We start from the raw sequence: 56646 nt of genomic DNA on the forward strand, positions 1-56646 counted from the left end.
CCTTCCCCTTTCGTTAGAGTAGTGATGGAGGTTAATACCATGAAATTAATTAGAGAAATAGATTTACCGGGTATTGGCAAGAAGTTTCAACTCCAAACCCGCAGCGGAGAAAAGATCGTTATCGTGGTACATGATGACGGACGAAGGGAAGTTTATCATTTTTATCGTGAGGACCCGGATGATTCTATCTCGATGGTAACCTTAGATGACGAAGAATCGCGCTATATAGCCGCTATACTCGGAGGGATGAATTATCGTCCCAAAGCATTAGAGACTGTGGATGTTGCCTTAGGCGATATGCTTATAGAATGGTACAAAATTGAGCCTGATGCCTATGCTATTGGAAAAACCATCGGGAATATGTGTATTCGCAAGGTTACCGGTGGGACGGTTATTGCAATTGTAGAATATGATCAGAGTAAAATAGTCAATCCCGGTCCCGAGGCAACGTTTCGAAATGGCGCTACTGTTGTAATTCTTGGTGAAAAGCACCAGGTTAAAGCATGTAAGCAGCTGTTATTTCACGGGAGTGTTCAGTAATGGAGCACTTGATACTGGAAATTGGACTTGCACTAGCTTTAATTGCAGGTGCAGGGATTCTGGCCGGTAACCTCAGAATTTCTATCGTACCAATTCTAATTTTAACTGGCATGGTAGTTGGCCCACAGGCGCCTCACATCAGCGTCTTGGACTTTAGATTTATTCAGAGCGCCCCGTTAATTGACTTCATGGGACGTTTAGGTGTGCTGTTTCTCCTGTTTTCCTTAGGGTTGGAGTTCTCTATTAAACGCCTTTTGACTGCGGGACCCTCCATCATCAGAAGCGGGACAATTTATATGGTTATTAACTTGACCATAGCTATTATATTTCCTATACTGCTGGGTTGGCCGATTAAGGAAGTACTTGTTGTGGCAGGTATTATGACTATTTCCTCCAGTGCAATCGTAGCAAAGGTAATTGTTGATTTAAAGAGGGCAGCTAATGATGAAACGGAGATCATTTTGGGTTTGATGATGTTTCAAGATGTCTTCGTAGCTATTTATTTCTCTGTTGTTTCCGGTCTGGTTCTTGCCGGTTCCACTTCCATTTCAGAGATAATAATGAGTGCATTAATGGCCCTTTTATTTATCGGTGGTTTTTTATTTTTGGGGCATAAGTTGGTTCCAAAACTCGACCGTTGGTTGGATATTCCCTCTGACGAAACGTTTATGTTGGTAATTTTTGCTATTTTAGTTTTGGTAGCCGGTTTTTCTGAAACTCTACATATTGCTGAAGCCATCGGAGCTTTACTCATTGGTCTGGTACTGGCGGAAACAGATCATTCCGAACGCATAGAGCATTTAATTGTTTCCTTCAGAGATTTCTTTGGTGCCCTTTTCTTCTTTAGTTTTGGTTTAAGCATCGACCCCTTTGCCTTGGGTGGGGCAGTTTGGCCTGCTGTAATCGCTGTTATTTTAACCCTTTTAGGCAATATTGTGTCGGGCGTTTGGGCAGGGAGGAAAGCTAGTCTCTCCCACAGAGCCTCACTGAATATTGGTCTGACTATTATTTCGCGGGGTGAATTTTCTATTATTTTAGCCACTCTTGCGAAGGCAGGCGGATTATTAACTTCGTTGCAACCCTTTGCCGCCTTGTATGTTCTCATTCTTGCCGTACTGGGACCCCTGTTGACGAAGGAATCACGTTGGGTCTATAACCGATTAAGGCCATTACTAAAATGGCCGCAACTTCCAGATAGAAGAAGGTTAAGGAAAAATACAGGTCATTGAAGTGAGCTGTGAGGTCAATCAATTAAAGTAAAGACGTCTAAAACTCCCGCTCGACAATCTCGAGCGGGAGTTCCTATTTTTTCTCTACAATGCTAGATACTCCTGCAAGGAGAGCACCTGGGGAGTGGTATGGCTCCGAATTTCATGCAAGGCCCGAACGACGGCTTTGGCCGTATCCATCGATGTAAAGCAGGGAACCCCATGTTCCGCCGCTAGCCTTCTTAGCAAATAACCGGTCCTCCCTGGGGTCTCTTTAGTGGGAGTGCTGAGGACAAAGGAAAATTCTCGCTGCCGGATGGCCTCTTGAAGAGCCTCGCTGGATTCACTGACCTCTTCAACCTCTACACCGCACAAGGCTAAGGCTTTTGCCGTATCTCCCGTTCCCTTGACTCCAAACCCTAACTGAGCAAGTTGGCGAGCCAAGGTGATGGCCTCGGGGCGATCTTTTTCCGCCACAGAAACCAAGATGTTTCCGTCCTTGGGGAGTGGAATATGTGAGGCTGCAAAGGCCTTGGCCAAAGCGTGCCCAAATTGAGTGTCCATTCCCAAAACTTCACCGGTCGATTTCATTTCCGGTCCCAGAGATGTTTCGACTTTAGTCAATTTTTCGAAGGAAAAAACCGGAGCTTTCACGACGACGAAGGGTACTTCTGGAGCGAGCCCATGTTTGTAACCCATGTCCTTCAAGGTTTTACCTAAGGAAACTTGAACCGCCAAATTTACTAAAGGGATTCCAGTGACTTTAGAAAGGATAGGCACTGTACGGCTTGCTCTAGGGTTCACTTCAAGAACATACACTTTGCCTCGAACTACAACATATTGAATATTTATGAGTCCTTTGATGCCGATTCCCAAGGCAAGACGACAGGTAAAATCCTGAATTTGTTCTATTTCAGCAGGGGTTAAACTTTGAGGCGGATAAACTGCCGAACTATCCCCTGAGTGAACTCCCGCGCGCTCGATGTGCTCCATAATACCCGCGATCACGGTAGTTTCTCCATCCGAGACGGCGTCCACTTCGACTTCTTTTCCTTCCAAGTACCTATCCACCAAAATGGGATGCTCGTCGGATAGGTGAATTGCCCTTCTTAGATAATCTTCAAGTTCCTCGAGGGTTTCAACGACTTGCATAGCACGTCCGCCAATGACGTAGGAAGGACGAACGATCAGCGGAAATTCAAGTTGCTCTGCAACTTTTTTCGCTTGAGCAACAGACGTTACACTTCGCCCTTCGGATTGGGGAATTCCAAGTTGACTTAAAAGTAATGCAAAACGTTCACGATCTTCTGCTAAATCAATCGCGTCGACGGTTGTACCTAAGATTTGAATCCCAGCAAGACTCAATCGACCCGCTAAATTAATAGCCGTTTGCCCTCCGAATTGGACTAATACCCCATCCGCTTTTTCCTTCTCTAAAACATGAAGCACATCTTCCACCGTCAACGGCTCGAAATATAATTTGTCGGCAGTATCAAAATCTGTAGATACGGTTTCTGGATTATTATTAATCATGATGGCTTCCACCCCCGCTTCTTGCAAAGCAGAAAGGGCATGGACAGAACAATAATCAAATTCAATCCCTTGTCCGATCCGAATAGGGCCTGAGCCTAGGACAACTACTTTAGGACCCGTACTAATAGCAACCTCATCTTCTTCTTCATAACTGGAATAGTAATAAGGAGTTGCTGAGGTAAACTCTGCCGCGCAAGTGTCAACGGTCTTATAGACTGGAATGATTCCGAGGGCCACACGCATGGCGCGTACTGCTACTTCCGAACGCCCGGTGAGCTTCGCAATCGCTAAATCAGAAAATCCTTGCACTTTAGCAAACCGCAGTAGTTCAGTGCTTAATTCCTCCCTCTGTAAGCGCTGTTCAAGGGAGACAAGGTCTTTGATTTTTGACAAATAGAAAGAATCGATTTGGGTAAGCCTTTGAACTTCAAGAATGGTCCAGTCTCGGCGGAACGCTTCAGCTAACGCGAAGAAACGCTCATGATCCGTTCGAACCAGCTTATCTTCAATCTCCATCTCTGTCCAGCCTCCAGAGGCCTTGATGCGGAGCCCTACGCTTCCTATTTCTAAAGAACGTGTTGCTTTCAACAGAGCCCCTTCTAAAGTCCGTTCCATCGCCATGACTTCTCCGGTCGCTTTCATTTGCGTACCGAGACGGTGATCTGCGGCAGGAAACTTATCAAACGGCCACCGGGGGAACTTGACAACGACATAATCTAGAGCAGGCTCAAAACAGGCACTGGTATTCCCGGTCACTGGATTTGTTAATTCTGGAAGGGTAAATCCAACGGACAACAGGGCTGCCATTTTGGCAATGGGATAGCCCGTTGCTTTTGAGGCAAGCGCACTGGAACGACTAACCCGCGGGTTAACTTCGATCACCACATATTCACGACTCATTGGATTTAAAGCGAACTGGACATTACAGCCACCGTTAACCCCTAAGGCCCGAATAATTTTCAACGAGGAGGCCCGCAGCATCTGATATTCAACATCTGTTAAGGTTTGGGACGGTGCTACCACGATACTATCTCCGGTATGGATTCCGACTGGATCAATGTTTTCCATGTTGCAGATCGTAATACAGTTATCCGCGTCGTCTCGCATAACCTCATACTCAATTTCCTTCCAGCCCGCTACACTGCGCTCCACAAGACATTGTCCAATCGGGCTAGACTGTAGTCCTCTTTGCAAAATATCTTCTAGGCTTTTAGCATTTTTAACAATCCCCCCACCCGTCCCGCCAAGAGTATAGGCTGGCCGAATAATTAAGGGAAATCCTTGCTTTTTAGCGAACTCCTCACCCTCTTCCAGGGTTGTCACGATCACACTTTGGGCCACAGGTTCGCCAAGGGAAAGCATGGTTTCTTTAAAGGCCTCACGGTCCTCTGCTTTATAGATTGTTTCAGCATTACAGCCAATCAGGTCTACACCATAACGCTTTAAAATCCCACTTCGTTCCAATTCCATCGCTAGATTAAGTCCCGTTTGCCCACCTAAGGTGGGTAGTAGCGCATCAGGACGTTCTTTGCTCAGAATCCTCTCTAAAACCTCGGGTAACAGGGGTTCGAGATAGGTAATACTCGCCATGGTTACATCCGTCATAATCGTTGCCGGATTACTGTTCACCAGCACCACTTCTACCCCAACTTCACGAAGGGCCTTGCACGCTTGGGTTCCGGCATAATCGAATTCTGCAGCCTGCCCAATGACAATCGGTCCAGACCCAATGACAAGGACCTTTTTCCACGCCGGGTTAAGTGGCATCTTGAGCCCTCCTTTTCTGCATTAAGTCCGCAAAATCCTCAAAAAGATACAAGGATTCACTCGGGCCTGGTCCAGCTTCTGGATGGTATTGCACAGAAAAAACAGGCAAATCCCGATGTTTTACCCCTTCAACACTTTGATCGTTGAGGTTTCGATGAGTCACATATAAAGGAGTCTGTTCCAGACTTGCTTCAGCAATCGCATAGCCATGGTTTTGAGAGGTGATCGTCACACGTTTCGATTGAAGATCTTGGACGGGTTGATTTCCCCCTCGATGCCCAAACTTCATTTTATAGGTGTCTCCTCCCAAAGCGAGTGATAAAAGTTGATGCCCCAAACAAATTCCGAAAATGGGTCGTTTCCCGATCAAACTACGTATCGTCTCTATCCCCTCTGCAACCTCCTTAGGATCTCCAGGCCCATTGGATAGAAAAATCCCATCTGGATTTCTCTCTAAAATCTGCTCTGCAGACGCCGTATGTGGAACCACTGTCAATTCGAACCCACTCTCCTGCATAGCCTGTAAGATATTTTTCTTAATCCCAAAATCCATCACCACGACATGGAACGATTCACTCTTGGTAAGGGCACCAGATATAGCGGGTAAGGTGTAGATTCCAGGGGTGCTGACTTTAGCCACAACATCTGTAGGAGAAATCCACTTCGTCAACCTCGGGACCCACTCATCCAGATGTTCAACCTGAGTCGTAATCACTCCGCGCAAAACCCCGTGTTCACGAATAATCCGTGTTAAAGCACGTGTATCAATCCCTTTAATCCCCACAACCCCAAATTGAGCTAATGTCCTGGAAAGATTTTTCTCCATCTGCCAGTGACTAGGATGACGACCCGCCTCTTTCACGATAAACCCCTGAACCTGAGCTTTCTTCGATTGATCATCCTGACTGTTTATGCCGTAATTCCCAATCAGCGGATAGGTCATACATACCATCTGTCCCGCATAGGATGGGTCGGTTAACACCTCTTGGTAACCCGTCATTCCTGTGTTAAAAACGACTTCTCCCACAGCTTCTCCAGTTGCTCCGTAAGACTCCCCTATAAAGATTTTTCCGGTTTCAAGTACGAGTGCTGCTTTCATTCCATCCTCCTCGAAGAAAAATCTTTTGAACTCTGATCACTGGCTTCACTGCCAAATTTTCTTTAACACATCATCCAGAATCCCCAAGGCTTTATCCATTTCTGGCTTCTCAACGTTCAATGGTGGAAGGAAACGTAAGATTTTACCTCCAACACAGTTAATCAGTAGTCCATTTTGTAAGCAAGCCTCCACGATTTCTGGCCCTAGCTTGGAAACTGGCCAACCCAATATGAACCCTTGTCCCCTCACAGGCCCCCCTGTCTGATATTTCTGAGCCAATTGTTCGAGTCCCTTTTTAAACTCTTCTGCTCGCTCTTGTACTCCTGCCATAAATCCATCTTCGAGCATCACATCTAACACTGCACACCCTGCTGCTGTGGCCAAAGGGTTACCACCAAAGGTAGAAGCATGATCACCAGGCTGAAACGCTGCGGCCACCTTATCAGTAGCAAGCATCGCCCCTATCGGAACTCCACCACCCAGAGCTTTCGCTAAGGTCATAATATCTGGTTTCACATCGCTCCATTCATAGGCAAAGAGCTTTCCTGTCCGTCCAACTCCACACTGAACCTCATCAAAAATTAGCAAGGCCCCGAATTCGTCACACAAAGCTCGTGCTTCTTGTAGAAACTCGATCGAGGCAGGAATCACTCCACCTTCTCCCTGAATGGGTTCAATAAAGACGGCAGCTGTATTTTGGTTGACCTTCGAACGAAGGTCGTCGATATCATTAATAGCAGCATAGGCAAATCCTACGGGAAGCGGATCATACCCTTCCTGATATTTTATCTGTCCTGTGAGTGTGAGAGTTGCTAAGGTCCGGCCGTGAAAGGAATTTTCCAGGGTAACTACCTCGTGTTTATGTGCCCCATGATGTTTCTTAGCATATTTTCGAGCAAGCTTAAAAGCCGCTTCATTCGCCTCTGCTCCACTGTTACAGAAGAAGACTTTATCTGCAAAGGAGTTCTGCACTAAGCGTTCTGCCAAATCGACTTGGTTCGGAATCCAGTAAATATTTGAAGTGTGTAATAGCTCTTTAGCCTGTTCTTGTATAGCACGAACAATCGCTGGATGGCTATGCCCCAATGAATTAACGGCTAGTCCTGTCACGAAATCCAAATATTGTTTCCCTTCTGAATCCCAAACCCATGCGCCATCCCCTTTGACGATCGTCATTGGCAGACGACCATAGGTATTCATCACAACTTTTTTTCCATGTTCTATGATTGCCTCAGTCGACAAGTCTTTCAACATCTCCATCCCCCTTTTTCGATATTCGATATTCGCTATTCGGTGTTCGAACCACGAATTCTGGCCTCTGGCCTCTGATCACTGACTTCTGGCGATAGCCTATACGAACATCGTTCCGATACCGCCATCCGTGAATAATTCTAGTAATATAGCATGACTTAACCGTCCATCAAGGATATGCACACTACCTACGCCACTCTCCAACGCCGAAACAGCGCACTCAACTTTAGGTAGCATTCCTCCGCTCAAGATTCCCTGCTCCACCAGTTGGTCGACTTCCGCTCTGGAAATTGTGGAAATAAGCGAGTCCTTATCCGAAAGATCACGCAGAATTCCGCTAACATCTGTGAGTAGAAGCAACTTATCCGCCTTGAGTGCCTCTGCAATTTTCCCGGCAGCCGTATCTGCATTGACATTATACGTTTCCCCGCCTTCCCCGCTGGCAACAGGTGAAATCACCGGAATATAGCCTTGTCCGAGTAAAGTCTCGAGAATATCTGGATTAACACTCTGGATTTCTCCGACACATCCCAAATCTACTTCTTCCATCTGCCCTTGGCTATTGGGCATCTGCATGGGCTTCTTAGTTGCAACAAGTAGCTGCGCATCTTTGCCGGATAAACCAACACTCTTTCCACCAAAGCGATTGAGCAGAGATACCATCTCTGTATTCAATTTTCCGAGCAAGACCATTTGGGCGATCTCCATGGTTTGGGCATCGGTCACTCTTAAACCCCGTACAAACTGACTTTCAATCCCCATCTTCTTCAACATGGCATTGATCTCCGGGCCCCCTCCGTGAACCAAAACGGGACGTATCCCCACGGAATGCAAGAGTAGGACATCCATAATGACGGATTCCTTCAATACAGGATCCACCATGGCATGCCCACCATACTTAATAACCACAGTTTTACCTGCAAATTTTTGAATATACGGAAGAGCTTCTACTAAAACCCGAGCTTTTCCTAAACCTTGTTCCATCGGTGTCATTTCCATCTCTAGCACCACCTCCACCATTTATTATGACTCTATAGACTTTTATTCTTAGTTATTGCCTCTTAAGTCTTAACTCTTAGGTCTTAACGCTCAGTTCTTTAGTTCTTAAGTACGATAACTTCCATTAATAGTGACGTACTCGTGCGTAAGATCGCATCCCCAGGCTGTTGCTTGTTCTTCCCCGTTGTGAAGGTACAAGCTAATCTGGACATCTTTTGCACTTAGAATTACCTTGGCCTGCTCTTCTGAAAACTCGACTCCTTTGCCCGCTTCAGCGACGATGAGATTTCCCAACCAGACATCGACCTTTTCAGGATCAAACTCTGCACCAGCATAGCCAGCAGCCGCTAAAATCCGTCCCCAATTGGCATCTTCTCCGAACATTGCGGTCTTGACTAAACTCGAACCACAAATACTCCGTGCGATCTTTCGGGCATCGTCTTTTGTTTTGGCCCCCGATACTGTCACTTCCATAAACTTGCTGGCCCCTTCTCCATCTCGAGCAATATCTTGGGCGAGCTCAATACACATCATTTTGATCATCTTTTCGAAATTAGAACGGTCTTCTCCGGTCGGAGCCACTCCAGAAGCCCCGTTTGCCATCAAGAGAACCATATCATTTGTACTCATGTCCCCATCGACCGTCACCATATTAAAACTTTCTTCTACAGCTTCACGCAGGATATCCTGCAATTCTTCTGACGGCAGGAGCGCATCCGTCGTTAAGAAGCCTAACATAGTACCCATATTAGGGTGAATCATCCCCGACCCTTTGGCGATCGCTCCCAGATGAATCACCCCCCCCTGTGCACAGGGAAGCTCGTATGCATATTCCTTCACCAGCGTATCCGTCGTCATGATCGCAAGAGCTGCCCGGTGTGCCCCTTCATCCGCCGTTTCCTTCTGCCCGCGGATCCCTTTGACCACATCATTAAGAAGAAGCGAACTCGCCGACCGAATACCATTTAAGACTCGATCGAGCGGCATTTCAACCCCGATTACACCCGTCGAGGCTACCAGTACGTCCTCAGTCGGTACAGCCAAATACATACCTGCAACTTCAGCCATGGCAAAGGCCGCCTTATCGCCAAATTCTCCAACACAGGCATTGGCATTCCCACTATTAACGACAATTGCTCGGGCTAGACCATTCTTCAAATGGCGTTGAGTTAAATATAGAGGGTGAGCCTTGACCAGGTTTCGAGTATATACACCCGCCGCTTGCGCTTGAACATCAGAAAAAATAAGCGCTACATCATACTTATCCTTACTTTTAATTCCTGCTTGGACACCAGCAGCATAAAATCCTTTTGGGGCAGCTATGCCGCCGTCAATCAACTTCCAAGCCTTTTCTGTGTTATCCACTAATTCACACTCTCCTTTACTAATAGAAATACATTAGGGCCATAAGGCGGTTCCTTGAAGGCCTTGGCCTTCAGGCCATCCCATTGCTAGATTCATGTTTTGTACAGCCTGACCTGCTGCACCCTTCATTAGATTATCGATCGTTGCCACGATAATCGCATTGCCAGTTCTTTGGTCAACAGTCAATTGTAAAAAGGCATGGTTACTCCCACTGGAGAACTTCGTCTGGGGCCATGTTCCCTCTGGCAAGATATGAATGAAGGGCTCTTGTTCATACTGCTCTATCCAACACTTGCGCAAATCTGCCTCTTGGACCCCCTCCTGAACCGTAGCATAGATAGTAACTAGCATTCCACGCGTCATGGGGACTAAATGAGGCGTAAAATTGACAAGCAGCGGTTGCCCAGCAGCGCGTGAAAGTTCTTGTTCGATTTCTGGAGTATGACGATGACTTGCCACTCCGTATGCCTTAAAATTTTCATTGACCTCAGAATAGTGAACCCCTAACGAGACTCCTCTTCCGGCCCCTGAAACACCTGATTTTGCATCAATGATCAAATTCCTCGTCTGCAACAACTTCTGATGTAATAAGGGGACTAAAGCAAGCAAGGTAGCGGTTGGATAACAACCCGGATTGGCTATTAAGGAGTGTCCCTTGATTTGCTCACGATAGAGTTCCGGTAAACCGTAAACTGCCTCTTTAAGAAGCTCAGTCGCTGGATGCTTAATCTTGTACCATTCCTCATAGACCTCTGCTGAGTTCAAACGGAAATCTGCTCCCAGATCAATCACTTTTATCTTACGAGCCAAAAAGGCACTCGTTCTTTCCGCCGTCAAACCATGAGGAAGAGCACAGAACAGCACATCCAGATCCGGAACATTTTCATCCTGCAAGATCCCTACGTTTTGATTACGCCAATGGGGATAAACTGCCTCATATGCTTCACCGGCTACGCTAGACGAGGCGAGATATAAATCATCCACCTCTTCATGTCTACGCAATAACCGCACTAACTCTTGCCCTGCATACCCTGTGGCACCTAACACTCCAACTTTCATATCTTGCCCCCCTTACTGGATCATACCTAGCAGTAATTTTGCTCATTGTAATTTTAAATAATTATACATATATATGCATAAAAATTCAATACTACCTTAAAGAAAAGAGGGGGTTCTTCCCCTCTTTTCTAATATTATTTATGTAGCCATTTTAATAATGTACCCAGTATCGATCGAAAAATCACTTAATCAAGCGAAATTCTCGCTTAATTTGCCGTAAAAGTTTTACGTCCGTTAGAACATCCCAGCCGGTTAAGGCCAGTATTTGCATTGCTAACAAAACTAAGCTTTCCCCATCCGAAGAAAGCGAAGCTTGAGCAAAATCACGCGTATGCGGGATTTCCGATCCTGTCCCTAAGGTTAGATAAGGATGGATTGACGGTACGACACGACTGACATTTCCCATGTCTACGGACCCCATAGCAGTTTGCGGAGGTGTTACTTGAGAAACCCCCATTTCGAGGAGGTTTCTGGTAAAGCATTCTGCTAAGGTTAAATTCGTATGCATTTCATCATAGGAAAACTCAAATTTTTGCCAAGTCATATTAGCTGAGACCATCGAAGCAGCCCCTTCAGCGCAACGAATCACTTGTTCTCGCAATTCATCTAAATCTTTACGCTTTCGAGCCCGTAGGTAAAACCTTGCCACAGCACGTTCAGGAACAATATTGGGAGCTGTTCCCCCCTCAGTAATGATCCCATTAACTTTCATGTCCTGAGGCATCTGTTTTTTAAGCGCGTTGATACCTACAAAGAAATTGATTAAAGCATCCAAGGCGTTAATCCCAAAATGAGAAGCGGCTACTGCATGGGCAGCACGTCCAAGAAACGTAAACTCTAAGGCATCTAGAGCAAGGCTAGTAATAATAGGGACGTATTGACTGCCTGGATGAACCATCATGGCCACATCAATGTCAGCAAAGATTCCCTTCTCAACCAAGGTTACTTTTGCGCCGCTAGTTTCTTCCGCTGGAGCACCAATTACTAAAACTTCCCCAGACAGTTCTAAACTCTTACTTAAAATGACCGCCGCCCCTGCACTGCTGGCTCCAATTAAATTGTGCCCACAACCGTGACCAACATCAGGTAAAGCATCATATTCTGCTAAGTAAGCAATCCTGGGCCCAGGACGGGTACCTGAAAAACGAGCAATAAACGACGTCTCCACTCCCGCGATCCCTCGGCTCACTTTAAACCCGTGCTTCTGAAGAAAGCAACTTAACACTTCGCAGGCAAAGTATTCCTTATAGCCGAGCTCGGGATGCTCCCCAATTTGACGGGCTACTTCCCATACTTCGTTGCGTAGATGCTGTGCCTGATCTCTGAAAAAAGCTTTAATCGCATCCATGGAGCATCCCATCTCTCTTCTCAATTTCTCATTATATATCTAGGAAACTTACTTCGGGGAGTTCCTCTCCATCCCAAGTCTAGTAACCTCTCCAGGCCTTAACGCCCTAGATAAGCCACCGAGTAAATGCACTCGAGATTAAACTAAGGGCCTTTCATGATACACCGAGTTTGAACGTTTAAAGACTACAATAACGGATAAAATTCCTAGCAGCGGCCAAGACAGCACTTCCCAGAGAAGACTTATACCTATCTTCAGCTCTCGTAAAAGTAACATATTTTGGACAATTTGATTTCCAACTTGCAATAAATCTCTTTCGCTAACAAAATATCCTCTGGTCTTGGTTGCTGATCTAGGAGATTTTCATCTAAGGTCACCGCAACCTCTCTACCTCGTTTACGTAAAAGGTCAAGGGCTTTATTGCGCGCTATGGCATATAACCAGCCCCGGAAAGGATGTTCTTCAGAGTAGCGGTATAGATTTCGATAAGCAGCTATAAAGGCCTCCTGTGCGTAATCAAATACATCCTCGTCTGATCTTAGCATTCGCCGCAAAAAATGTACTAACGGTTCCTGATAACGTTGGACAAGGCCAGCATATTGTTCGTGATGACCTGCGAGTACTTGCCGAATTATCTCGGCATCTTCCATTCCATTCAAGCTCCAATCTTGAGTTTTAAAACCCAAATTATCCTCTCACTCTTTAGTACGTTCAGCTGCCATCAAATGTTTCACAGGAAGTAATAATCTTCGCAATTCCATTTTAACCCACAATCCCTTTTCTTGGCAATCATATTGCTAAATTATGCATAATTAACCCTTTAAATTCACAAAAAGCGGGTAAATAAAAGGACAAGGTGTTTTGGCGGTCTCGCAAAATACCTTGTCCTTTTATTATTTAACTAGGCGCTGTAGCAATTCTTCAGTGGTAAGACCCATTGACAAATTAAACGTCCCTGCAGTGAATCTTCTTTCAACCCTCTTTTGACGAGCGTCTACTAAGAAGGTTTCCTTATCCTTTATAAAACCCTGAGCCACTAACTGATCCGCGATCTTTTCAGCACTTGCCCCCTTAGGAATGACAAACTGCCGATCAATAGGAGTGGTGGTACTTTGCTCACTGAATTGGTCAACCTGAGTGGGTTGTGTTGTCATTGAAGATTTTATGGGATCAGGTTCAGAGGGGTTAGGTGGTTGCTTCACGTCGTTTACAGGCGAAGAATCCCTAGGTGCTACACCTTGTCCCTGTAGCGGGGAGAGAACCATAGTCAACATCGCACTTAATATTAGCCCAGAACCTAAACCGAGCCAATAGGAGCGTGTTATTTTCATCGGACTCCTCCCTTAGACTGCATACTCAAGACCATCCTTACCGCATCCTGGCTGATTAATAAGCGCTGAGAAATTTCAGGAATACATTGCCCCTGAGCAGCAAGCTCTATTACCTCTCTGAATTTCCCTGAGATATGATGATTCGCTTGAGGAGCGTTGTTGGAAGCCCGTAGCCTTGATTCAGCTTTTTCGTCGAGCCTGCTTTTAGCAGCATTATTACTTCGTTCTCTTTGTTCCTGAGGACTTATCGAATAGATTCTAGCCTTTTGTATAGGTTCTTCTCCTTTAAGGCCTACCTTTTTAAGTTCAACTTTACCAGGTCCAACTTCATTAAGCTTAATTTCTTGGTGATCTGGCTCTTTCAGCCCGATTTCCTGATGCTCAAGTTTTTTTAGGCCAGTTTTCTGATCTTGTAGTTCCTTGGAGACTGCAACCTTTTCATTATTTGCCTTGATATCTAAGTCCTTGTGGTCAACTAATACCGGTTTATTTTCACCACTATTGTACAATAGTTTTGTTTTTAGAACTTCGTCTTCTAAAACATGAACCTGATCCTGAACTCTTAAAATCTCGCTTCTCAGATATGCCAACCCTTTAAATACTGTAAGATTTTCCTCACTGCGCGGACTCTGCCAACGCCATCCTATTAGCAAAAATACAACCCCTAAAAGAAATAATCCCAAAGGAATAATGTCAAGCGCCTCCTCCATTTATCCAATAAGACCTTCATTATCTATCTGTCTCTGAATATTGAAGGTTTATCTACCAAAACACTATTCGCGATATTAAATAGAATTTCCTGCAAAATACAACAATCTTCTGCAAGATATTCTTACTAATTATTTCGCTTACATTTCTTGAGTCACATTTTCCTTAGTCTTCTCTGATTATCCCTTAAACATTTTCAAGTTATCCCTTAAATATCTTCAAGCATCATGGACTTTTAGCCCCTTCAAATTGTTTTCTAAAATATACCGTTAAACCCTTATAGATTGCTACAGCAAGCTGTTGTTGATATTCAGGAGTCGTCAATAACTGTTCTTCCTCAAGATTAGAAAGAAAACCGAGTTCAACTGTGACTGCTGCTTGATTGGCCTTTTTTAAAACATAGATATCCTGATTTCCTTTGATTACTCGTTTACCTTTTGTCATGATATTCAATTCTTGTTGAATTGCTTGGGCTAGTAGCTTTCCTGACCGTGAGTCTGCATGATAAAAGGTCTGTGCTCCAGTGAGTTTTGCGTCAGGAAAACTATTAGCGTGAATGCTAAGGTAGACTTCCGCTTGAGAATCCATTGCCAGCTGAATACGTTGCGCTAAATCCTCTCGTTTACGTTCCGCCAGTCGCTGTGAGGTTCCTAAGTCGCGGTCCTCCACTCGAACCATTATGCTTTTTGCTCCACTTTGCTGAATTAGGGCTTGCAGGCGTTTGGACACGGCTAATGTAACATCCTTTTCCAGTACCTTGCTTATACCCACCGCGCCTGGATCCACGCCCCCATGACCAGCATCAATTAAGACAACTCGATCCCCTAATGTCCAGCTCCATATTTCTCTATCCTGTCCCCTGAAACCTCCTACTAGGACTAGCGTCAAAAATAGTGCGAGCACAATTCCTAAAAATACCTTACGTCGTTTCACACTTACAACCCAAATCGGTCTCATGCCTATCCCTCCCCTAGTCTATTCCGTCTTACCTTATGGGAGAGATATTCAGAATATGCGTTTGGCTTGTCACAATACTAGCTTTTTCTCAAAACCGGTATTAAACACGTAAAAAAGGAAGGGATAAATCCCTTCCTTGCTGAGACAATATGAACAATTTTCCGTAGTAATATAGTGAATCTTAACGCTTCGAAAATTGGGGAGCCTTACGAGCTTTCTTCAAGCCGTATTTACGACGTTCCTTCATACGTGGGTCACGTGTCAGGAAACCAGCTCTCTTGAGACTTGGACGAAGGCTACTATCAGCCTTCAGTAAAGCACGAGCAATACCTAAACGTATCGCGCCGGCTTGACCGGTGGTTCCACCTCCGTGTGCGAGAGCGATAACATCATACTTAGCCAAGGTGTCTGTAATGTTGAAGGGTTGTTGTACAATCATTTCCAGTGTTTTCTTACCGAAATACTCCGCTAATTCACGTTTGTTAATGATGAACTTTCCTTCACCCGGAATAAGGCGAACGCGTGCGATGGCATTTTTGCGTCGTCCTGTTGCAGCATATTGTAATTGAGTTGCCATGTTTTAACTTCCTCCTTCCTTGAATCTACTGAATTGTCCAGATTTCAGGTTGTTGAGCTTGATGGGGGTGTGATTCTCCCTTGTACACTTTTAACTTTGTGTACATCTGGGCGCCCAACTTGTTATGAGGAAGCATTCCCTTCACGGCATGTTCCATAGCTCGTTCAGGCATAATTTGCATTAACTTTTTGTAAGGTACTTCTTTTAACCCACCAGGATATCCGGAGTGACGACGATACATCTTATCGTTGAGTTTATTCCCTGTTAACACTAATTTCTCAGCATTAATAATTATGACATGATCCCCAGTGTCAACATTAGGGGTGAATGTCGGTTTATGTTTACCTCTCAGGAGACGTGCTGCTTCAGTAGCAATACGACCCAAGGGGATTCCCTCAGCGTCAATGATATACCATTTGCGCTCCTGGTCTTGTGCTTTCGCAAAAAACGTAGTCATTACTTTCCCTCCAATTAGCAGTTTTCTGTTTTCTGTTTTATTCTCACTCGCATGGGGCTCAATCATGCTCGCGGCCAATGCTCAGTCATGGGGCTCAATCATAACCAAGGCATAAAAACTCATGTTTATATTTTATAAAAATTACACGCTTATGTCAAGCTATATTTATAAAAGGTCCACAAAGACATCAAACGGAGTTTCTTCCGTGTAGTTCACATGAGCAAGGGTTAAACCATGGGCTGGAGCAATCTCGCGTGCCCTTTTCCGCTCTTGACTGGCGATAATGTCTGGAATTTCCTGAGGACGGATCCGCCCTTTCCCTACATCTATGAGCGTTCCTACCATGATTCGAACCATGTGATAAAGAAATCCATCCCCCACACAAGATACCTTTATTAAACGGTGGTCCTCTTTAACCTGACACCGATAAATCGTCCGTTCAAACGTCTTACTTACACCACCAGCAGCTGCAAAGGTTTTGAAATTATGACGACCTTCTAGGAAGCTGGCTGCTAGTTGCATTTTATCAACATTCAAGGGAATAGGTTCATGAGCTGCATAGAGTCGCTGAAAAATATCCGGGATTCGACGATTGTCGATATTATAATCATAACGTTTCCATCTAGCCGACCAACGCGAGTTAAAATCATCGGGTACACAATCTGCATGAAGGACGCGAATATCTCTTGGTAACAAGCTGTTAAAGGCCTTAGGAATTTTCTCTTCAGGTATCCTAGCAGATGTCATAAAATTCACGACTTGCCCGGAGGCATGAACACCAGCATCGGTGCGTCCTGCTGTAGCAAGAGTTACCTCTTCTTCTACTAGTCTCGCCCAGGTCGATTCCAGGGTTCCCTGAATGGTTGGGCCATGACTTTCATCCTGTCGCTGGAAGCCATGATAGTTTGTTCCGTCATAGGCTACTTTCAGACGAATATTTCGCATTAATTTCCTGCCTCCGCGTCAGTGAATTCAGTCTAACCTAATATCAGCAATAATACTCCCCAAACCACTATGACTAGAACTCCAGCATAATCATCAATAGAACGCTCTTGAAGAATAAGAGGTCGGTACTTTCCCGTGCAATACCCTCTTGCCATTAGATTTTCCGCAAGTTCTTCTGCTCTTTTCAGACTTAAGAGAAGAAGCGGCACAATAAGTTGCGTTACCTCACTAACGCGTTTAAGCAACGAAGTAGGCCACTCACCTTTTAGTAGTCTCGCCTTCCATAAAATGAAGGCTTCTTCGACGATGAGAGGAATAAATCTCAGTGTCAATGTTAGTAAAAGAGCGAAATCTGAGGCCTTGGGACTGATTCTGATCAGTGGACTGAAAAAGTACGCTATTCCTAATCCTTGTTCGAGGGGCCTTGTAACGGCTGAATATAGACGGGTTAACCCAAAAATCAGCAAAACTCGCCAAAGCAATTCCGCCGCTTGTGTCAAGCCAGTCATAGACCAATGTCCCTGCCAAAAGGCGTTGCCTTCTGGCCAAACCCATCCTATGGACAGTCCATAGAACAACCCCATCCAAAATAAGACCACCATGAGCGAACGATAGAGTCTAAGGGGGGTACGTCCTAAAATAACCAACCCCAAAAGGACAAGGGAAGTTAAGGCAAGCCCCTGCCATTGCGTCATTGTCATTAATAACGACAAGACAGCTAATCCTCCTACCTTTACTCTTGGGTCTAGACGGTGTAAGGTGCTGTTGCTTGGCCAGTAGAGTTCAAAGACTTTAATTTCAAGTCTCCCTCCTTTAACAGCGGACGCCAGCTGCTTGTAATTGCTCCTTATGCTCTTGCCAACACTCTGCTGAACAATCTAGTACTATCTTTCCTTCTTCCACCAGCCAAATCCGATCAACATCCTGTATAATTTCTCTCAAGTCATGGGTAACATACAGAATTGTAATATTCTCCAAAGCGGAGATGATGGCTTGAATACTGGCGCGACTCATTACATCGAGTCCTATTAAGGGCTCGTCTAGTAAAAGAATCTCTGGATGAGTTCTCAAAGCAGCAGCCAGGGCAACTTTTTGTCGTTCTCCGCCACTTAGACGCTCAGGAGAAACCTCGGCTAAACGTGCCGGGATACCAAAACCTTCTATATATGATAGTCTATCTTGAGTTTTCAGCTTCAAGTTTTTCAAAGTGTCCCCATAATAAACTTCGTGGTAGACACTTCGACCAATGATGTATTCTCCAGCCTCCTGAAGCAAAAAACGGGTTTTTCTACGCAAAGTATTTAGGGATAACTTTGATATACGTTCTCCACAAACTGTAAGCTGCCCTTCTGTTGGCAGGATAAAGCCTATAACACTCTCGAGAAGCGTCGTTTTCCCTGAACCTGATGGTCCGACTATGCCTACAAAGTCGCCAGCTTTAATCACATTATTGATAGATAAGCGGGATTCAAAATTAGTCTGATTCCACTTAATAATTGGTTTAATTTTCTTCACCGCTGCGTCAGAGCCCTTCGAGTCACCTGCGTCACATGGGTTATCTGAGTCACCCGAGTTATCAGAGTTATTCGTGTTGTTCCTGTCTTTTATTGATCTGTTCGAGTCCTGTAAGTCATTGAAATATGTCATGTCCATCAAGTTCTGCATACCGTACAGCGATTTTAGCTGGGGGTCCGTAAAAGCTTCACCTGGTTTTCCTAAATCTACAAGTTTACCCGCCTGCAAGAGTAACACTCGATCAGCTTTACTCGCTAATTCTGCATCATGGGTAATCCACAGTTGGCCTGTTTCTGGACGGGCCTGCATTAAAAGATCGAGCAGGTTGGCTTGTGATCGGGCATCCAGCATACTTAAGGCCTCGTCTAAAACTAAAAAAGAGGGTTGCATTGCTAAGATCGCAGTGGCAACAAGTCTTTGACGTTCCCCTCCTGAAAGGGTAGCAGGAGACTGATCTTCTTTTCCCTGCAGACCTATTGCGCCAGCTAACTCCCGCACCTTGTGCCGCACCCAACTTGGATCTTTCACAAGGTTCAAGAGTCCAAAGCTTAACTCTTCGGCGACCGTTGCGCCAATCATTTGTCGTCTGGGATGTTGCCCAACAAGCCCGATCTTCTGCCATCGCTGTACTGTGTTCCAAGCGCAGACGGCACCATCCACTGTAAGCTGGATTTCTCCAGCCTCAGGTTCCAATAACCCGGCTAAGAGCTTTGCTAAGGTCGATTTACCTGACCCGTTCGCACCTAATAGAGCAATGATCTCTCCCTGATGCCAGTCAAAAGTTACGACCTTTAATATATCACGATAACGGATATTCTGCACTTTGAGCACATTCCTCTGTTTCACGAGATCACCCCCTCAGATAGTACGGCAAAGACCGGGCATGCTTCACAACGTAAGCAACCCGGTCTTTAACGACGCGCATTATACGAGTTCGATGATTACCATGGTGGCAGCATCTCCCCGACGTAAGCCGAGTCTCATGATACGAGTATAGCCTCCCTGACGGTCAGCATATTTCGGCGCAATGGTCTCAAACAATTTTGTTACAACATCTTCATCCATCAGATAAGCCATCGTTAAACGCCGTGCAGCCAGATCGCCTTGTTTGCCAAGTGAAATCATCTTTTCAGCTATGGCATTCAATTCTTTGGCACGTGCTTCAGTCGTTTGAATACGCTCATGTCTTAACAGGGAAGTGACAATGTTACGCAACATTGCCCCGCGATGACCCGTGTTTTTTCCCAACTTGCGGTAAGCCAATTACATTCCCCTCCTTTTGCACCGAATTAGTCCTCAGCAGGGCGAAACGATAAACCTAAATCTTTAAGTTTAAATTCCACTTCTTCCAAAGACTTACGACCAAGGTTACGCACTTTAATCATGTCTTCTTCCGTTTTTTGAGTCAACTCTTCAACCGAGTTAATGCCTGCTCGTTTGAGGCAGTTGTAAGAACGAACGGACAGATCAAGTTCCTCAATCGTCATCTCGAGGATTTTATCTTTGGCTTCTTCTTCCTTTTCCACCAAAACCTCAACGCTATTGAGTTTATCAGTGAGTCCCATGAAAAGGCGCAGATGTTCACTCAGAATTTTCGCTGCCGAACTGGTGGCCTCCTCTGGTGAAATACTGCCATTGGACCATGCTTCAAGAGTTAACTTGTCATAGTCCGTGATTTGACCAACCCGGGTATCCTCTACCGTGTAGTTGACCTTATAAATCGGGGCAAAGATGGAGTCGATAGGGATAACTCCTATGACATGGTCTGGCTTCTTGTTCTTGTCAGCTGGAACGTAGCCGCGACCACGTTCAACTGTCATTTCCATAAATAGCCGACCATCATGATCTAATGTGGCAATCTTCAAGTCAGTGTTCAATATCTCAATATCTGGGTCGGTTATGATATCTCCGGCCATTACTACCCCTTCGCCCTGAGCTTCTATACGAATAACTTTAGGCTCATCCGTATAGCCTTTCAACGCGAGGGACTTAAGATTGAGAATAATGTCCGTTACGTCTTCTAAAACACCCGGAATCGTCGAGAACTCGTGGAGTACCCCTTCGATTTTGACTGATGTTACCGCTGACCCCTCAAGAGAGGATAGTAGAATTCTCCTCAGGGAATTACCTAAGGTAATTCCATATCCACGCTCCAAAGGTTCAACAATAAATTTTGCATAGGAGTTATCTTCTGAACGCTCGATACACTCGATTCTGGGCTTCTCGATTTCTAACATCGGAATGCACCTTCTTTCTCGGGAACTTGATATACAAACCATCCGACCCATATGGGTAGAACGTCAACATTAACGGGAGTATTTCTCCACGATGAGGTGTTCTTGGATTGGTAGTTGAATATCTTCACGAGTTGGTAGTCCGACTACAGTTCCAGCAGCAGTATTGGCATCCAAGCTCAACCATCCGGGAACTGTACGAGAACCCAGATTTTCAAGAAGTTGTTTCATTCGTGGTGAACTCTTACTACCCTCTTTAACAGCAATAACCTCTCCAGAACGTACTGAATAAGAAGGAATATCAACCTTTTTACCGTTAATGGTAAAATGGCCATGATTGACAAGTTGTCGAGCTTCTGGGCGAGATGATGCAAAACCCAAATGGAACACGACATTATCGAGTCGACGTTCCAACAGAGCCAGCAGGTTTTCACCCGTTACCCCTTTAGTGCGAGCAGCCTCATCAAAGTAGCTTCGGAATTGTTTTTCCATTACACAGTAGATGCGACGAGTTTTTTGCTTCTCTCTTAACTGAAGACCATATTCAGTAGGCTTCTTAGCACGGGCTTGACCGTGTTGACCAGGGGCGTAAGCACGTCGGTCAATCGCGCACTTTCCGGTATAGCAACGTTCGCCCTTGAGGAATAGTTTCATTCCTTCTCGACGGCATAAGCGACAGACTGGTCCTGTATATCTAGCCATGATTACACACCTCCTATACCCTTCTGCGTTTCGGTGGCCGACAGCCATTGTGTGGAATCGGTGTCACGTCTTTAATGAGATTAACTTCTAAACCTGCCGCTTGAAGAGCTCGAATAGCAGCTTCTCGTCCTGCTCCAGGTCCTTTTACGTAGCATTCTACATCTTTTAAGCCATGTTCCATCGCAACTTTAGCACAGGTTTCTGCAGCCATTTGAGCTGCAAATGGTGTGCTTTTGCGAGATCCTTTAAAACCTAGGGAACCCGCACTGGACCAGGAGAGTGCATTCCCGCTGGTATCCGTAATGGTCACCATGGTATTGTTGAAAGTAGATTTGATATGGGCTATTCCACTTTCAATATTCTTGCGTTCCCGGCGTTTTGTCCGGACAACTTTACGTGCCATCTCGGTTATCCCCCCTTTTTACTTTTTGCGTTTTGCTCCAACAGTCTTAGCCGGCCCCTTACGGGTACGAGCATTGGTCTTCGTGCGTTGACCCCGTACAGGCAGTCCACGACGATGGCGTAAGCCACGATAAGAGCCAATTTCCATAAGACGCTTGATATTGAGGGAAACTTCGCGACGCAAGTCGCCTTCAATCTTGAACTCTTTATCAATGACTTCCCGGAGTTTGCTGACCTCGTCTTCCGAGAGGTCACGCACTCGGACATCTGGACTTACGCCTGATTTGGCGAGAATCTTATGTGAAGTTGGGAGCCCGATCCCAAAAATATAGGTCAGGGCAACCTCTAAACGTTTCTCGCGCGGTAAGTCTACTCCAGCGATACGTGCCATCTAAAATTTACACCTCCAACTATTTAGTTCTGTCTCAATATAAAATCGGTGCAATTGAAGTCTTCACCCCAATCAGCCGCGCAACCGAAACTTTTTAGCCTTGTCTTTGCTTGTGTTTCGGATTTTCACAAATGATCATGACTATACCATGGCGACGAATAATTTTACATTTTTCACAGATCTTTTTAACAGAAGGCTTTACTTTCACTGTAATCCCTCCCTTTGGTCCTTACTTAAACCTGTATGTGATTCGTCCTCGAGATAGATCATAGGGAGAAAGTTCCACAGTGACCCGATCTCCTGGAAGAATCCTGATAAAATTCATACGTATCTTCCCAGAGACATGTGCCAAAACCTTGTGTCCATTCGCTAACTCAACCTGGAACATGGCATTGGGCAACGGCTCCAAGACCTTACCTTCTACTTCAATAACGTCTTCTTTTGACATGCTATCATCCCTCCTCTGACAATCCTATGCCTCGCACCTAACATCGAGTTAGAATTTCTGGGCCATTTTCCGTAATCGCAACTGTGTGTTCGAAATGGGCCGATGGCCGGTTATCTTTGGTAACCACGGTCCAGCGATCCTTTAGCGTCTGCACTTCATGCGTACCCATGTTCACCATGGGCTCAATAGCCAAGGCCATACCTACCTCGAGTCGTGGCCCCCGGCCGGGCTTGCCAAAATTCGGGATCTGGGGCTCCTCATGCATGGCCCTACCAATACCGTGCCCAACATAGTCTCGCACTACAGAAAACTTATTCGCTTCCACGTGCTTTTGGACCGCATGTGAGACGTCATAGAGGCGATTACCTATCCTCGCCTGTGCAATTCCCAACATCAGCGATTCTTGAGTCACCTTCAAAAGTCTTTGGATATCTTCATCGACTTCCCCAATAGTTAAGGTTACAGCCGCATCACCAAAAAAACCATCTTTGTGAGCTCCACAATCTATACTGATAATATCCCCAGAATCTAAATACCTTAAACTGGGTATTCCATGAACGACTTGTTCATTGACAGAGGTACACAGCGTTGCCGGAAAACCATTGTATCCCTTGAACGCTGGTATGGCACCCTGCGCACGAATAAAATTCTCAGCTATGCGATCCAATTCAAGAGTGGTAACCCCAGGCTTAGCGTACTCACGCACTAATTCAAGTGTTTCAGCAACGATTCGCCCTGCATTACGCATTAGTTCTAGTTGATTCGCATTTTTCAGCTCAATCATTCTGTTTAGCCCAATGCTTTCAAGATATCCGCAAAAACTTGGTTAATTGGCTGGTCGCCATTAATGCGCTTAAGCAAACCTTGTTCTTGATAGAAATTAATCAAAGGTTCAGTCTGCGAATTGTAAACGCTTAAACGGTTCTGCGCAGTTTCTACGTTGTCATCTGTTCGCTGATAAAGTTCTCCTCCACACTGACCACAAACTCCTTCTTGTTCGGGTTTGTTAAAGACCATGTGATAAGATGATCCACACGCGCGGCAGATGCGTCGTCCTGTTAGGCGAGGGATTAACACCGCTTCGTCAACCTCTATATTGATCACACCATCAAGTTTCATGCCGAGCTTCTCTAAAATGGCCGCTAGAGCACTGCCTTGAGCAAGAGTACGAGGGAAACCGTCAAGTAGAAATCCCTCTGCACAATCCGGCTGAGCTAATCTTTCCTCGACAATTCCAATCGTTACTTCATCAGGAACTAGTCCCCCAGCATCCATAAACGATTTGGCTTTTAAACCAAGTGCAGTACCATCTTTAATAGCCGCTCTAAACATGTCACCCGTAGAAATATGAGGGAAATTGAAGCGTTCAACTAGTGGATTAGCTTGAGTTCCTTTACCTGCTCCTGGGCCACCCATTAAGATTATTTTCATCTCTCTCTGCCTCCTCTATTTCATAAAACCTTGATAATGCCTCGACATAAGTTGGGATTCAATCTGTTTCATCGTCTCGAGCGCAACCCCAACTACGATCAGAAGGGAAGTTCCACCAAAATAGATGTTCTTAAGACCAGTGAGTCCAATAACTAGTGTCGGTAAAACTGCAATCAAAGCTAGAAATAAACCACCTGCTAGTGTTATACGGTTTAATATTTTTGATAAATATTCTGCCGTAGGTCGCCCAGGTCGAAGGCCAGGGATGAATCCTCCGTACTTCTTCAAGTTTTCTGCTACGTCAATCGGGTTGAACGTAATCGCTGTGTAAAAGTACGTGAAGAATATGATGAGCGCACCATAAAGCAGTAAATAAGGGATGGAAGTCAGACTACCATTCATGCTAAACCAAACGTTAACAAACCTTGAAAATCCTGAAGTCGGCATCCATGAGGCAATCGTTTGCGGAAATGCAAGTAAGGAAATAGCGAAGATTACCGGAATTACTCCAGCTTGGTTGACTTTGAGTGGGATATGGCTACTCTGTCCTCCATACACTCGACGACCGACCACTCTCTTAGCATACTGAACAGTAACTCGACGTTGCCCTTCATGTACGTAGATAACGCCGGCTATAATGAATGTAACGATGAGCAGCAAGCCGATAATCGACAGGACATTGATTTCCCCAACTCTCAACATACTAAACAAAGAAGTAATGGCGGAAGGGATTTGTGAAACGATTCCTGCAAAGATAATCAGCGAAATACCGTTTCCGATACCCTTTTCAGTAATTGCCTCCCCAAGCCACATTAGAAATGCGGTTCCTGCAGTCAGAACTAGTGCCACTAGTAGATAAATTGGCCACTTCATAGCAGGGCTAGGAATAGTCAATGCACCACGTATCCCAAAAGTCAGTCCAAAGGCCTGAATAAATCCCAAGATAACCGTTGCATAACGCGTATATTGGGTTATCTTTTTACGCCCAAAGTCACCCTCTTTGGAGAGCCGTTCAAGGGATGGTACAACAACCGTCAAGAGCTGAAAAATAATCGAGGCTGTAATATAGGGCGTAATACTCAGCGCAAAGACAGACAAACTTTTGAAGGAACCACCTGAAATCGTGTTCATGAAATTCATCATGGCACCCGATCCGAACATTTGATTCAGAATGTCACGATCAATAAAGGGGGTAGGAATATGTGCTCCAATGCGAAAGATCAGGAACATCAGTAGGGTGTAACCGATTTTTTTCCTGAGATCCGCAACATTCCATGCATTCTTCAGGGAATCGACAATCATCCTATTCCACCTCTACTTTTCCACCCGCCGCAACTATCTTCTCTGCCGCTGCTGGGCTGACTTTGTCAATTTTGACGGTCAGTGCTTTGGTCAATTCCCCTGTTGCTAGAATTTTTACGCCATCTTTGATCGCTTTGATGAGGCCGCTTTCGAAGAGACTTTCAATCGTAACTTCAGCGCCATCCTCAAAACGGTTCAAATCTCGAACATTCACAGCAATAATTTCTTTTCTCGAGATATTATTAAAACCGCGCTTAGGCATCCTGCGGAACAGTGGGTTTTGCCCGCCTTCAAATCCAGGACGGACACCGCCACCCGCACGCGAGTTTTGACCTTTGTGTCCTTTACCGGAAGTTTTCCCATGTCCGGATCCAACTCCACGGCCTAAACGCTTAGGTGCATGTGTTGATCCTTCAGCAGGCTTAAGTTCATGCAGTTTCATGCTTGCCCACACCTCCTTCTATTGAACTTCTGTTTCTACCGTTACCAAGTGCATGCATTTATGAATCATTCCTAGAATTCCAGGACTGTCTTCATGAACAGCGCTTGATCCGACTTTCCCTAAACCAAGTGCTTGTAACACTTTGTGTTGTGCTTTAGAATATCCGATCGGACTCTTTGTCAGTGTCACTTTAACTTTCATGACCGACCCTCCTTAACCTAGAACTTCTGCTACGGTCTTACCACGAAGTTTGGCAATCTCCTCTGGACGCTTAAGAGATTTTAAAGCTGCCATTGTCGCATTGACCATATTATGAGCGTTTGCTGAACCCAAAGACTTTGTTAGGATATCATGGACTCCAGCAACTTCTAGTACTGCACGAACAGCGCCGCCTGCGATAACTCCGGTTCCTTTAGAAGCAGGCTTTAGCAACACTTGTCCTGCGCCAAAGATTCCAATGATGGGATGAGTAATCGTGGTTCCGTGCATTGGTATACTTACCATGTTCTTCTTCGCATCTTCTACGCCTTTGCGAATTGCCTCGGGCACTTCCCCAGCTTTTCCTAATCCTGCGCCGACACGACCTTGGCCGTCTCCTACAACCACGAGAGCACTAAAGCTAAAACGGCGTCCGCCTTTTACAACTTTGGCAACACGGGCAATATGCACAACCTTTTCGTTCATGTCCGACTTATTTGCTTCGAATTTCGCCACTTGATTTTACCTCCTTTACCAAAGCTTAGAAGCTAAGTCCTGCTTCTCGCGCTGATTCTGCCAATGCTGAGATTCGACCGTGATAGATGTTACCCCCACGATCAAACACTACTTGCGTAATTCCTTTTTCAAGGGCTTTCTTCGCAACCAATTCGCCAACTTTTTGAGCGCCAGCAGTATTTCCACCAGATAGATCTGCAGTTTTAAACTCTGGATCGAGGGAAGAAGCAGCTACAAGTGTCACACCGAGCTCATCATTGATTACTTGAGCGTAGATATGATTCAAGCTTCGAAAAACTGCTAAGCGTGGTCGCTCAGCAACTCCAATGACATTCTTGCGGATGCTCTTGTGCTTTTTAATGCGGAGAGCCTTTCGATCTATACGCTTAATCAAAGGGAACTCATTCCTTTCACGATTGGCAAGAGATTTGGCCCTTGCCTAGTTTATTTACTTCTTACCGCCTTTTTTGCCCCCGGTCTTACCGACCTTACGACGGACGACTTCACCTTCGTACTTAATTCCCTTGCCTTTGTAGGGCTCAGGCTCTCGCTCAGAACGTACAACCGCTGCGAAAGCACCGACGAGCTCTTTATCCATTCCTTTAACCAAAATCTTATTGGGTGCTGGAACTTCAAAGTCAATTCCCTCAAAAGGAATTAGTTCTACCGGATGTGATTTACCGACCGTTAATACCAGCTTGTTCCCTTGTTTTGAAGCACGGTATCCAACCCCAACCATATCAAGACCCTTGGTAAATCCGTTTGTAACGCCTTCTACCATATTAGCGATCAGCGTGCGGGTCAATCCATGTAAGGAGCGGCTCAGTGGTTCATCATTCGGTCTGGTAACAACGATTTGGTTGTCCTCAACCACAATATTCATTAATGAATGTAATTCTCTCGTTAAAGTTCCTTTCGGTCCTTTAACAGTGACGACGTTTTCCACTATTTTGAAGTCCACTCCACTGGGAATCCCAATGGGGCGCTTGCCAATTCTGGACATTCACTGCACCTCCGTTGCGATAATTACCAAATGTAGGAGATCACTTCTCCGCCAAGGCCCTCTTTTCGAGCTTTCTTATCCGTCATAATTCCCTTTGACGTCGAAATAATAGCAATTCCGAGTCCTCCAAGAACTTTCGGCATTTCATCCTTCTTCGCATAAACGCGAAGTCCCGGACGGCTAATCCGTTTAAGTCCGGTGATAACACGTTCGCGGTTTGGACCATATTTCAAATACATCCGAATCACGCCTTGTTTATCATCGGCAATGATTTCTACGTCTTTGATGTACCCTTCTGCTTTGAGCAACTCAGCTAGCTCTTTCTTAACGCGAGATGCTGGTACCTCAACTTTATCATGGTAAACCATTCCCGCGTTGCGGATGCGTGTTAAAAAATCTGCAATCGGATCTGACATTGACACTTTAGTCGTCCCCCTTCCTTACAATGTTTTACCAACTGGCCTTCGTGATCCCAGGAAGTTCCCCTTTGTGAGCCAACTCCCGGAAGCAAACCCGGCAAATTCCGAATTTCCGCATGTAAGCATGGGGACGTCCACAAAGCTTGCAACGGTTATGCGAACGTACTGCGAATTTTTGTCCCCTGTTTTGGCGGACAACCATTGATGTCTTAGCCACGTTCTTGAACCTCCTTTTCTCTAATCACGGTATGGCATTCCGAATCCGCGAAGCAACTCACGTGCTTCCTCGTCCGTCTTAGCCGTTGTTACGAAGACTACATCCATTCCACGAAGCTTATCGATCTTGTCATACTCCATTTCTGGGAAGATCAACTGTTCCTTAATTCCTAATGTGTAATTCCCACGTCCGTCAAAGGCTTTCGCAGAAATACCGCGGAAGTCACGAACACGTGGCAATGCGACATTTAAGAGTCGATCCATAAATTCATACATCCGTTGACCACGCAAAGTCACTTTACAGCCAATAGGCATTCCTTCACGAAGCTTGAATGTTGAAATGGATTTCTTTGCCCGTGTGACAACCGGTTTTTGTCCTGAGATCTTCATCATGTCTCCAACTGCAGAATCGATCGCTTTGGAGTTTTGAACCGCCTCGCCAACGCCCATGTTAAGCACAATTTTTTCCATTTTAGGGATTTGCATAACGTTTTTATAAGCAAACTTCTGCTGTAAGGCAGGAGCTATTTCGTTTTGGTATTTATCTTTCAGACGAGCCACTGAGGTCCCTCCTTTCGCAATTAGTGTTTATCCGGGAGATTCACACCGCAATGCTTACAGATGCGAACTTTACCATTTTCCGTCACCTTGACACTGACACGTGTCACGGACTTACACTCTTGACAATATAACATGACGTTTGAACTGGCCATCGGAGCCTCTTTGGAAACAATGCCACCTTGAGGCATACTTTGAGAAGGTTTGGTATGACGCTTAATGAGGTTAGCCTTCTCAACGACCACGCGACCCTTCTTGAGAATCACATCGATAACTTTGCCCTTTTTGCCGGCATCCTTACCGCTGATGACCATGACGTAGTCGCCCTTTTTAACGTGGATCTTTGCAGTTTGTACCTTATGCTTTGTAGCAGCCACTTTCTTCACCTCCACCTATCATGGTGTCTTAGATAACTTCCGGTGCCAGGGAAATAATTTTCATATAATTATCGCGAAGTTCGCGCGCAACTGGTCCGAAGATACGGGTGCCACGAGGGCTCTTGTCGTCTTTAATGAGGACAGCAGCGTTTTCGCTAAACCGAATATAGGAACCGTCGGAACGACGAATTTCTTTCCTAGTCCGTACGATAACAGCTTTAACAACTTCCCCTTTTTTGACAACGCCCCCTGGCGTTGCTTGTTTAACCGAAGCAACAATAATATCGCCAATCGTAGCATATCGGCGCATTGATCCGCCCAGCACACGAATACACATTAACTCTTTAGCGCCCGAGTTGTCACCAACTCTAACCCTAGTTTGTACCTGGATCATTCCCATTGACCCCCTTCCGAACTTATATAGACCGTTTTAGAGAGCAGCAACTGATCTCTCAGTAATCTCGACCACACGCCAACACTTATCCTTGCTCAAGAGGCGAGTTTCCATGATCGAAACAGTATCCCCTATGCGGGCATCATTGTTCTCATCATGAGCCTTATAGTTTTTTGTGCGAGTAATCGATTTTTTGTATACTGGGTGACGTTCGGTAATTTCTACCGATACAACGACAGTTTTATCCATCTTGTCACTAATAACTTTGCCATAGCGTAGCTTACGTTGGGCTCTTTCCATGTTAAAATGCCTCCTTTCTCACCTTAGGCACGTTCAATCTTTAACTCGCGTTCGCGAAGTATCGTTTTACCGCGAGCAATTCCTTTGCGGACTTCTCTGATTCGCATTGGGTTATCAAGTTGACCCGTTGCCAATTGGAAACGCAAATTAAACAGTTCGGTTTTGAAGTCGTCGATTTCCTTTAATACTTCGTCATTGGTTAGATCGCGGAAATCTTTAGTTTTCATTTGCGTCACCTCCTTCTTGATCTGCACGGGTAACGAACTTGCATTTGATCGGGAGTTTGTGCATGGCTAAACGGAGTGCCTCACGTGCTTGTTCTTCTGTTACGCCGTTTAACTCAAACATCACACGTCCTGGTTTTACCACTGCAACCCAGTATTCTGGTGAACCTTTACCACTACCCATACGTGTTTCAGCAGGTTTTGCTGTAATAGGCTTATCCGGGAAGATTTTAATCCAGACTTGACCACCCCGTTTAATAAAGCGAGTCATTGCGATACGTGCAGCCTCTATTTGACGGTTCGTAATCCAGGCACTTTCTAAAGCCATAAGACCATACTCACCAAACGTAATGGTGTTACCTCGTGTAGCTTTACCAGTTAACTTACCACGGTGTTGTTTCCGATGTTTCACTCTGGCTGGGACTAGCATTTAGTTTCCTCCTTCCACCTGAGCGACGACCTTCTTGGCGGGAAGAACCTCACCTTTATAAATCCAAACCTTGATACCGATTTTACCGTACGTGGTATTGGCTTCGGCAAATCCGTAGTCAATATCGGCACGTAGTGTATGAAGGGGTACTTTTCCTTCAAGATACCATTCAGTTCGGGCAATTTCAGCTCCAGCCAATCGACCGCTGCATTGAATTTTAATTCCTTGTGCACCTGTCCGCATTGTTCGGCCAACGGTTTGTTTCATGGCCCGACGGAAGGATACACGTTTTTCAAGTTGTAGTGCGATGTTTTCTGAAACCAATTGGGCATCAAGCTCAGGTTTCTTAATTTCTACAATATTTACAGCAACTTGCTTGCCGGTAATGGCTTCAAGCTGCTTGCGCAAGTTTTCAACTTCTGTACCACCGCGACCAATGACAATACCTGGTTTGGCAGCATAGACTGAAACTTTGACGCGACTAGCTGCGCGTTCTATCTCAACCTTAGGACATCCAGCTTGTTTAAGTTTTTTCTTTACGAACTCCCGAATCTTCAAATCCTCATGAAGGAGTTCCATGTAGTTCTTGCCTGCATACCAACGGCTTTCCCAGTCGCGGATAATTCCGACGCGGAGGCCTTTGGGATTTACCTTTTGACCCACTGTTTAGCCCTCCTTCTTCTCGCCCACAACCACAGTAATGTGACTCGTCCGTTTCCGGATTTGGTCAGCACGTCCCATAGCTCGAGGCTTGATGCGTTTTAAAGTCGGTCCCTGATCCACACAAATTTCAGTAATTATCAATTCATCAACATTCATATCATAGTTGTGTCCTGCATTTGCGACTGCAGACTTCAGTACCTTCACCACATCATCAGTGGATCCGTTGGGTGTAAACTGAAGAATAGCGAACGCATCACTGACCTTTTTGCCGCGGATCAGATTGACCACCTGGCGCACCTTACGAGGAGAGATACGTACATATTTCGCCATTGCTTTTGCTTGCATGTGCCTTAACCTCCTCTCGAATTAACGTAAGCCGCTGGATTTTTCGCTACCAGCATGGCCCTTATAGGTGCGAGTAGGCGAAAACTCTCCAAGTTTATGCCCGACCATGTCTTCAGTAACATAAACGGGAACATGTTTTCGTCCATCGTGAACCGCAATGGTGAGTCCGACCATTTGCGGGAATATTGTTGAGCGTCTGGACCACGTCTTAATGACGCGCTTTTCACCGGATTCGTTCATTGCTTCTACGCGTTCAAGTAAACGAGGTTCGACGAAAGGTCCTTTTTTAAGAGATCTACTCATTTATGGGCCTCCTTTCGACTACTTACTGCGCCGTTTCACGATAAAGCGATTCGACGGATTTTTCTTTTTCCGTGTTTTAGCTCCCAGAGCTGGTTTACCCCAAGGAGTGCACGGGTTACGACCAATCGAGTTACGGCCTTCTCCACCACCATGTGGATGATCCACTGGGTTCATGACAGAACCACGAACTGTAGGGCGAATTCCCATCCAACGTGATCTTCCAGCTTTACCGACGTTAATATTCTCGTGGTCTAAGTTTCCAACTTGACCGATAGTTGCTCTACACTCAATTCGGATCATGCGCATTTCACCCGATGGCAGTCTTAAGGTAGCATAGGAGCCTTCTTTAGCCATGAGTTGTGCAGATCCTCCAGCCGAGCGAACCATCTGAGCCCCTTTACCAGGCTTCATTTCAATGTTGTGCAACAAGGTACCCACAGGAATATTCTGAAGCGGCAGAGTGTTGCCGACTTTAATATCTGCATCCGGACCAGAAACGATGACTTGATCGACCTGAAGTCCATTCGGTGCTAAGATATACGCTTTGTAACCATCTCGATAGTATAACAAGGCAATATTCGCAGAGCGGTTCGGATCATATTCGATACTCGCAACTCGAGCAGGAATTCCGTCTTTATTACGCTTAAAGTCAATCACGCGGAACATCCGCTTATGTCCGCCACCTTGATGGCGTACACTCAGGCGACCGTCGTTATTTCGTCCAGCCTTATTAGGCAGCGGCTTGACTAAAGAACGTTCTGGCTCGGTCCTGGTAATCTCTTCATAGGTCGACCCAGTCATGTTACGACGACTTGGCGACGTTGGTTTATAAGTCTTTATAGCCATGAATTTTCACTTTCCTCCTTTGCTCAAGCTGCTTACAGGCCTGCGAAGTTGTCAATCTTATCTCCAGCTTTAAGCGTGGCAATCGCCTTTTTGCGGTTGGAAGTCTTACCTGTATACTTGCCAACCCGCTTCATTTTACCCTTAACGCTTAATGTACGGATTTCTTCTACGGTCACCTTGAACATTTTTTCTACCGCAGCTTTGATTTCGATTTTGTTCGCAGCTGGATTTACCCAGAAGGTGTATTTATTTTCTTCAACAAGTCCTACAGACTTCTCTGAGATTACCGGACTCTTGAGGACATCACGTGCGTCGCGCATTACGCTAACACCTCCTCTGTTTTAGTAACTGCTGCTTTGGTCATCACAAGGATATCGTGGTTAAGAAGGTCAACTATATTCATTCCAGCAACATCTGTTGCCTTGACACCTTCAAGGTTACGTGTTGATCTTAGCACTGCATCGTCCATCTGATCCATCACGATCATAGCCTTCTTATCAACATGAAGGGCCTTGAGCACTTTTACTGCCTCACGAGTTTTTGCTTCACCCATACTCAGCACATCAAGGACAATCAGCTGTTGCTCTATAACCTTCGAAGAGAGTGCCGAGTGCAAAGCCAATCGGCGAACTTTTTTAGGTAATTTAAAGCCATATTTACGGGGTTTGGGAGCAAAGATCACACCGCCGCCTCTCCACAACGGAGAGCGAGTGCTACCAGATCGAGCACGACCCGTTCCTTTTTGACGCCATGGTTTGCGTCCACCTCCGCGAACTTCGCCACGTAACAACGCAGACTGAGTTCCCCGTCTTGCTCCAGCTAGTTGCGATACGACCGCCGAATGCAGAACGTGGATATTCGGTTGTATTCCAAATATGCTTTCGCTGAGTTCGATTTCTCCAACTTCTTCGCCTAGCATATTTAACACTTGAACTTTCGGCATTGCTTATTCCTCCTTTCTCAGTATTACTTCGCCTTCACTGAAGGCTTCAGAATGAGCAACGACTTATTCGCTCCTGGAACAGATCCTTTGATTAAGATCAGGTTTTTATCCACATCAACCCGGATTACCTCCAGATTTTGTACAGTAATACGTTCGCCACCCATACGTCCCGGTAACTCACGACCTTTAAATACACGAGCTGGGCCTTTCGCGCCAAGGGAACCACTACGGCGATGATACTTAGAACCGTGTGCCATTGGTCCACGACTAGCGTTATGACGTTTAATCATTCCCGCGAAGCCTTTTCCTCTTGAAGTACCAACGACATCCAGTTTGTCGCCTACCGCGAACAGATCCGCTTTAATCTCTTGACCGATCTCGTAGCTTTCTACATCAGCCACTTTAAACTCACGAACATACCGCATCGGCTTCAATGAAGCCTTTTGAAAGTGTCCTTTACGCGGCTTATTGCTTAACGTTTCGCGAAGCATCGAAAAGCCAACCTGAATTGCGTTGTAGCCATCAGTTGCCACAGTCTTCTTTTGAACGACTGGGCATGGACCCGCTTCAACGACGGTAACTGGAACCACACGTCCCTCAGTTGTAAAGACCTGAGTCATACCAATTTTTTTACCTAAAATTCCTTTTGACACGAATGCCACCTCCTAAACGCTTTGAAGTGCGCCGGATTTACCGGAGCACGAGAGCGCTTGTTTTATTATTTTATCGCGAACCTCTCGGCAACTACTCCACGCTACCGGGTGTTTCACGCGACAAACATAACTATAGTATATCACAGAACATACTATTAAGCTACTTCTAATTTATGGACAATTAGAGTTTAATTTCAATATCTACGCCAGCAGGTAAGTCGAGACGCATCAGTGCATCAACTGTTTTTGGCGTAGGTTCTAAGATGTCAATCAAACGTTTATGAGTGCGCATCTCAAACTGTTCACGCGAATCTTTGTTGACATGAGGTGAGCGCAAAATGGTGTAAATGTTTTTCTCAGTCGGAAGTGGTATAGGACCACTAACCTGAGCACCGGTTCGCTTGGCAGTTTCGACAATGCGCTCTGCTGATTGGTCTAGAGTTTTGTGATCATATGCTTTAAGCCGGATTCTTATCTTTTGGCTCATTTAGTATAAATACCTCCTCGTAATTCCCGTTATACGGGCTTTAAGCGTAAAAATTCCCTGATTCAGCGGAGTCACCTGGCAGCAACCTCTTACGCCTTACCAAATCTGAAGTCGGATGCTATCGGCCAGAGGCCGTAGCTCAGATGCCAGAGGGCGGATTGAACTGTACTCACAAAAAGGGCATCCTTATCCGAACTTTTTTGTAGAGAGGAAGAATAACTCTTCCTCTCTACGAGATCCTATAATTTCAATTAGCCGGTAATTTTGGCAACGATGCCTGAACCAACAGTACGGCCACCCTCACGGATAGCAAAGCGAAGTCCTTCTTCCATAGCGATTGGAGTGATAAGTTCAACATCAATCGTCACACGGTCTCCGGGCATAACCATTTCAGTACCTTCTGGGAGTGTGATTACACCGGTTACGTCCGTTGTACGGAAGTAGAATTGTGGGCGATAGTTATGGAAGAATGGAGTATGACGTCCACCCTCTTCTTTATTCAAAACGTAGACCTCACCAGAGAACTTGGTGTGAGGTTTAATGCTTCCTGCTTTCGCTAACACTTGTCCGCGCTCAATGTCTTTACGCTCAACTCCACGAAGCAGAGCTCCAATGTTGTCTCCAGCTTGAGCTGAATCAAGAAGTTTACGGAACATTTCAACGCCTGTTACAATCGTCTTGCGAGAAACATCAGTCAAACCAACGATTTCGACCTCGTCACCGACTTTAACTCTTCCGCGGTCAACACGACCTGTAGCAACAGTTCCACGTCCAGTAATTGTGAAGACATCCTCGACAGGCATTAAGAAAGGCTTGTCAGTGTCACGTGCTGGGGTCGGAATATAGGAATCGACAGCATCCATAAGATTCCAAATCTTGCCACACCACTCGCACTCGCGTTTTCCACAACCACATTGAAGTGCTTTCAGTCCGGAACCTGGAACGATGGGAACATTGTCGCCATCATACTCTTGTGCTGTTAATAGTTCACGAAGTTCCATTTCGACAAGTTCAATCAGCTCTTCGTCGTCAACCATGTCTACCTTGTTCAACCAAACGACGATACTAGGAACACCAACTTGGCGGGCCAAGAGGATGTGCTCACGGGTTTGAGGCATAGGGCCGTCAGCAGCGGAAACACAAAGGATTGCGCCGTCCATCTGAGCAGCACCGGTGATCATGTTTTTAACATAGTCAGCGTGTCCTGGGCAGTCGACGTGTGCATAGTGACGGTTATCTGTCTCATACTCTACGTGTGCTGTAGAAATAGTAATCCCACGCTCACGCTCTTCTGGAGCTTTGTCGATTTGGTCGAAGGCTGTTGCTACAGCACCACCGTGTTTAGAAAGAACAACGGTGATTGCCGCTGTCGTGGTGGTTTTACCATGGTCGACGTGTCCAATGGTTCCTACGTTAACATGTGGTTTAGTACGTTCGTATTTCGCTTTTCCCATTTTTTTCACTCCTTTAAAATAATAGTAACTTTATAATTCAGTGAGGTTGCGAAGTTCGGACTTTAGAGTTCGAACTTCATTTAATGCCTCGAACCTCGCCTATGACCCATGGCGCTTGGCAATAATGCCATCAGCGATGCCTTTGGGGACTTCCTCATAGTGATCGAATTGCATCACATAGACTCCACGTCCTTGAGTTGCGGAACGCAAGTCAGTTGAATAACCGAACATTTCAGAAAGTGGAACAAATCCCCGAACAACCTGAGTATTGCCGCGCGCTTCCATTCCTTCAATTCGTCCTCGACGCGAGCTAATATCGCCGATGACATCCCCCATGTATTCCTCAGGAACGGTTACTTCCACTTTCATGACTGGCTCAATTATCGCAGGATCTGCCTTCAGTGCTCCAGCTTTAAAGGCCATGGATCCGGCAATTTTAAAGGCCATTTCTGAAGAGTCAACATCGTGGTAAGAACCATCATAAACGGTTGCCCGTAAATCAAGAACAGGATATCCGGCCAGAATACCATTTTGCAAGGCTTCTTGGATACCGGCACCAATCGGGTTAATATACTCCCTAGGAATAACGCCGCCGACCACCTTGTTGACAAATTCAAAGCCGCTTCCAGGTTCAAGTGGCATAAGTTCGACCCAACAGTGTCCGTATTGTCCACGTCCACCAGACTGACGAACAAACTTTCCTTCGGCTTTGACCGTCTTCCGAATGGTTTCTTTGTAGGCAACTTGTGGGCGTCCTACATCACATTGTACTTTGAACTCCCGCTGTAAACGGTCAACGATAATCTCAAGATGGAGTTCACCCATCCCTCCAATAATCGTCTGTCCAGTTTCAGTATCCGTGTGCATTTTAAACGTAGGATCTTCTTCCGCAAGGCGAGAGAGTGCGCCGCCCATTTTTTCCTGGTCGACTTTAGTTTTAGGCTCGATAGCCACGTGAATAACCGGTTCAGGGAAGACCATTCTTTCGAGAATAATCGGGGTCTTCTCATCGCATAAAGTGTCACCCGTTGTAGTGTCTTTCAGACCAATTGCGGCAGCAATGTCTCCTGAACGAACCTCTTGAATATCCTCACGGTGATTGGCGTGCATTTGGAGTATCCGTCCAATGCGTTCCTTCTTGCCTTTAGTTGAGTTATAGACATAAGATCCTGCACTCAACACGCCCGAATATACTCTGAAAAACGCTAACTTTCCAACGAATGGGTCAGACATGATCTTGAAGGCCAACGCTGAAAATGGTTCAGAGTCAGAGGCGGTCCTATGATCTTCCTCTCCCGTATCAGGATGTACTCCATTAATAGGTGGTACATCTAGCGGGGAAGGCATATAGTCCACAACCGCATCCAGGAGCGGCTGTACTCCTTTATTCTTGAAAGCAGATCCACACAGAACCGGGATGAACTTATTCCCGATAACTCCGCGGCGTATTCCTTCGCGAATTTCTTGTTCTGTGATTTCTGTTCCTTCAAGATACTTCATCATGAGTTCTTCACTTGTTTCAGCAACTGCTTCAACTAATTTCTCACGATACTCGTTAGCCATTTCGACTAAGTCATCAGCAATCTGGTTATGCTCTTCGGTCTTACCTAAGTCGTCCGTATAGATTGTCGTTGTCATGGAGACGAGATCGACAATCCCTTTGAAGTTTTCCTCACTACCAACCGGCAACTGGATTGGAACAGGGTTTGCTCCTAAGCGGTCTTTAATCATTGAAACACCGCGGAAGAAATCAGCCCCCAAACGATCCATCTTGTTAATAAAAGCCAAACGTGGCACTTTGTATTTATCCGCTTGTCGCCAAACGGTTTCGGATTGAGGTTCTACCCCGCCAACGGAGCAAAACACAGCCACTGCGCCATCAAGAACGCGCAGAGATCGTTCCACCTCTACAGTGAAGTCCACGTGCCCTGGTGTGTCGATAATATTAACGCGATTATTTCTCCACTCACAGGTTGTAGCCGCAGAAGTAATGGTGATGCCACGTTCCTGCTCCTGGATCATCCAGTCCATGGTCGCAGCACCATCATGAACCTCACCGATTTTATGCACACGTCCGGTGTAGAAAAGAATTCGTTCTGTGACGGTTGTTTTTCCGGCGTCAATGTGCGCCATAATTCCGATATTGCGCGTATTGTCTAGTGAAAATGCTCTTGCCACTGTGATTCACCCTTTCTGTCAAAGTCAGTATGCATCAAATTACCACTTGTAATGCGCAAAAGCCTTATTGGCCTCGGCCATTTTATGCATATCATCTTTCTTCTTGACAGAACCACCAGTGTTGTTAGAGGCATCAAGTAACTCTCCAGCGATCTTCTCTTGCATTGTTTTTTCACCGCGCTTACGCGCCATTGCAACAAGCCAACGAAGACCAAGAGTCGTGCGACGTTCTGCACGCACTTCAATGGGAACTTGATAATTCGCACCACCAACACGGCGAGCCTTTACTTCTAAGACTGGCATAACATTTTTCAAGGCAGTGGAGAAGACTTCAAGTGGATCTTTACCAGACTTTTCCTGAATCATATTAAAGGCGCTATAGCAAATAGCCTCTGCCGTTCCTTTTTTACCATCCAACATAATCTGATTAATAAACTTGGTTAAAATTTGATTCTTGTAAATCGGATCAGGCAGAACTTCTCGTTTTGCAACATATCCCTTACGTGGCATAATTTTCCCTCCTTTTTATCGTATTTCCGATCATCCGCATAAGATTATTCTTAGACTTTTTTCGGTCGTTTTGCACCATATTTAGAGCGACCTTGTGCTCGTTTCTGAACAGCAGTTGTATCCAAAGCTCCACGGATCACGTGATAGCGTACACCTGGGATGTCCTTAACACGACCACCGCGGATCAAGACCACGGAGTGCTCTTGCAAGTTGTGTCCGATTCCCGGAATATAAGTGGTTACCTCAAGCCCATTGGTCAAGCGCACACGAGCTACCTTACGAAGTGCAGAGTTAGGCTTTTTAGGAGTTGTAGTATAAACCCTTGTACAAACTCCTCGTTTTTGAGGGGATCCTCCTGATGGATATTGCTTACGTCTAAGGGAGTTATAGCCCCACTGTAAAGCTGGAGCTGTCGATTTTTGCTCGATTGAACTACGTCCTTTACGGATCAGTTGGTTAATTGTCGGCATGTCTCCGCCTCCTTTCTAATGAAATCAATATACAAGGAATTGCTTGCAGCAGCATTTTACAAGCAATTCCAAAATCCGCTTATGTGTTCAGCAATTAATTAAACGCTTTAAGATTCTTCTAAGATAGCCGCTACGGCTGTGCCCACTTCTATCCCACACGCTTTACCTAATTCCTTCATGGTAGGAACTTCAGTACGCTCGACATGATGATTATCACACCACTCAAGGATGGGTCGAAGGACATGCTTCTCAGCATCTTTAGCTATAAAAACACGTTTAACTCGCCCTTTTTCCAGGGCACGTTGAGTTTGTTTTAACCCAACTGTCTTCTTTTTGGCATGTTTGAAGGTTTCATCAAGCACCAAAATGCTTTCCCCCCTTAATCACACTATAGTAGTTTAGCATTTGAGGTCTAACGTGTCAATAATTAAGTCAGCTTAGATTCCAAAGTTTTAATATTTTGATACCTCGACATGCCCGTTCCAGCAGGGATTAATTTGCCGATGATCACATTCTCTTTCAGTCCGAGCAATGGATCGACCTTCCCTTTGATTGCCGCTTCTGTGAGAACACGGGTTGTCTCTTGGAAAGAGGCCGCCGAGAGGAATGAATCAGTTGCTAGAGAAGCTTTCGTAATTCCCAAAAGAACCGGATGAGCTACTGCAGGTTCTCCACCTCCAGCAATCGCCTTGGCGTTCTCGTCTTGGAAATCGAAGACATCGATCAGACCGCCTGGAAGTAAGGTTGTATCCCCGGCATCATCAATTTTTACCTTACGCAACATTTGCCGTACCATCACTTCGATATGCTTGTCGTTAATATCGACCCCCTGAAGTCGGTAGACACGTTGTACTTCGCCTAAAAGGTAGACTTGGACTCCGCGTTGACCTTTGACTTTGAGCATATCATGGGGATTGATGCTTCCTTCTGTTAACTCATCCCCTGCTTCAACCATCTGTCCTTCTTTAACGCAGAGGCGTGAGCCATAGGGAATTGTATAGATAATGTGCTCTTCTGTTTCAGTCAAGAGATCAACTTCACGCCGTCCCTTAACTTCACTGATGGATACCTTACCGATGGCTTCTGAAATGATCGCTTGCCCTTTTGGTTTACGAGCTTCGAACAGTTCTTCTACCCTAGGAAGACCTTGGGTTATATCATCCCCTGCTACCCCACCAGTATGGAAGGTACGCATTGTCAGCTGTGTTCCAGGCTCACCAATCGATTGTGCTGCGATAATCCCGACCGCCTCGCCCATCTCTACTGGTCGGCCGGTTGCAAGGTTACGTCCATAGCACTTCTTGCATACTCCATAGCGCGACTTACAGGTGAGAACGGAACGAATAATGGCTGAATCATTCGTGTTGGCAATTTCAATGGCCTGTTCTTCGGTTATTTCAGTGTCAGGTGTCGCCAGTACTTCGCCAGTCTCAGGATGGAGTAAGTTTTCAAGTACAAAGCGTCCTACAAGACGATCTACCAAAGGTTCGATGATTTCTGGACCATCTTTAATATCCTCTACCATAATGCCGGTTAAAGTTCCGCAGTCTTCTTCGCGAACAATCACATCTTGTGACACATCGACGAGACGACGGGTCAGATAACCTGAGTCAGCCGTTCTTAGAGCAGTATCCGCGAGACCTTTACGTGCACCGTGTGAAGAAATAAAGTACTCCAAGACTGTCAATCCCTCACGGAAATTTGCCTTAATTGGTAACTCAATAGTACGTCCAGACGGATCTGCCATGAGTCCCCGCATACCTGCTAATTGTCTGAGCTGTTGAATATTACCCCGGGCACCGGATGTCGCCATCATATAGACCGGGTTAAACTCATCAAGAGTATCCATCAAGGCTTGGGTTACTGTTTTAGTTGCTTTAGCCCAAGTATCGATGACCAAATTATAGCGTTCTTCGTTCGTAATCAGACCCCTGCGATATTGCTGCTCAGTTTTAGCCACCGCTAAGTCAGCCTTGCCGAGGATTTCTGTCTTTTCCTTGGGAACGGTAATGTCCGTCAAGCCGACGGTCATCCCCGCACGCGTAGAGAATTTGAATCCTTGGCTCTTCAATCCATCTAATAAGCTAGCCGTCGCTTCATATCCAGCCTTACGGTAGGTTTTGGCAACGATGTCGGCCAGACCTTTTTTACCGACCACTTCATTGAAGTAGCCTATTTGAGGAGGAATGACGGAATTGAAAATTAATCGTCCAACAGTCGTCTCTAATAGTTTCCCGTCGCGGCGAACTTTAATACTAGCCTGTAAGTGAACTGCTTTTGTATCATAAGCTAAAACTGCTTCATCATAATCTTTAAATATTTTTCCCTCTCCAAAAGCACCTGGTCGCTCCATCGTTAGATAATAGGATCCTAAGACCATATCCTGAGTTGGAGTAGCGACTGGTCGCCCATCTTTAGGGTTTAGAATGTTGTGTGCAGATAACATTAACAGCCTAGCTTCGGACTGGGCCTCTGCCGACAGCGGAACGTGAACTGCCATCTGATCTCCGTCAAAGTCCGCATTGTAGGCAGTACATACTAAGGGGTGAATCTGCAAGGCTCGACCCTCGACTAAGATTGGTTCGAAGGCCTGAATACCTAAGCGGTGAAGGGTTGGAGCACGATTCAAAAGAACCGGGTGATCGGTAATTACTTCCTCGAGCACATCCCACACTTCTGGTCGTACCCTCTCAACCATTCGTTTTGCACTTTTGATATTATGAGCATGTCCCTCATTGACCAGCTTTTTCATGACGAAGGGTTTGAAAAGTTCCAAAGCCATCTCTTTGGGAAGTCCACACTGATGGAGCTTAAGATTTGGTCCGACCACGATAACAGAACGACCTGAATAATCGACCCGTTTTCCTAAGAGGTTCTGCCGGAAACGCCCCTGTTTACCTTTTAACATATCACTTAAGGACTTAAGTGGACGGTTTCCTGGGCCCGTAACTGGACGTCCGCGACGGCCATTATCAATCAAGGCGTCAACTGCCTCTTGGAGCATCCGCTTCTCGTTTCTGACAATAATATCAGGCGCGCCAAGATCCAGAAGACGTTTTAGACGGTTATTTCTATTAATTACCCTGCGATAAAGGTCATTAAGGTCAGATGTAGCAAACCGCCCACCATCTAACTGAACCATAGGTCGCAATTCCGGCGGAATCACTGGTACAACATCCATGATCATCCAATCCGGACGGTTCCCAGATGACTTGAAAGCCTCGACAACCTCAAGCCGCCGAATTGCTCGAATCTTACGTTGACCAGAAACTTCTTTTAATTCTAAGCGCAGCTCGTCATTAAGTTTGTCTAAGTCCATCTCTTCAAGCAACTCTTTAACTGCTTCCGCTCCCATGCTTGCCTGGAAACGATCCCCGTATTTATCACGATATTCTCGATATTCAGTTTCTGTCAGAAGTTGTTTCTTCATCAAGGACGTATCGCCTGAATCTGTCACAATATAGGAGACAAAATACAGGACCTTTTCCAAGGCACGAGGAGACATATCCAAGAGTAATCCCATGCGACTCGGGATCCCTTTAAAATACCAAATATGAGATACCGGTGCAGCAAGTATGATGTGGCCCATCCGTTCACGACGAACCTTAGATCGGGTAACTTCTACTCCGCAACGATCACAGACAATGCCTTTATAGCGGACCCTTTTGTATTTTCCACAGTGACACTCCCAGTCTCGAGTTGGACCAAAAATCTTTTCACAAAACAACCCTTCTCGCTCGGGCTTTAAGGTCCGATAGTTAATCGTTTCAGGTTTCCTTACTTCTCCAAACGACCATTCACGAATCATATCGGGAGAAGCTAAGCCAATACGCATACGGTCGAAGTTATTGACGTCTAGCAATCCATATCGCTCCTTTCGTCCGGGGACTATTTGAGATCGCCAAGATCTATATCTTCGTCCTCTAGGACTTCCACATTTAATTCATCGAGCGGATCTTCATCGTCGACTGCGAGCTCTTCCTCCTCCTCTGGTTTACCAACTACGCGACTCGAGGGGAGTAAAAGTTCCTCATGTAAATCAATGCCAAGTTCCTTTGCGGTTTCCGTTATATCCTCATCGGTATCATGAATCTCAATTTCCCGATCATCTGACGCTAAGACTCTAACGTCAAGTCCCAAACTCTGCATTTCTTTGATCAAAACCTTAAAGGATTCGGGTATTCCTGGTTCAGGGATATTCTCTCCTTTAACGATCGCTTCATACGTCTTCACACGTCCTACAACGTCGTCCGATTTTACCGTTAGAATTTCTTGCAGAGTATATGCTGCTCCATAGGCCTCCAGTGCCCAAACTTCCATCTCTCCAAAGCGTTGGCCACCGAACTGCGCTTTACCACCTAACGGCTGCTGTGTCACGAGAGAGTAAGGACCTGTCGAACGGGCATGAATCTTATCGTCCACCAAATGGTGAAGCTTAAGCACATACATATAGCCCACTGTGATCTTGCTGTCGAAGGGATCTCCTGTACGACCATCGTACAGGACGGTCTTACCATCACTTGAAAGACCTGCTTTCTCCAAAGTTTCAAAAATATCATCTTCAGTGGCACCGTCAAAGACTGGGGTCGCGATTCGAATCCCTAGGGCCTTGGCCGCCCGACCGAGGTGAGTTTCTAAAACCTGACCGATATTCATTCGCGAAGGCACGCCTAGGGGATTGAGCACAATTTCAATCGGTGTACCATCCGGCATGAACGGCATATCCTCTTGACGCATGATTCTCGAAATAACCCCTTTGTTTCCATGGCGACCAGCTACCTTATCACCCACTGAGATTTTTCGCTTTTGAGCAATGTAAACGCGCACAAGTTGATTGACTCCTGGAGATAATTCATCGCCGTTTTCACGCGTAAAGACCTTCACATCGACAATTTTACCCGCTTCACCGTGCGGTACTCGCAAGGAAGTATCCCGTACTTCACGCGCTTTTTCTCCGAAAATTGCTCGGAGTAGACGCTCTTCTGCCGTTAACTCAGTTTCACCCTTAGGAGTAACTTTTCCGACTAAAATGTCTCCGGGACGAACTTCTGCTCCGATGCGTATAATTCCACGCTCGTCAAGATCTTTTAAAACATCTTCCCCGACGTTGGGGATGTCGCGTGTAATTTCCTCGGGTCCAAGTTTCGTATCCCGTGCGTCTGATTCATATTCTTCTATATGAATGGAAGTGTAATAATCCTCTCTGACGAGCTTTTCACTAATCAGGATTGCGTCCTCATAGTTATATCCTTCCCAAGTCATAAAGGCGACCAGAACATTACGCCCTAAGGCCAGTTCACCATGGTCTGTGGATGGCCCATCTGCGATGATCTGACTGGCCTCCACCACTTCCCCTTTCATAACAATGGGTCGCTGGTTAATGCAGGTCCCTTGGTTAGACCGTGAATATTTGAGGAGTTTATGTTTCTCGGTTGTACCATCTGCACGAAGGACAATAATCTCATCCGCAGTAGCTCGTTCCACAACTCCTGCTTGTTTGGTTATCGCACAAACACCAGAGTCTTTCGCTGTTTTATACTCCATGCCTGTACCGACGTAAGGAGAGTCCGTACGTAATAGTGGTACTGCCTGTCGTTGCATGTTAGAGCCCATTAGAGCCCGGTTGGCATCATCATGTTCGAGGAATGGAATAAGCGCGGTGGCGATGGATACCATTTGTTTAGGGGATACGTCCATGTAATCAACCTGATTCGGCGAGACATGAACAAAGTCAGGTCCATGACGACCGTCAATTTTTTCTCCTAAAAACTTACCGTCAGCATCTAGTGGTGCATTGGCCTGAGCTACGACATACTTTTCTTCCTCGTCAGCGGTTAAGTAATGGATCTCGTCTGTAACTCTGCCGTTCTCTTTATCCGCCATCCGGTATGGGGCTTCTATGAATCCATAGGGATTGATCCGTCCGAAGGTGCTTAGGCTACCAATCAAACCAATGTTTGGGCCCTCTGGTGTCTCTACAGGACACATCCTGCCATAATGGGAATGATGGACATCGCGCACTTCAAAACCTGCGCGCTCTCTGCTCAATCCTCCCGGTCCCAAGGCACTCAAGCGGCGTTTATGGGTTAATTCGGCCAAAGGATTTGTCTGGTCCATAAATTGAGATAGCTGGCTACTACCAAAAAACTCCTTGATTGCTGCCACAACAGGACGAATGTTGATTAAGACTTGAGGAGTAATGACCTCGACATCCTGAATCGTCATCCGTTCGCGCACGACACGTTCCATACGTGACAATCCAATACGAAATTGATTCTGAAGAAGTTCTCCTACCGAGCGCAACCTACGATTGCCCAAGTGGTCAATATCATCTTTAGAACCTTCTCCATTCATCAAGGCTAGCATCCGTTGGACGCTGGCTATGATGTCCCCACGCGTCAAGTGACGCACATCCATGGGTATATCCAAACCCAACTTTTTATTGAGTTTATAGCGGCCTACCTTCGCTAGATCATAGCGTTTGGCGTCAAAGAACAGCGCTTCCAAAAGTGAGCGCGCGCTGTCAACTGTCGGGGGTTCACCCGGCCTTAAGCGCTTGTAAATTTCGACCAAGGCTTCTTCGGTTGACTCTGAGTTATCTCTTTCTAAAGTTGCACGGATATATTCGTTATCATTAAATAACTCTAGTATTTGTCCGTTACTGGCATATCCTAAAGCTCGAATAAGGACAGTCCCCGGCAATTTCCGAGTCCGGTCAACCCTTACAAAGATATTATCGTTGATATCCGTTTCAAATTCTAGCCATGCCCCACGATTCGGAATTACCGTTGCTCCAAAGAGCTTCTTCCCGCTCGGATCAATTTGCTCAGCATAGTAGACTCCCGGTGATCTTACAAGTTGGCTGACAATAACCCGTTCGGCTCCATTGATAATAAAGGTGCCCTTGTCTGTCATCAACGGGAAATCCCCCATAAAGACTTCCTGTTCTTTTACTTCACCAGTTTCCTTGTTAATCAGACGTACCTTTACTCGCAGAGGTGCTGCAAAGGTAACATCACGTTCCTTGCATTCCTCCACCTGGTATTTAGCTTCTCCTAAGCTATAATCAACAAATTCCAAAACGAGATTGCCTGTGAAATCTTGAATCGGCGAAATATCGCGGAACATATCGCGCAACCCTTCATCAAGAAACCAACGATAGGAGTTCTGCTGGATTTCAATCAAATTTGGCATGTCTAGGACTTCTCGAATTCTGGAATAACTCCAGCGTTCTCTCGTCCCAACCTTAACAGGATAGAACATGTACGTTTCACCCCTCAGTGCGGTTTTCTCTCATTGAGGATAATATATTGACATATACAGCCAAAAGCAAGGCCTTAAAAAGAACCTCGCTTAACTGTTTATGATGTTCCACCATCATTCCGACAATTTCAAAGATAATGTCTCCTTATTATCTAATGCTTGCATTGATTGCCATACCATGGACTTATTACGTAATAAATTCCAATTATCCATAGTAACATTTATAAAGTATAACAAAATCAGAGTATGTTGTCAAGTAATTTCTAAGCTTCTTTTCGTTCAATTTACCATATTCTTTTGAAGTATTTTAATTGAATAAAACAAAGAAGAAGGTACCCTCCAAGAGAGAGTACCTTCTCTATTACTAAACTTACTTAACTTCTACAGTCGCACCAGCTTCAGTTAATTTAGCCTTTAAAGCTTCTGCTTCATCTTTGGAGATTTTCTCTTTGACTGCCTTTGGAGCATTGTCAACGAGATCTTTAGCTTCTTTGAGACCTAAGCCAGTTGCTTCACGTACTACTTTGATAACTCCAATTTTGGAAGCTCCACAGTTCATGAGCATAACGTCGAATTCGGTTTTCTCTTCAACTTCTTCAGCCACTGCAACTGCAGCCACACCAGCAACAGCTACAGGAGCAGCTGCACTTACACCAAATTCTACTTCGAATGCCTTTACGAGTTCGGATAATTCGAGGACAGTTAGACCTTTAACACTTTCGAGAATTTCATTTACTTTAGACATTTTTATTTCCCCCTTAATATTATGAAGCTTTTCTTATAAATTACTCAAACTATTAAATTATTGAGCTTCCTTGAGTTTGCGTACCTCTTCCAATGCGTATCCCATTTTTCGGATCGGCCCTTGGAGAACATTGACCATACCAACAAGAGGAGCCTGCATTCCGCGTAAAACCATAGTGAGCAGCACTTCGCGGGACGGTAGATCGGCTAGAGCTTTAACACCCTCAGGCCCAATTACTTTCCCTTCTAAGACACCAGCTTTAATTTGGAATTTCTTCAGTTTATTAACTTTGGCAAATTCCATTAACACTTTAGCTGGAGCGACAGGATCTGCACTAAAAGCTAGCGCTGTTGGCCCTTTAAGATAAGAATCGAGCCCTTCAACCCCTAGTTCATCAGCAGCACGACGCACGAGTGTATTTTTCATAACCCGATACTCTACTCCTGCTTGGCGCAGTTGAGAACGCAATTGCGTTACTTGGGCTACGGTCAGTCCACGATAATCTGCTAAGACAACCCCGGAAGCTTGCTGGAGCTTTTCCTTAATCTCCGAGACAACCAGACCTTTTTCTTCAAAATTAGGCATTCTGTGTACCTCCTTCCTTCTGATAAACTCATCAAAAAACCTCCGCTGTTGCAGAGGTTAAGAATGCCAAATAAGTATCTATCGGCTAGTCTTCCAACCTCGGCAGGACATTAAGCCTTACGGCACCTGCTTTCTACAGCGGACTTTATTTAAATCTTGGTAAGCATATCCTACTTGCAAAACAATGTCAAGAACCAAAAAACTATTAGAGTGCTTTCAGAGGGTTAATTCGTACACCAGGACCCATTGTCGAGGTGACTGTAACACTTCGAATAAACTGACCCTTAGCAGCAGAAGGCTTCGCTTTCACTAAAGTTTCCGCTAATGTACGGTAGTTCTCAAATAGTTGTTCCGTGCCAAACGATACTTTACCGATCGGAGCATGGATAATACCTGACTTTTCTGCGCGGTATTCAATCTTACCAGCTTTAATCTCTTTGATCGCACGAGTTACATCAGGGGTAACTGTTCCAGTTTTAGGGTTTGGCATAAGTCCTTTTGGTCCGAGAACTCGTCCCAATTTACCTACCATGCCCATCATGTCTGGAGTTGCAACAACGACTTCGAAGCCGAACCAACCTTGCTCGATCTTCGCAATCATATCCTCGGCTCCAACAAAATCTGCGCCAGCTAACTCTGCTTCCTTGGCTTTATCCCCTTTAGCAAATACCAAAACTGACCGGGTTTTACCCGTGCCATTCGGGAGCACAATTGCACCACGAATTTGTTGGTCTGCATGACGGGTATCAATACCTAATTTGAAGGCAACTTCAACTGTTTCGTCAAATTTCGCTTTTGCGTTAGCTTTCACAATTTCTATGGCCTCTGTGGGCTCATAGAGTGTCGCGCGTTCAAACGACTTAATAGCTTCCTGATACCTTTTTCCAACTTTAGCCATTCTTTTAACCTCCTAGTGGTAATGCGGGCTAAGCCCTCCCACAATTAATTTAGTCCTACTGTCAGAAGCATGAACTATCTTTAACCTTCAACGATATCGATACCCATACTTCGCGCCGTACCTTCAACCATGCGCATTGCTGCTTCGATACTTGCTGCGTTCAGATCCTTCATCTTAATATCCGCGATTTCGCGAACTTTTGATTTTGGAAGACTTGCAACTTTTTTACGATTTGGTTCAGCCGAGCCTGAATTGATGTTAGCCATTTTCTTCAATAGCACAGCGGCTGGTGGTGTTTTGGTAATAAAGGTAAAGGAGCGATCCTCATAGACTGTAATCTCAACCGGAATAATTAAGCCTGCTTGATCCTTTGTGCGCTCATTGTATTCTTTGCAGAAGCCCATAATATTGACTCCATGCTGACCTAGAGCCGGACCAACTGGAGGTGCCGGTGTCGCTTTTCCTGCTGTTATCGCTAATTTTACCATCCCAATTACTTTTTTCGCCATTGTCATTACACCTCCTTGATAGGATAATCTTATTAATCTAGTTTTTGAACTTGTGTGAATTCAAGTTCAACCGGAGTCTCTCGCCCAAACATGGATACTTCAACACGCAATTTCGCTTTGTCAGCAAGAATCTCGCGGACTACCCCAACAAAATCCTTAAAGGGACCTGCGATGACCTGGACACTTTGATTAATCTCAAATTCAATCCGAGTATGGATCTCATCCATTCCCATCTGTTGCAAAATCTTGATTACTTCAGTTTCCAGCAATGGAATCGGCTTAGTACCAGTTCCAACGAAGCCAGTTACACCAGGGGTATTACGCACTACATACCATGAATCATCAGTCATTTCCATTTCCACGAGTACATAACCCGGGTATACTTTACGCTTCGTAATTTTCTGCTTTCCGTTCTTGAACTCGATTTCATCTTCCATCGGAACAAGTACTCGGAAGATCTTTTCTTCCATGTTCATGGATTCGACTCGTTTTTCAAGATTCATCTTTACTTTGTTCTCATAGCCAGAGTACGTATGAATAACAAACCAATCTTTTGCCATTTCCCAGGGACCTCCTCAGACTCTGCCGCAGAAACTCGCCAGTTAGGGCAGCAGCTTGGTCAAGACCGCGCTTAGACCACTATCCACAATCCACATTAGAATGGATACAATCGTCACCGCTAAGAACACAACTCCTGTGTAGGTGAGCAATTGCATACGGCTTGGCCAATGAACCTTTTTTAACTCGCTCAAAACCCCGCGGAAATACTCCGCAGCCTTTTCCTTCTGACGCTGAGCATTAGCCGGTTTCTTCAACTCGCCCATCACTTCACATCCTTAACACGACATCGATGCCATCAACCAGTGACAACGCCTCCTGGCGTACCTTTAAACCATTGCAAAAAAAAAATTACTTGGTTTCCTTATGGAGAGTATGGCTTTTGCAGAACTTGCAAAACTTTTGAGCTTCCAAGCGATCAGGGTTATTTTTCTTATTCTTCATCGTAGCATAGTTACGGTGCTTGCAATCCGTACACGCTAATATAATGCCAACACGCATTCACGAACACCTCCCGGACAACGGTAGGACGCTGTATTTTAATCGGTTACTCAAAATACTTTATCATAAGACAATTCCACTGTCAAGAGAAAAGTCTTATAAAGAAAACTTGGCTGGTGCCGAGCTTCAGCGAAGGCGGCCGCCTTAGTTGCACTTATGCACTGGCAAAATTTTCCGATAAAGCGTATAACAAAAAAGACAGCCTTGCTGTCTAAGATTACTTGGTTGCGGGGGCCGGATTTGAACCGACGACCTTCGGGTTATGAGCCCGACGAGCTACCACTGCTCCACCCCGCGACGATCTTTGGCGATTGTACTAAGTGGCGTTTCGACATCCACTCATCCAGCAAAGTTACCATCCGGCATAAAAGCATCGATTGCGTCTTGACCCTACAATCCTCAAATTGTTGATGGAGCCAACGATGGGACTCGAACCCGCAACCTACTGATTACAAATCAGTTGCTCTACCAATTGAGCTACGTCGGCATTGTCCGTTGCAAAAGAATGATCTCTTTGCTAGATCATTCATCGCTAAGCACTATTGCAGTTTACCACTTATTAATACAGAATGCAAGTAATTTATTTTAGGTAAAATTATCCATCGCGTCGTTCGAGGTAACGCTCAAGTTTTCTCTTGACCCTCTGCAACGCGTTGTCAATCGACTTTACATGCCTCTTTAAATCTACTGCAATTTCCTGGTAAGACTTTCCTTCTAAGTAGGACATTAATACTTTCCATTCAAGCGAACTTAGGATTTCGCCCATTTTTTCCTCAATGTCGTCAAATTCTTCTCGACTAATAATGAGTTCTTCAGGATCTGTAATTCGAGTTCCCGATATCACATCAAGTAGAGTTCTGTCAGAATCTTCGTCATAAATGGGTTTGTTTAGGGATACATAGGAGTTTAGCGGAATATGCTTTTGCCTTGTTGCAGTTTTAATCGCCGTAATGATCTGACGAGTTATGCATAATTCGGCAAAGGCCCGAAAGGACGAGAGTTTGTCACCCCGAAAATCCCGGATTGCCTTATAGAGTCCAATCATACCCTCTTGGATAATATCTTCACGATCAGCTCCAATAAGAAAGTACGAACGTGCTTTTGCCCTAACAAAGTTTTTATATTTGTTAATTAAGTACTCTAGTGCTATAGCGTCGCCTTCCTTGGCAAGCTCAACTACCTCTTCATCCACGATTACGTCGATGATCTCGCACTCTGTTAGTTCTGATTGGGCTTGAAGAGTCAAAGTTGATCCCCCCTACAATGTCGTCAAGAAGAAGACGCTATCTCGCGTAGCCCTCGTCCACGAGAACATTATCATTATACTCGACCCTAAAGAAAAGCGTCAAGGCGAAGTTTTGGTTCTTCTGTCGCTATTAGCGAGGCTCAAGGCGCCAAGTCAGAAGATTGAGGCCCGGAGTTCTCTGCAAACGTAGCTATTCAGGGGCTTCGAGACACTAGGGGCTAAATTCAAGTTGGTATTGTTTGGAAGTTAAAGTTTTCAAAATCACACCTCACCCCGTGTTTCGTCCATCGCGCCTCGTGCTTTACCCCTCTTGCTTTACCCCTCGCGCTTCGCGCCTTGAACTTGCTCTTTGTCTAAGTACTTCATAAAGCATGATCGACCCTGCAACGCTAGCGTTTAAGGAACTGACCTTACCTTTCATAGGTATACTGACAATCTCGTCACAACTTTCTCGGAGTAAACGGCTGATACCTTTTCCCTCGCTGCCAATGACGATGACTCGAGAACCAGTGAGATCTGCTTCAAAAACAGCTTTTCCTCCTGCTTCTGCCCCAGATACCCAACACCCTCTCTTCTTCAAGTCTTTTAGTGTTTGAACCAAATTGCTAACTCGGGCCACTAGCACATGTTCCACTGCCCCTGCCGAGGTTTTGGCTACTGTACCTGTCAAGGTAACACTTCGACGTTTTGGAATAATCACCCCATGGGCCCCGACAGCGTCCACTGTTCTCAGCAATGCCCCCAAGTTATGGGGGTCTTCGATCTCATCAAGCATTAATATAAAGGGGTCCTCTTGCCGCTCCTCAGCCACGGCTAGGATATCCTCAATAGTGGCATACTCCCTTGCCGCGACATAAGCAAGCATTCCCTGGTGCCGTTCACGATTGGTCAAGCGGTCTAGAGTCTGACGGTCCACAAATTGATACGGAATATTTCGTTCATGCAGCAAAGCAACAATGTCTTGATTCCGCCCGCTGGGTCCTTCCGCAAGAAAGAGGACTTTATTAATGGGTTTTCCGCTTTTTAAAAGTTCTATCACGGGATTTTTTCCATAAACCATTTCGTCGTTCAAGTAGCTTCCTTCTTTCCTTCGAGGGTTTTTAATCTTCCGCAACTATAAGTACCCTGATGACAGACTCCCCTAGTGATGCAGGTTGGACCTGCTTCGCAGAAGAGATTTGGAGCTACCTCCCGAACTAACTCCAACATCTTTTCTGCCAAAGAACGAATCTCCCACTGAGCTCTTATACAGGTTCGATGTTCAAAGAAATTCAATAACGATCGGACGTTAAATGAAGCCATCAGAGAAGTGGTACAAGCGTTCGGTAAAACATAGCGTGCATCCTCGGCTGGCACGCAATTCAAAAGTTCCTGATAGTCCTCCTGTAGACGAGCCATAACCATCTCAAAACGTTCTAAGGCCTCCGGATTCCGTTTTACACTCGGTGGAATAACAAACTTAAATCCCTTCTCAGCGACATAGCGCTGAGAACGTTGAGAATAACTAGCAATTCGATGGCGCACAAGCTGATGAGATAGGGCTCTTGAAACGCCATCGATTGAAAATTGAAAACTCACATGTTCAAAAGGAGAAAGATGACCCATTTCCTGCAACTTTCGGACAAAACTTGCCACCCTATCATCGTCTAATTGATCTAATAAATCGGATACCGGGTCTGCTGAGTAACATAAGCGAGCAGCTGCAGCTACTACTTTCTCTGGATCTGGAGTGTGCTGAATTAGTTCTACCCTCATCGAAAGATTCCCCTCTCTCCTCTTACTTACTCTCCGAAGCGACGATGTCTTTCTCCGCTCCTTCATGAAGAAGAATCCTATCCACATGACTAAACGCCCATCCCATGCGCTCGCTTTGGCCGTTCAATTGCCAATAGCCCACCAGGCTTTCAAACGCAGTTGCATGACGATAAGTTACAACATCAACGTTTTTTGGATGCCCGCCCTTGGCATTTCGTCCGCGCAGAACGACTTGCTGTTCAACCTCGTTAAGCTCTGGCAAAAGAGCGTGTAAAACCCGAGCCTGAGTACTTGCACGCACATAGCTAACGGCCTGCTTATGAAGTTCCCTGACCTTTTCATGCCCCAGTTCTAATAAATGCGTACGAACCCAAAGCTCATAGACTGCATCTCCTAAATACGCTAGAGTTAAGGCATTCATTTCTTGCCAATTTCGCATACGTCACCTTTCACTACTTCTTAATTTGCCACCTGGCACCTTGTGGAGTATCTTCGATAAGGATACCCTTTTCCTTCAGTCCATCTCGAATAAAATCTGCCATTTCCCAATCTTTTTTCTGGCGAGATCGTGAACGAATCTGCAAAACGACCTCCATTACTTGAGCGAGCATTTCCTCGTTTTCGACGTGAACATTCTCAGGATGAAGTAAATCAAAGCCAAGTACCGCTCCAAGCTCTAATAGGGTCTTTTGAGCCTGTACCAATCCTTCCGAAGGGGCAGGATGTTCCTGAACATACCCATTCATTATCTTGGCTAATTCAAAGAGCGCGGCATAAGCCAAAGCTGAATTAAAGTCATCATCCATGGCCTTTTCAAACACTTCACGGGCATCCTTAGCCGCCTTCAATAATTCAGCTTGCGTTTGTTTGTTGTTAGATGAGCCTTCTCGATCCAAGACTTCTTGGGCCAAACGAACACTGGTTTGCAACCGCTCCAACCCTTTTTGGGCCATGACTAAGTTTTGCTCACTAAAGTCTAAGGGACTGCGATAATGCGTTCCCAGTAAATAAAAGCGAATAACTTCCCCCGTAGAATTTTCGAGCAACTCCCGGACTGTAAAAAAGTTCCCTAAGGATTTTGACATTTTTTCTTGATTAATGGTAAGAAAGGCATTATGCATCCAATAACGGGCGAAGGTCTGACCTTTCAGGTACCCTTCTGTTTGGGCAATCTCGTTTTCATGATGAGGGAAAGCTAGATCCTCTCCTCCACCGTGAATATCGAAGTCTGCTCCTAGATATTTTAAGGACATAGCAGTGCACTCAATGTGCCAACCTGGGCGTCCTTTACCCCACGGACTTTCCCAAGCCGGTTCTCCAGGCTTTGCCTTTTTCCAAAGTGCAAAGTCCATCGGATGGTGTTTTCGTTCATCCACCTCGACCCTTGCTCCAGCCTTCATATCCTCGAGGGTTCTCCCAGATAGTTTCCCGTAGTTCGGGAAATGATCCACCGCAAAGTAAACATCTCCCTCCACTTCATACCCTAACCCCGTATCGATAAGACCTTGAATGATCTCGATCATTTCTGGAATATGCTCTGTAGCCTTGGGGTGTATAGTCGCCGGAAGAAGATTTAAGGCTTGGGCATCCTTGAAATATTCGACAATATATTTCTGGCCTAAAGCCAGTGGTTCCATTCCTTCGACGTTCCCTCGTTGAATAATCTTATCATCCACATCCGTAAAGTTCTGTATGTAACGAACGTCGTAGCCTTTATACATAAAATAACGCCTAATCATGTCAAATACGACAAACATCCGCCCATTCCCAGCATGAAAATAGTTATACGTCGTCGGTCCGCAGACATACATTGCAACTTTGTTGCTCTCTCGTGGTTGAAACAGTTCCTTTTGGCGGGTCATTGTGTTGTATAATTTCAAAGACATTGTATCGACTCTCCTCCTTTAATCGTTGTTCTAAATATTCAACACGCTGCATCAAGCACCTTAGCATCTCATTCACTGGATCGGGTAGGTCATCATGTCTTAAATCCGGGTCTTTAATCGGAACCCCATGGTGCAGGACAATTCGGCCCGGAACCCCCACAACTGTTGTGTCACTTGGGACAGGTTTATTAACCACCGAACCTGCTCCGATTTTTACATTATCTCCAACTTTGAAAGAACCTAATACTCTGGCCCCTGCCCCAATCACCACATTATTTCCAATGGTCGGATGCCGCTTACCCTTCTCTTTACCGGTTCCACCTAAGGTTACTCCCTGGTATAAGGTAACGTTATCACCTACTTCCGCAGTTTCGCCGATGACCACCCCCGTGCCATGGTCAATAAAGAGACCTTGCCCGATCTTCGCACCCGGATGGATTTCAATCCCAGTCAGAAAGCGGGAGAGCTGAGAGATCATTCGCGGCAAGAGCACTAGATTACGCAGATACAACCAATGAGCCATTCGGTGAATAAGCACAGCATGAAACCCTGGATAACAGAATATAACCTCCCAAATACTTTTGGCTGCTGGATCACGCTCAAAAATAACTCGAATATCGCGCCTTATCTGCTGAAACATCTTGTCCACACCCTTTTCCTTCACAATATCCGATGGCTAACCGCAGAATCGTGGTTCGTAGTTCGTGATTCGAATATTGAATAAAATGAATACAAAAAGCGGAACCCTTCGTCCAGAGACGAAAGGTTCCGCGGTCCCACTCTGATTGAACGACCAGGTCGTTCCAGCTTATAACTTTAACGCAGTTACGACGGACCGGAATACTTCCCCTTCTTCCAATCAACTCCGAGACGCACTTCTAAAAATTCCTTGCAAATGGCTTCCACTATCCCATCCTCGCTTGTCGCAATTCCTTTTTGTACTCTTTCTCATCATCGCCTAAGACTCATTAAATTAATTATTTTAGAACTAATTTGTACCTATTATAGGGTAGTCTTTTATTGCTGTCAATCAATTACAGCCTAATTATTTGATGGAGGAAACTTCGACAAATAATGTGCCTTAGTCACTTCAATCCGTTTTAAGACGTTCTCGCGCCCCAACAATGGGATGACATCATAAAGTTCCGGTCCGTGTATCTGTCCGGTTAAAGCCACCCGCACTGGCATAAATACCAATTTGC

Annotated in this window: 70 protein-coding genes, 2 tRNA genes and 2 other annotated features (1 of these 74 only partly in view); of the genes, 2 read left to right on the forward strand and 70 right to left on the reverse strand. The window is 45.4% G+C overall.

The genetic code is table 11. The annotated features are described in order from the left end of the window. Positions 1–39 precede the first annotated feature (39 nt). Both ACYQ3Q_RS08750 and ACYQ3Q_RS08755 read left to right on the forward strand, forming a co-directional pair. Positions 40–540: a cation:proton antiporter regulatory subunit gene (locus tag ACYQ3Q_RS08750; RefSeq protein ID WP_459928206.1), complete on the forward strand. Its 501-nt coding sequence runs from the start codon at positions 40–42 to the stop codon at positions 538–540. Continuing rightward, entirely contained in the window at positions 540–1769 is a 1230-nt protein-coding gene (locus tag ACYQ3Q_RS08755) for a cation:proton antiporter (RefSeq protein ID WP_459928207.1), read from the forward strand. Before ACYQ3Q_RS08750 ends, ACYQ3Q_RS08755 begins: the two co-directional genes overlap by 1 nt. A gap of 84 nt (positions 1770–1853) precedes the next feature. On the opposite strand, the gene carB is transcribed toward ACYQ3Q_RS08755, so the two are convergent. From carB to gltX, 70 genes are all read right to left on the reverse strand, one after another. Next, positions 1854–5048, reverse strand: coding sequence for a carbamoyl-phosphate synthase large subunit (gene carB, locus ACYQ3Q_RS08760; RefSeq protein ID WP_459928208.1), 3195 nt, complete (start codon positions 5046–5048; stop codon positions 1854–1856). Then, positions 5038–6147, reverse strand: a complete 1110-nt coding sequence (gene carA, locus ACYQ3Q_RS08765) for a glutamine-hydrolyzing carbamoyl-phosphate synthase small subunit (protein WP_459928209.1) — start codon at positions 6145–6147, stop codon at positions 5038–5040. Before carA ends, carB begins: the two co-directional genes overlap by 11 nt. 45 nt (positions 6148–6192) lie before the next feature. Then, positions 6193–7401 (reverse strand): acetylornithine transaminase, encoded by a 1209-nt coding sequence (locus ACYQ3Q_RS08770; protein ID WP_459928210.1) that lies wholly within the window; start codon positions 7399–7401, stop codon positions 6193–6195. Positions 7402–7497: 96 nt separating this feature from the next. Further along, positions 7498–8391: an acetylglutamate kinase gene (gene argB / locus ACYQ3Q_RS08775; RefSeq protein ID WP_459928320.1), complete on the reverse strand. Its 894-nt coding sequence runs from the start codon at positions 8389–8391 to the stop codon at positions 7498–7500. A gap of 111 nt (positions 8392–8502) precedes the next feature. Continuing rightward, on the reverse strand, positions 8503–9762 hold the full coding sequence (gene argJ / locus ACYQ3Q_RS08780) for a bifunctional glutamate N-acetyltransferase/amino-acid acetyltransferase ArgJ (RefSeq protein ID WP_459928211.1): 1260 nt from the start codon (positions 9760–9762) through the stop codon (positions 8503–8505). Between the two features lie 33 nt (positions 9763–9795). Then, entirely contained in the window at positions 9796–10821 is a 1026-nt protein-coding gene (gene argC / locus ACYQ3Q_RS08785; RefSeq protein ID WP_459928212.1) for an N-acetyl-gamma-glutamyl-phosphate reductase, read from the reverse strand. 181 nt (positions 10822–11002) lie between these two features. Further along, positions 11003–12169, reverse strand: a complete 1167-nt coding sequence (locus ACYQ3Q_RS08790) for a M20 family metallopeptidase (protein ID WP_459928213.1) — start codon at positions 12167–12169, stop codon at positions 11003–11005. A 254-nt stretch (positions 12170–12423) separates the two neighbouring features. Then, positions 12424–12855: an RNA polymerase sigma factor gene (locus ACYQ3Q_RS08795; protein ID WP_459928214.1), complete on the reverse strand. Its 432-nt coding sequence runs from the start codon at positions 12853–12855 to the stop codon at positions 12424–12426. A 207-nt stretch (positions 12856–13062) separates the two neighbouring features. Continuing rightward, positions 13063–13500, reverse strand: coding sequence for an endolytic transglycosylase MltG (locus tag ACYQ3Q_RS08800; RefSeq protein ID WP_459928215.1), 438 nt, complete (start codon positions 13498–13500; stop codon positions 13063–13065). Continuing rightward, a complete protein-coding gene (locus ACYQ3Q_RS08805) occupies positions 13497–14210 on the reverse strand; it encodes a hypothetical protein (RefSeq protein WP_459928216.1) in 714 nt (237 codons plus the stop codon). The genes ACYQ3Q_RS08800 and ACYQ3Q_RS08805 overlap by 4 nt, the downstream gene beginning before the upstream one ends. A gap of 223 nt (positions 14211–14433) precedes the next feature. Further along, entirely contained in the window at positions 14434–15165 is a 732-nt protein-coding gene (locus tag ACYQ3Q_RS08810; protein WP_459928217.1) for an N-acetylmuramoyl-L-alanine amidase, read from the reverse strand. 181 nt (positions 15166–15346) lie between these two features. Further along, complete coding sequence (rpsI, locus tag ACYQ3Q_RS08815) at positions 15347–15742, reverse strand: 30S ribosomal protein S9 (protein ID WP_034145742.1); 396 nt, start codon at positions 15740–15742, stop codon at positions 15347–15349. Between the two features lie 25 nt (positions 15743–15767). Beyond that, positions 15768–16199 carry a 50S ribosomal protein L13 gene (rplM, locus tag ACYQ3Q_RS08820; RefSeq protein ID WP_034145743.1) on the reverse strand — a complete coding sequence of 144 codons (432 nt, stop codon included), beginning with the start codon at positions 16197–16199 and terminating at the stop codon, positions 15768–15770. Between the two features lie 165 nt (positions 16200–16364). Continuing rightward, positions 16365–17144: a tRNA pseudouridine(38-40) synthase TruA gene (truA, locus tag ACYQ3Q_RS08825; RefSeq protein ID WP_459928218.1), complete on the reverse strand. Its 780-nt coding sequence runs from the start codon at positions 17142–17144 to the stop codon at positions 16365–16367. 32 nt (positions 17145–17176) lie between these two features. Further along, complete coding sequence (locus ACYQ3Q_RS08830; RefSeq protein ID WP_459928321.1) at positions 17177–17974, reverse strand: energy-coupling factor transporter transmembrane component T family protein; 798 nt, start codon at positions 17972–17974, stop codon at positions 17177–17179. Further along, positions 17958–19505 carry an ABC transporter ATP-binding protein gene (locus ACYQ3Q_RS08835; protein WP_459928219.1) on the reverse strand — a complete coding sequence of 516 codons (1548 nt, stop codon included), beginning with the start codon at positions 19503–19505 and terminating at the stop codon, positions 17958–17960. The genes ACYQ3Q_RS08830 and ACYQ3Q_RS08835 overlap by 17 nt, the downstream gene beginning before the upstream one ends. Positions 19506–19583: 78 nt before the next feature. Then, positions 19584–19922 carry a 50S ribosomal protein L17 gene (gene rplQ, locus ACYQ3Q_RS08840; protein ID WP_034145746.1) on the reverse strand — a complete coding sequence of 113 codons (339 nt, stop codon included), beginning with the start codon at positions 19920–19922 and terminating at the stop codon, positions 19584–19586. A 26-nt stretch (positions 19923–19948) separates the two neighbouring features. Continuing rightward, positions 19949–20896, reverse strand: coding sequence for a DNA-directed RNA polymerase subunit alpha (locus ACYQ3Q_RS08845; RefSeq protein ID WP_034145747.1), 948 nt, complete (start codon positions 20894–20896; stop codon positions 19949–19951). Positions 20897–20965: 69 nt separating this feature from the next. Next, positions 20966–21595, reverse strand: coding sequence for a 30S ribosomal protein S4 (gene rpsD, locus ACYQ3Q_RS08850; protein ID WP_459928220.1), 630 nt, complete (start codon positions 21593–21595; stop codon positions 20966–20968). A gap of 13 nt (positions 21596–21608) precedes the next feature. Next, positions 21609–21998 carry a 30S ribosomal protein S11 gene (gene rpsK, locus ACYQ3Q_RS08855; protein WP_007778485.1) on the reverse strand — a complete coding sequence of 130 codons (390 nt, stop codon included), beginning with the start codon at positions 21996–21998 and terminating at the stop codon, positions 21609–21611. An 18-nt stretch (positions 21999–22016) separates the two neighbouring features. Further along, a complete protein-coding gene (gene rpsM / locus ACYQ3Q_RS08860) occupies positions 22017–22388 on the reverse strand; it encodes a 30S ribosomal protein S13 (protein ID WP_075364391.1) in 372 nt (123 codons plus the stop codon). A 94-nt stretch (positions 22389–22482) separates the two neighbouring features. Next, positions 22483–22596: a 50S ribosomal protein L36 gene (rpmJ, locus tag ACYQ3Q_RS08865; protein ID WP_034145750.1), complete on the reverse strand. Its 114-nt coding sequence runs from the start codon at positions 22594–22596 to the stop codon at positions 22483–22485. A 21-nt stretch (positions 22597–22617) separates the two neighbouring features. Then, the gene (infA, locus tag ACYQ3Q_RS08870; RefSeq protein WP_007778476.1) at positions 22618–22836 is read right to left on the reverse strand and encodes a translation initiation factor IF-1; all 219 of its coding nucleotides are present in this window, start codon (positions 22834–22836) and stop codon (positions 22618–22620) included. Between the two features lie 37 nt (positions 22837–22873). Then, the gene (map, locus tag ACYQ3Q_RS08875; RefSeq protein ID WP_459928221.1) at positions 22874–23620 is read right to left on the reverse strand and encodes a type I methionyl aminopeptidase; all 747 of its coding nucleotides are present in this window, start codon (positions 23618–23620) and stop codon (positions 22874–22876) included. A gap of 5 nt (positions 23621–23625) precedes the next feature. Continuing rightward, positions 23626–24267: an adenylate kinase gene (locus tag ACYQ3Q_RS08880; protein WP_459928222.1), complete on the reverse strand. Its 642-nt coding sequence runs from the start codon at positions 24265–24267 to the stop codon at positions 23626–23628. Positions 24268–24282: 15 nt separating this feature from the next. Beyond that, complete coding sequence (gene secY, locus ACYQ3Q_RS08885) at positions 24283–25569, reverse strand: preprotein translocase subunit SecY (RefSeq protein WP_459928223.1); 1287 nt, start codon at positions 25567–25569, stop codon at positions 24283–24285. Position 25570: 1 nt separating this feature from the next. After that, positions 25571–26011 carry a 50S ribosomal protein L15 gene (gene rplO / locus ACYQ3Q_RS08890; protein ID WP_459928224.1) on the reverse strand — a complete coding sequence of 147 codons (441 nt, stop codon included), beginning with the start codon at positions 26009–26011 and terminating at the stop codon, positions 25571–25573. Between the two features lie 18 nt (positions 26012–26029). Then, positions 26030–26212, reverse strand: a complete 183-nt coding sequence (gene rpmD, locus ACYQ3Q_RS08895; RefSeq protein WP_034145755.1) for a 50S ribosomal protein L30 — start codon at positions 26210–26212, stop codon at positions 26030–26032. A gap of 12 nt (positions 26213–26224) precedes the next feature. Further along, positions 26225–26695 carry a 30S ribosomal protein S5 gene (rpsE, locus tag ACYQ3Q_RS08900; RefSeq protein WP_459928322.1) on the reverse strand — a complete coding sequence of 157 codons (471 nt, stop codon included), beginning with the start codon at positions 26693–26695 and terminating at the stop codon, positions 26225–26227. A gap of 55 nt (positions 26696–26750) precedes the next feature. Continuing rightward, positions 26751–27119 carry a 50S ribosomal protein L18 gene (rplR, locus tag ACYQ3Q_RS08905; protein ID WP_034145757.1) on the reverse strand — a complete coding sequence of 123 codons (369 nt, stop codon included), beginning with the start codon at positions 27117–27119 and terminating at the stop codon, positions 26751–26753. Between the two features lie 54 nt (positions 27120–27173). Continuing rightward, complete coding sequence (rplF, locus tag ACYQ3Q_RS08910) at positions 27174–27728, reverse strand: 50S ribosomal protein L6 (protein WP_034145758.1); 555 nt, start codon at positions 27726–27728, stop codon at positions 27174–27176. Positions 27729–27751: 23 nt separating this feature from the next. Then, positions 27752–28150, reverse strand: coding sequence for a 30S ribosomal protein S8 (gene rpsH, locus ACYQ3Q_RS08915; protein WP_034145759.1), 399 nt, complete (start codon positions 28148–28150; stop codon positions 27752–27754). 28 nt (positions 28151–28178) lie between these two features. Then, positions 28179–28364: a type Z 30S ribosomal protein S14 gene (locus ACYQ3Q_RS08920; protein ID WP_034145760.1), complete on the reverse strand. Its 186-nt coding sequence runs from the start codon at positions 28362–28364 to the stop codon at positions 28179–28181. Between the two features lie 20 nt (positions 28365–28384). Further along, positions 28385–28924 carry a 50S ribosomal protein L5 gene (rplE, locus tag ACYQ3Q_RS08925; protein ID WP_459928225.1) on the reverse strand — a complete coding sequence of 180 codons (540 nt, stop codon included), beginning with the start codon at positions 28922–28924 and terminating at the stop codon, positions 28385–28387. Between the two features lie 20 nt (positions 28925–28944). Continuing rightward, positions 28945–29298, reverse strand: coding sequence for a 50S ribosomal protein L24 (rplX, locus tag ACYQ3Q_RS08930; RefSeq protein ID WP_034145762.1), 354 nt, complete (start codon positions 29296–29298; stop codon positions 28945–28947). 28 nt (positions 29299–29326) lie between these two features. After that, the gene (gene rplN / locus ACYQ3Q_RS08935) at positions 29327–29692 is read right to left on the reverse strand and encodes a 50S ribosomal protein L14 (protein WP_034145763.1); all 366 of its coding nucleotides are present in this window, start codon (positions 29690–29692) and stop codon (positions 29327–29329) included. Between the two features lie 36 nt (positions 29693–29728). Continuing rightward, a complete protein-coding gene (gene rpsQ / locus ACYQ3Q_RS08940) occupies positions 29729–29992 on the reverse strand; it encodes a 30S ribosomal protein S17 (RefSeq protein WP_459928226.1) in 264 nt (87 codons plus the stop codon). Positions 29993–30015: 23 nt separating this feature from the next. Next, on the reverse strand, positions 30016–30219 hold the full coding sequence (gene rpmC, locus ACYQ3Q_RS08945) for a 50S ribosomal protein L29 (protein WP_045574842.1): 204 nt from the start codon (positions 30217–30219) through the stop codon (positions 30016–30018). After that, positions 30209–30646 (reverse strand): 50S ribosomal protein L16, encoded by a 438-nt coding sequence (rplP, locus tag ACYQ3Q_RS08950; protein WP_459928227.1) that lies wholly within the window; start codon positions 30644–30646, stop codon positions 30209–30211. Before rplP ends, rpmC begins: the two co-directional genes overlap by 11 nt. Further along, positions 30647–31309: a 30S ribosomal protein S3 gene (rpsC, locus tag ACYQ3Q_RS08955; protein ID WP_459928228.1), complete on the reverse strand. Its 663-nt coding sequence runs from the start codon at positions 31307–31309 to the stop codon at positions 30647–30649. Positions 31310–31312: 3 nt separating this feature from the next. Further along, positions 31313–31654, reverse strand: a complete 342-nt coding sequence (rplV, locus tag ACYQ3Q_RS08960) for a 50S ribosomal protein L22 (protein ID WP_034145768.1) — start codon at positions 31652–31654, stop codon at positions 31313–31315. Between the two features lie 21 nt (positions 31655–31675). Beyond that, positions 31676–31957: a 30S ribosomal protein S19 gene (gene rpsS, locus ACYQ3Q_RS08965; RefSeq protein ID WP_034145769.1), complete on the reverse strand. Its 282-nt coding sequence runs from the start codon at positions 31955–31957 to the stop codon at positions 31676–31678. Between the two features lie 18 nt (positions 31958–31975). After that, positions 31976–32803 (reverse strand): 50S ribosomal protein L2, encoded by an 828-nt coding sequence (gene rplB / locus ACYQ3Q_RS08970; RefSeq protein WP_034145770.1) that lies wholly within the window; start codon positions 32801–32803, stop codon positions 31976–31978. Between the two features lie 32 nt (positions 32804–32835). Further along, complete coding sequence (rplW, locus tag ACYQ3Q_RS08975; RefSeq protein WP_459928229.1) at positions 32836–33123, reverse strand: 50S ribosomal protein L23; 288 nt, start codon at positions 33121–33123, stop codon at positions 32836–32838. Further along, positions 33123–33746, reverse strand: coding sequence for a 50S ribosomal protein L4 (rplD, locus tag ACYQ3Q_RS08980; RefSeq protein ID WP_459928230.1), 624 nt, complete (start codon positions 33744–33746; stop codon positions 33123–33125). Before rplD ends, rplW begins: the two co-directional genes overlap by 1 nt. 23 nt (positions 33747–33769) lie before the next feature. Then, positions 33770–34399, reverse strand: coding sequence for a 50S ribosomal protein L3 (rplC, locus tag ACYQ3Q_RS08985; RefSeq protein ID WP_459928323.1), 630 nt, complete (start codon positions 34397–34399; stop codon positions 33770–33772). A 181-nt stretch (positions 34400–34580) separates the two neighbouring features. Beyond that, complete coding sequence (rpsJ, locus tag ACYQ3Q_RS08990) at positions 34581–34886, reverse strand: 30S ribosomal protein S10 (RefSeq protein ID WP_459928231.1); 306 nt, start codon at positions 34884–34886, stop codon at positions 34581–34583. Between the two features lie 251 nt (positions 34887–35137). Continuing rightward, positions 35138–36340 carry an elongation factor Tu gene (tuf, locus tag ACYQ3Q_RS08995; RefSeq protein WP_459928232.1) on the reverse strand — a complete coding sequence of 401 codons (1203 nt, stop codon included), beginning with the start codon at positions 36338–36340 and terminating at the stop codon, positions 35138–35140. Between the two features lie 99 nt (positions 36341–36439). Further along, positions 36440–38518, reverse strand: coding sequence for an elongation factor G (gene fusA / locus ACYQ3Q_RS09000; RefSeq protein ID WP_459928233.1), 2079 nt, complete (start codon positions 38516–38518; stop codon positions 36440–36442). Positions 38519–38557: 39 nt separating this feature from the next. Further along, positions 38558–39028 carry a 30S ribosomal protein S7 gene (rpsG, locus tag ACYQ3Q_RS09005; RefSeq protein ID WP_034145777.1) on the reverse strand — a complete coding sequence of 157 codons (471 nt, stop codon included), beginning with the start codon at positions 39026–39028 and terminating at the stop codon, positions 38558–38560. Positions 39029–39078: 50 nt separating this feature from the next. Beyond that, complete coding sequence (gene rpsL, locus ACYQ3Q_RS09010) at positions 39079–39498, reverse strand: 30S ribosomal protein S12 (RefSeq protein ID WP_459928234.1); 420 nt, start codon at positions 39496–39498, stop codon at positions 39079–39081. 107 nt (positions 39499–39605) lie between these two features. Continuing rightward, on the reverse strand, positions 39606–39860 hold the full coding sequence (locus tag ACYQ3Q_RS09015) for a L7Ae/L30e/S12e/Gadd45 family ribosomal protein (RefSeq protein WP_459928324.1): 255 nt from the start codon (positions 39858–39860) through the stop codon (positions 39606–39608). Between the two features lie 65 nt (positions 39861–39925). Next, on the reverse strand, positions 39926–43360 hold the full coding sequence (rpoC, locus tag ACYQ3Q_RS09020; protein WP_459928235.1) for a DNA-directed RNA polymerase subunit beta': 3435 nt from the start codon (positions 43358–43360) through the stop codon (positions 39926–39928). 26 nt (positions 43361–43386) lie between these two features. Continuing rightward, a complete protein-coding gene (gene rpoB, locus ACYQ3Q_RS09025) occupies positions 43387–46761 on the reverse strand; it encodes a DNA-directed RNA polymerase subunit beta (protein WP_459928236.1) in 3375 nt (1124 codons plus the stop codon). 370 nt (positions 46762–47131) lie between these two features. Beyond that, positions 47132–47506 (reverse strand): 50S ribosomal protein L7/L12, encoded by a 375-nt coding sequence (gene rplL / locus ACYQ3Q_RS09030; RefSeq protein ID WP_459928237.1) that lies wholly within the window; start codon positions 47504–47506, stop codon positions 47132–47134. Between the two features lie 57 nt (positions 47507–47563). Next, on the reverse strand, positions 47564–48091 hold the full coding sequence (gene rplJ / locus ACYQ3Q_RS09035; RefSeq protein WP_459928238.1) for a 50S ribosomal protein L10: 528 nt from the start codon (positions 48089–48091) through the stop codon (positions 47564–47566). A gap of 24 nt (positions 48092–48115) precedes the next feature. Beyond that, positions 48116–48248, reverse strand: a sequence feature (ribosomal protein L10 leader region). A gap of 48 nt (positions 48249–48296) precedes the next feature. Next, a complete protein-coding gene (rplA, locus tag ACYQ3Q_RS09040; protein WP_459928239.1) occupies positions 48297–48989 on the reverse strand; it encodes a 50S ribosomal protein L1 in 693 nt (230 codons plus the stop codon). 80 nt (positions 48990–49069) lie between these two features. Continuing rightward, positions 49070–49498 (reverse strand): 50S ribosomal protein L11, encoded by a 429-nt coding sequence (gene rplK / locus ACYQ3Q_RS09045; RefSeq protein WP_034145784.1) that lies wholly within the window; start codon positions 49496–49498, stop codon positions 49070–49072. A 32-nt stretch (positions 49499–49530) separates the two neighbouring features. Further along, a complete protein-coding gene (gene nusG / locus ACYQ3Q_RS09050; RefSeq protein ID WP_034145785.1) occupies positions 49531–50058 on the reverse strand; it encodes a transcription termination/antitermination protein NusG in 528 nt (175 codons plus the stop codon). A 42-nt stretch (positions 50059–50100) separates the two neighbouring features. Then, the gene (secE, locus tag ACYQ3Q_RS09055) at positions 50101–50322 is read right to left on the reverse strand and encodes a preprotein translocase subunit SecE (protein WP_459928240.1); all 222 of its coding nucleotides are present in this window, start codon (positions 50320–50322) and stop codon (positions 50101–50103) included. Between the two features lie 85 nt (positions 50323–50407). Continuing rightward, entirely contained in the window at positions 50408–50557 is a 150-nt protein-coding gene (rpmG, locus tag ACYQ3Q_RS09060) for a 50S ribosomal protein L33 (protein ID WP_014901220.1), read from the reverse strand. Between the two features lie 222 nt (positions 50558–50779). Continuing rightward, positions 50780–50854: transfer RNA gene (locus ACYQ3Q_RS09065), tRNA-Met, on the reverse strand. 114 nt (positions 50855–50968) lie between these two features. Continuing rightward, a tRNA-Thr gene (locus tag ACYQ3Q_RS09070) sits at positions 50969–51044 on the reverse strand. A gap of 108 nt (positions 51045–51152) precedes the next feature. Further along, positions 51153–51803 (reverse strand): RNA polymerase sporulation sigma factor SigH, encoded by a 651-nt coding sequence (gene sigH, locus ACYQ3Q_RS09075; RefSeq protein WP_459928241.1) that lies wholly within the window; start codon positions 51801–51803, stop codon positions 51153–51155. A gap of 301 nt (positions 51804–52104) precedes the next feature. Next, positions 52105–52875 (reverse strand): 23S rRNA (guanosine(2251)-2'-O)-methyltransferase RlmB, encoded by a 771-nt coding sequence (gene rlmB, locus ACYQ3Q_RS09080; protein WP_459928242.1) that lies wholly within the window; start codon positions 52873–52875, stop codon positions 52105–52107. Beyond that, positions 52872–53558, reverse strand: a complete 687-nt coding sequence (gene thyX / locus ACYQ3Q_RS09085; RefSeq protein ID WP_459928243.1) for an FAD-dependent thymidylate synthase — start codon at positions 53556–53558, stop codon at positions 52872–52874. The genes rlmB and thyX overlap by 4 nt, the downstream gene beginning before the upstream one ends. A 22-nt stretch (positions 53559–53580) precedes the next feature. Next, positions 53581–53997: a Mini-ribonuclease 3 gene (locus ACYQ3Q_RS09090; RefSeq protein WP_459928244.1), complete on the reverse strand. Its 417-nt coding sequence runs from the start codon at positions 53995–53997 to the stop codon at positions 53581–53583. Positions 53998–54010: 13 nt separating this feature from the next. Beyond that, positions 54011–55444 carry a cysteine--tRNA ligase gene (cysS, locus tag ACYQ3Q_RS09095; protein ID WP_459928245.1) on the reverse strand — a complete coding sequence of 478 codons (1434 nt, stop codon included), beginning with the start codon at positions 55442–55444 and terminating at the stop codon, positions 54011–54013. Further along, on the reverse strand, positions 55341–56084 hold the full coding sequence (gene cysE, locus ACYQ3Q_RS09100; protein ID WP_459928325.1) for a serine O-acetyltransferase: 744 nt from the start codon (positions 56082–56084) through the stop codon (positions 55341–55343). Before cysE ends, cysS begins: the two co-directional genes overlap by 104 nt. Before the next feature lie 111 nt (positions 56085–56195). Continuing rightward, positions 56196–56408 (reverse strand) — a binding site (T-box leader). A 77-nt stretch (positions 56409–56485) separates the two neighbouring features. Continuing rightward, a protein-coding gene (gene gltX / locus ACYQ3Q_RS09105) for a glutamate--tRNA ligase (RefSeq protein ID WP_459928246.1) crosses the window boundary here: on the reverse strand, positions 56486–56646 show its end. Its footprint extends 1324 nt past the window's final position; the window shows 161 of its 1485 coding nt (coding positions 1325–1485); its start codon lies beyond the right edge, outside the window; it ends in the stop codon at positions 56486–56488.

The organism is Desulfosporosinus burensis (assembly GCF_054657535.1).

Bases quoted from the DNA above. Each gene is read 5' to 3' on its own strand.
- ACYQ3Q_RS08750 (WP_459928206.1), top strand. From the start codon at position 40: ATGAAATTAATTAGAGAAATAGATTTACCGGGTATTGGCAAGAAGTTT.
- ACYQ3Q_RS08755 (WP_459928207.1), top strand. From the start codon at position 540: ATGGAGCACTTGATACTGGAAATTGGACTTGCACTAGCTTTAATTGCA.
- carB (WP_459928208.1), bottom strand. From the start codon at position 5,048: ATGCCACTTAACCCGGCGTGGAAAAAGGTCCTTGTCATTGGGTCTGGA.
- carA (WP_459928209.1), bottom strand. From the start codon at position 6,147: ATGAAAGCAGCACTCGTACTTGAAACCGGAAAAATCTTTATAGGGGAG.
- ACYQ3Q_RS08770 (WP_459928210.1), bottom strand. From the start codon at position 7,401: ATGTTGAAAGACTTGTCGACTGAGGCAATCATAGAACATGGAAAAAAA.
- argB (WP_459928320.1), bottom strand. From the start codon at position 8,391: ATGACACCGATGGAACAAGGTTTAGGAAAAGCTCGGGTTTTAGTAGAA.
- argC (WP_459928212.1), bottom strand. From the start codon at position 10,821: ATGAAAGTTGGAGTGTTAGGTGCCACAGGGTATGCAGGGCAAGAGTTA.
- ACYQ3Q_RS08790 (WP_459928213.1), bottom strand. From the start codon at position 12,169: ATGGATGCGATTAAAGCTTTTTTCAGAGATCAGGCACAGCATCTACGC.
- ACYQ3Q_RS08800 (WP_459928215.1), bottom strand. From the start codon at position 13,500: ATGAAAATAACACGCTCCTATTGGCTCGGTTTAGGTTCTGGGCTAATA.
- ACYQ3Q_RS08805 (WP_459928216.1), bottom strand. From the start codon at position 14,210: ATGGAGGAGGCGCTTGACATTATTCCTTTGGGATTATTTCTTTTAGGG.
- ACYQ3Q_RS08810 (WP_459928217.1), bottom strand. From the start codon at position 15,165: ATGAGACCGATTTGGGTTGTAAGTGTGAAACGACGTAAGGTATTTTTA.
- rpsI (WP_034145742.1), bottom strand. From the start codon at position 15,742: ATGGCAACTCAATTACAATATGCTGCAACAGGACGACGCAAAAATGCC.
- rplM (WP_034145743.1), bottom strand. From the start codon at position 16,199: ATGACTACGTTTTTTGCGAAAGCACAAGACCAGGAGCGCAAATGGTAT.
- truA (WP_459928218.1), bottom strand. From the start codon at position 17,144: ATGCGAAATATTCGTCTGAAAGTAGCCTATGACGGAACAAACTATCAT.
- ACYQ3Q_RS08845 (WP_034145747.1), bottom strand. From the start codon at position 20,896: ATGTTAGAAATCGAGAAGCCCAGAATCGAGTGTATCGAGCGTTCAGAA.
- rpsD (WP_459928220.1), bottom strand. From the start codon at position 21,595: ATGGCTAGATATACAGGACCAGTCTGTCGCTTATGCCGTCGAGAAGGA.
- rpsK (WP_007778485.1), bottom strand. From the start codon at position 21,998: ATGGCACGTAAAGTTGTCCGGACAAAACGCCGGGAACGCAAGAATATT.
- rpsM (WP_075364391.1), bottom strand. From the start codon at position 22,388: ATGGCACGTATCGCTGGAGTAGACTTACCGCGCGAGAAACGTTTAGAG.
- infA (WP_007778476.1), bottom strand. From the start codon at position 22,836: ATGTCAAAAGAAGACGTTATTGAAGTAGAAGGTAAGGTCTTGGAGCCG.
- map (WP_459928221.1), bottom strand. From the start codon at position 23,620: ATGATTGAGCTGAAAAATGCGAATCAACTAGAACTAATGCGTAATGCA.
- ACYQ3Q_RS08880 (WP_459928222.1), bottom strand. From the start codon at position 24,267: ATGAAAATAATCTTAATGGGTGGCCCAGGAGCAGGTAAAGGAACTCAA.
- secY (WP_459928223.1), bottom strand. From the start codon at position 25,569: ATGATTGTCGATTCCCTGAAGAATGCATGGAATGTTGCGGATCTCAGG.
- rplO (WP_459928224.1), bottom strand. From the start codon at position 26,011: ATGAAACTGCATGAACTTAAGCCTGCTGAAGGATCAACACATGCACCT.
- rpmD (WP_034145755.1), bottom strand. From the start codon at position 26,212: ATGAAAGTTAAAGTGACACTGACAAAGAGTCCGATCGGATATTCTAAA.
- rpsE (WP_459928322.1), bottom strand. From the start codon at position 26,695: ATGAACGAAAAGGTTGTGCATATTGCCCGTGTTGCCAAAGTTGTAAAA.
- rplF (WP_034145758.1), bottom strand. From the start codon at position 27,728: ATGTCCAGAATTGGCAAGCGCCCCATTGGGATTCCCAGTGGAGTGGAC.
- rplN (WP_034145763.1), bottom strand. From the start codon at position 29,692: ATGATCCAGGTACAAACTAGGGTTAGAGTTGGTGACAACTCGGGCGCT.
- rpsQ (WP_459928226.1), bottom strand. From the start codon at position 29,992: ATGGAAAGAGCCCAACGTAAGCTACGCTATGGCAAAGTTATTAGTGAC.
- rpmC (WP_045574842.1), bottom strand. From the start codon at position 30,219: ATGAAAACTAAAGATTTCCGCGATCTAACCAATGACGAAGTATTAAAG.
- rplP (WP_459928227.1), bottom strand. From the start codon at position 30,646: ATGCTAGTCCCAGCCAGAGTGAAACATCGGAAACAACACCGTGGTAAG.
- rplV (WP_034145768.1), bottom strand. From the start codon at position 31,654: ATGCAAGCAAAAGCAATGGCGAAATATGTACGTATCTCTCCTCGTAAG.
- rpsS (WP_034145769.1), bottom strand. From the start codon at position 31,957: ATGAGTAGATCTCTTAAAAAAGGACCTTTCGTCGAACCTCGTTTACTT.
- rplB (WP_034145770.1), bottom strand. From the start codon at position 32,803: ATGGCTATAAAGACTTATAAACCAACGTCGCCAAGTCGTCGTAACATG.
- rplW (WP_459928229.1), bottom strand. From the start codon at position 33,123: ATGCGCGACGCACGTGATGTCCTCAAGAGTCCGGTAATCTCAGAGAAG.
- rplD (WP_459928230.1), bottom strand. From the start codon at position 33,746: ATGCCGAAAGTTCAAGTGTTAAATATGCTAGGCGAAGAAGTTGGAGAA.
- rpsJ (WP_459928231.1), bottom strand. From the start codon at position 34,886: ATGAGCCAAAAGATAAGAATCCGGCTTAAAGCATATGATCACAAAACT.
- tuf (WP_459928232.1), bottom strand. From the start codon at position 36,340: ATGGGAAAAGCGAAATACGAACGTACTAAACCACATGTTAACGTAGGA.
- rpsG (WP_034145777.1), bottom strand. From the start codon at position 39,028: ATGCCACGTAAGGGATATGTTGCAAAACGAGAAGTTCTGCCTGATCCG.
- rpsL (WP_459928234.1), bottom strand. From the start codon at position 39,498: ATGCCGACAATTAACCAACTGATCCGTAAAGGACGTAGTTCAATCGAG.
- rpoB (WP_459928236.1), bottom strand. From the start codon at position 46,761: ATGTTCTATCCTGTTAAGGTTGGGACGAGAGAACGCTGGAGTTATTCC.
- rplL (WP_459928237.1), bottom strand. From the start codon at position 47,506: ATGTCTAAAGTAAATGAAATTCTCGAAAGTGTTAAAGGTCTAACTGTC.
- rplJ (WP_459928238.1), bottom strand. From the start codon at position 48,091: ATGCCTAATTTTGAAGAAAAAGGTCTGGTTGTCTCGGAGATTAAGGAA.
- rplA (WP_459928239.1), bottom strand. From the start codon at position 48,989: ATGGCTAAAGTTGGAAAAAGGTATCAGGAAGCTATTAAGTCGTTTGAA.
- rplK (WP_034145784.1), bottom strand. From the start codon at position 49,498: ATGGCGAAAAAAGTAATTGGGATGGTAAAATTAGCGATAACAGCAGGA.
- nusG (WP_034145785.1), bottom strand. From the start codon at position 50,058: ATGGCAAAAGATTGGTTTGTTATTCATACGTACTCTGGCTATGAGAAC.
- secE (WP_459928240.1), bottom strand. From the start codon at position 50,322: ATGGGCGAGTTGAAGAAACCGGCTAATGCTCAGCGTCAGAAGGAAAAG.
- rpmG (WP_014901220.1), bottom strand. From the start codon at position 50,557: ATGCGTGTTGGCATTATATTAGCGTGTACGGATTGCAAGCACCGTAAC.
- thyX (WP_459928243.1), bottom strand. From the start codon at position 53,558: ATGAGGGTAGAACTAATTCAGCACACTCCAGATCCAGAGAAAGTAGTA.
- ACYQ3Q_RS09090 (WP_459928244.1), bottom strand. From the start codon at position 53,997: ATGCGAAATTGGCAAGAAATGAATGCCTTAACTCTAGCGTATTTAGGA.
- cysS (WP_459928245.1), bottom strand. From the start codon at position 55,444: ATGTCTTTGAAATTATACAACACAATGACCCGCCAAAAGGAACTGTTT.
- cysE (WP_459928325.1), bottom strand. From the start codon at position 56,084: ATGTTTCAGCAGATAAGGCGCGATATTCGAGTTATTTTTGAGCGTGAT.